Raw genomic sequence first — 57271 nt, 5'->3', positions numbered from 1 at the left:
GTCGAGATCGATCTTGCCGACTGCCTGGGTAGCATCGCAGTGGAACGGCACGCCGCGCTCTTGGCAGATGCGGCCGATCTCGGTCAGTGGATGGAGGACGCCGATCTCGTTGTTGGCCGCCATGACGCTGACCAGCGCGGTGTCATCACAGATCGCGTCGGCGACTTGTTGCGGATTGATCTGGCCGGCGTGGGCTGAACCTTGTTGGTGAGGCGAGAGCAGGGCGACTTCAAAACCGCTTCGCGCCCATTTGGCCAACGGATCCAGGACCGCTTTGTGTTCGGTCGTGACGCTAATGACATGGTCGCCGCGGCGGCGGCGTTGTTGCAGGATGCCGCGGATCGCCAGGTTGTTGCTTTCGGTTGCTCCGCTGGTGAAGACAATCTCGTTCGCCTGGGCGCCGACGGCGGATGCGATAGAGTTGCGTGATTCCTCTACGGCGTCGCGGGCCGCTTCGCCAAACAGGTGACCGATGCTGCCGGCGTTCCCGTATTCTTCTAGAAAATACGGAGTCATCGCCGCCAAAACGCGCGGATCCACGCGCGTTGTTGCGTGATTGTCGAGATAGATCGGTCGAGCGGTCAAAGGGTGACTCGCAAATGTAGCGGATTGGGTATCCGCTTTATGCTAACCGTACAGCGCCTCAAGACAAATGCTCGACCAAGTTTCACAGCGATCGAGCTCGGTCAGTAGTTGCGACACCGGGATGAAACCGGCTTCTATGATTTCGCTTTCGCGCGGACGGACGGCCGGCTGAGCTACGCGGCAGCGATGGACGACGCCCAGGTGAACCTGGCCGACCGGGTTGTGGTCGTCGTTGATCAGGCCGACGCACTCGATCTCGTATTCGCAGCCGATCTCAACTTCTTCATCCAGTTCGCGGCGCATCCCTTCTTCGTAGGGATTGCCGGTGAGATGGTCGGCGGCGTCTTCGCTAGAGATATGCCCGCCGATGCCGACGCTGCGCTTGCTGTGCAGGCGGGTTTCGCCTTGCCCTTTGCCGCGGACGTACTGAAAGACCCACGGCTCGCCGTCGGCGTCGACGTACTCAAAGATTACATAGGGGATCAACTGCTTGAAGCTGGGGTCTTCTTCCATCTCTGGGCGAGGTCGGAAGCTGATTAACGCCGGCTGCAGCAAATGTTCTAGGTAACGGGCAGCATCGGGGGAGAAGCCTTGGAAATAGCCCAAATTGCGGAATTCCTGGGTGGGAACTACCAGAATATGTTCGACTTGGGCGATGCTCATAGCGACTCCTTGCGATGATTGGAACGCGGTCTCAGACTGCTAGCAGAGTATACCGCTTTTCTGGCCTGCTTTCGACCCGGTTACAGGATTAGCATCGCGTCGCCGTAGCTGTAGAAGCGGTACTCTTCGCGAATGGCTTCGGCGTAAGCTTCACGCATCAGTTCTTCCCCACCAAAGGTTCGCACCAAGATCAGCAGCGTTGACTTGGGGAGATGAAAATTGGTCAGCAGCGCGTCGACGGCGTGAAACTCAAAGGGAGGGCGGATAAACAGATCGGTTTGACCGCGCCACGGCTGCAATTGGCCGGACCGCGAAGCCGTTTCTAGGACCCGCGCCACAGTGGTGCCAACGGCGATCGCGCGGCCTCCGGCGGCTTTGGTTGCGAGGATGTTATCGACCGCTGTTTCGCGAATTTCGCCCCATTCTTTGTGCATAATGTGCTCGTCCAGTTGATTGACCGAGACCGGGCGAAACGTCCCGATGCCGACATGCAGCGTGACATAGTCAATCAGCAGGTCTTTGTCAGTCAGCTTTTTCAGCAGTTCTGCCGAAAAATGAAGTCCCGCGGTCGGAGCGGCGACGGCGCCGGGTTGCTCGGCGAAGACGGTTTGATACCGCTTCCAGTCATCCGGCATCATTTCCCCTTCGCGAATGTAGTGCGGCAGGGGAACGCGGCCCACGCGCTCAAGAATTTCAAGCGTCGACTGGCTCGATTCAGGCTCCACCGCCCACATTCCGGCGCCCAGACTGGCGACCAGCCGCAACGAGATATCCTCTTTGGTCTCGCGATCTTCCAGCGTGACCATCTCGCCGGCCGTGATTTTGCCGCGTGTTTTGGCCAAGACGAGCCAATGTCCGTTAATGTCGGACTCTAGATACAACCCTTGCCAGCGACCGCCGGTCAGTGTGCGGCGACCAACCAGCCGGGCCGGCACGACCTTGGTGTTATTCAGAACCAAATGGTCCGAGGGCTGCAAAATTTCGGGTAAATCGCGAATATAGCGGTGCTCGAGCTCGCCCGATTTGCGATCTACGACCAACAGCCGCGCATCCGCTCTTTTCTCCAGAGGCTCCTGCGCGATCAATTCTTTCGGTAGTTTATAGTCGTATTGTTCGATACTGGTCATACGGCGGGGGCTCTAAAGGCATGAGCGTCGAACAGTTCGCATGCGACGCATTTTTAATATAGTAGGGAAGTGCCGTTTTCTTCTACCCGAGGCCGCCAGAAGAGTGCCTGTGACGCCTGAAAAAAAATCGATCCAAGCATCAGATCTGATCCGAGTGGTTCTGGTGATCACCGAGCTGGAGGTCGGCGGCGCCGAGCGCTGTGTCGCTAATTTGGCGACTCGGCTCGATCGCTCTGAATTTCATGTATCGGTAATTTCGCTGGCATCGCGACCTGCCCCAGGACGTGATGTGTTGGTGCGTCAGTTAGAAGAGCAGGGGATCCGCGTTCTGTTTCTGCAATGCGACACCAAATGGCGTTTGCCGATCGCCGTTCGCCGGCTGGCGCGGGCGCTGCATCGTTTGGATCCGCAGGTGGTTCACAGCTTTCTCTTTCATGCCAATATCGCCGCGAGCATGGCGCTGGGCAATCCGCGAAACCGCAAAGCGAAACTGATTCACGGGCTGCGTGTCGTCGAACAAGGTTCTTGGAGACGTTGGCTGCAAAGTTACTATGGCCAAAAAGCCGATCTCACGTTGGCCGTCAGTCGCCGGCTGAAAGAGTTTGCGGCCTCTGTCTTACGGGTTCGTGCAGTGGTGACGCCCAACGGAATTGACTTAGCCGATTTTGACGAACAGACGGTGCAAGCAGTCGGACTAAAGCAGGTAGACGGGCGGAAGCGGATGATCGCCGTAGGGCGCTTGGATTCGCAGAAAGGTTTCGATTGGCTGCTTGAAACGATGCGTGATTTGCTGCTAGCAGCCGATGATTGGGAGCTGCAAATCATTGGCGCCGGCCCGCAAGAAGCAGCTTTGAAAGCGCAGACGCGACAACTGCATCTGGTCGATCGCGTCCAGTTTTTGGGACGTCGCGCGGATGTCCCACAGCTTTTGACGGACGCCGATCTCTTTTTGCTGTCGTCGCGCTGGGAAGGAATGCCAAACGCATTGATCGAAGCGATGGCGGCTCGCTTGCCGGTGGTGGCGACCGACGTCGAAGGAGTCGCCCAGCTATTGGGATCGCACCAAGAGGCCCAATTGTCGCCGGCTGGGGACGCCGCCGAGTTTGTTCGGCGCGTCAGCATGCTAGCAGCGGATGCGACATTGCGAGTTGAGCTGGGTGAAGCGAATCGAGCCAGGGTGGAAGCCCATTTTACGCTCGCCAAAATGGTTCGCCGGCATGCAAAGATCTATCGCTGCGCGGCGCGAACTCTGGATCGCGTGCTAGCGTGACCCCCGCGGCGTTGTTGAAATTTTCTCCAAGATTTCTCTCGTGACGTAGCGCCCAGCGGCGTCATTCTTTAAGCGTGCTATCGCGCCGTGCTAGCTGGCATGCTTACGGGAAACGCAGGTTGACCGGGTCGCAGCGATTATTACCTTTAGGCAAGTCGTGATTGAACGACCTCAATTGAACGTCCGTCCGTTCGTTTTGTTGGGAGGAAGGATCCTCCTGATCTGGCGAACTGTGGGCGAAGCGGCAAGTGCAGCGGCCGTCTTCGCCAACCTCGCCGATGCCGGGCGCATGGATGCGCCTGCGGCGAGGTTTTTCTTTTTTACGGCCCCGGTCCTCCGCTCCGCAGGAAGCAGTTAGGGTCATGTGTTCGACGCGTTGATGCGTTAAGCTGGCAGTTGGGCAATTGCCTGTTCATTTTGCCTTTTTCGCCCTGTTTGGCGCTGCACGCATGACTTTGACTGTTCACGTTTCTGTTCTTCCCGCCGAGACGATCGCGTATCTCGATCCGCAGCCGGGGCAAATCTTTGCAGACGGAACGCTGGGAGGCGGTGGTCATACGCGTCAGATTGCTGAACGTGTGGGAGATCAAGGACTGGTGATTGCCTGTGATCGCGACCTGGCGGCATTGGAGAGAGCCGAACAGTCTTTGCGTGGTCTGCCTATCAAAGTGACCCAGCGGAACTTCTGTGAGCTTCCTGGCGTGCTTAAGGAGCTCGAGATCAACTTGATCGATGGGCTGTTGTTGGATCTGGGGCTGTCCAGCGATCAGTTGGCCGATGGCAACCGGGGGTTTAGTTTTGACTCGGACGGGCCGCTCGACTTGCGGTTTGACGAGACCGAAGGAGACACCGCCGCCGATCTGGTGAATCTTCTCTCTGAAAAAGACCTGGCCGACGTGATTTATCAAAATGGCGAAGAGCGGCTGAGTCGGCGGATCGCGAAAAAAGTATGTCTGCGACGAAAAGAAAAACCGTTCCTGCTAGCAAGCGATTTGGCCGAGATTGTCACCAGTTGTTATCCCGGCCGCGGCGCTAGAGAGCGGATTCATCCGGCGACACGCACCTTTCAAGCCCTACGAATTGCGGTCAATCGAGAGCTCAGCTCGCTGGAGAGCATTCTGAAGTCAGCGCCTGATTTCATCCGTCCAGGCGGCAAAATCGCTGTGATCAGTTTCCACTCTTTAGAAGATCGTCGGGTAAAAGAAGCATTTCGCGAAGATGAACGACTCGAACCGATGACCAAAAAGCCGATAATTCCTACTGACGAGGAAATCATGCGGAATCCTCGCAGTCGCAGCGCCAAGCTGCGTGTTGCTCGACGCGTATAAGCTGATGAGGAATTTGGGCTTGAGCCAGATCGCGGCTCCAGCTAGCGTCGACTGCCAACCGTAAAGGAGGCGGTCGCAAGGAGTGAATAAGGTGCGCAGGGAAGCTCGGATTGGATTTGCGATCGTCGGCTGTCTAGCCGCGATACTCACCTACGCCGCTGTAAAGCGGATGTGGTTGCTTGCGCAAGTCGCTCAATCTCCGAGTTCGGCGCCGACGATTCCGGCTGCGGCGATTTCTTCGCCCTCTGCTTTGGTCACCCAAGCAGAGGCAACCGCCCCAGTGATCTCTTTGCCCAGCGAACCAACCAGTACGGCCGTTTATCAAGAGCCGATTGCCGCAGCGCGCGGCGTGCCGTTTCCGTCACGCTTCGCGATTCCGCCGATGAGCGATGAAGCGGCCTCGGCAGCAGCGCAGGACTCCTCTCCCGTCGCGGCGAACGTTGCCCCAGCACCAACCTTGCCGGTAGCCGACAGCACGCCGGTCGAAGCTGCGCCGCCGTTGGGGCGTTTTTCGAGTCGCTTCTCGCCGGTTGCACCGACAGCAGAAGCGAAACCAGCGCCAGTCGAAGAGTCAACGCCATCCGAAGCTACGAGCCAATCGGCTTCCTCTGCCAAGTCGACCGAATTGACGACGCCGGCCATCTCCGCCGCAATTGGCGCGATGACTTCTCGATTTTCGTCTGCCGCAGCCCAGGTAGAACCGCCGAAGTCAGAAGCGGTTCTTTCCTCGAAAATACCTGCCGCGGCGCAAGTCGCCGAAACGCCAAAATCCGCGGACGATCCGGTCCCATCTCTCCGCTTTGTCGGTGAAAAGTCGCTAGAAAAACTGGTCGAAACGCCTGCTCAGGCCAGAGTCATTAAGCCAGCGCCGATGATCGAAGCGAAGCCGCAGCCGGGGACTGTGATAGCTTCCACGCCAACAGAGACAAAGCAAGTGACGCGACCATCGTGGAAAGTGAGCGATGTCGCAATTGAGCCACAGAAATCAAGCGCGGCCGCACCAAAACCCCAGGCACGTTTGAACCGCGCGTTTGCATCAACCGCCAGCGCGTCGTCGCCTACGACTTACGTACCTGCCCAGAATGCGAGCACAACAAAACGTGTAATCGCCGATGACCAAACTCCACAACGGTTGCCGCCGCCGATAGAAGTCGCTAACGATACTGAAAAGGGCATCACTCAAGAAGCTGATCCCAACTGGGTTCAGCAGATGATCTCTAGCGGCAGCTTTGTGCCGGGGCAACGAATCGTACCCACGCAGTCGCCGCAGCCGTTGCCGATCTCTAGTCGAACCGAGGCTCAGCCTCTTGCCAATCTGCCGAGGGTCATCCCTCCGACCGCGGTTGCCCCTAGCACCTATGTGGTGCGGCCCGGCGATGACTTGGCGAAAATCGCCAAAGAGACTTTGGGAGACGCCGCACGATGGGGCGAACTGTTTCGTCTGAACCGTGATGTGATTGGCGACTTTCCCGATCAGATGCAGCCGGGGATGCAGCTGCGTTTACCACAGGATTAAAAGTGTTCGTCCTGAGTTTGCCCGCTAAAAGCAGACCTTTCCCTCCTTTGTTAGTCCCATCCTGCAACTTATGAGTCGGTCCTCTGCGCACAAAAAAAGGCGACCTCAACGGAGGTCGCCTAAGTCTGTTTCTTAGCTCAGCTGTCCCTACTAGAACGCGTACGCTTTGTTATTCGTATCGAAGTCGGCGTCGGTGTAGCCGTTGTTCAGCTTCATGTTCATGTAGGTGTATTCTTCAAACAACATCGGCTCGGCGCCTGGTTGCTTGGGCCAGTCCCACGCGGCGTAGCGGATCGGCACTTGCAGTTGATCGTCGATAAAGATGTGGGCTTTGTGGAAGCGGAAGTTGGACCGCGGCGTTGGGTGGATCACTTCGATCGCGGTGCAGACCCGGCCGTTGATCTCGGCGCCTTTGTAGAACTTCACTTCGCATTCGCCGTACTTCATGTCTTCTTCAGCGACTTCGATCAGGCGAACGATCAAGTTGCGGATGCCGATTTCGGTGATGGGGTAGCGGTTGTTCCGCATCGCCATCATGCCGTTGGGATCAAGCGGCACGGTGACAAACTTCAGCAGTTGGCCCCCTTCGTGCGCGATCAGGTTGCCGTTGTTCCGGCCCTTGACGTACATCACTTCGCGGCCTTTGATATTGGCCGGCGCAACAAACTTCATGTAAACGCTGAACGGCGTGACGATGTTGCCGTTGGCGTCCTGTTGTTCGTTGCGGATCTTCGCGTACATGTACTCGGGTTCAAGTACTTTGCCGTTGATCTGTTCGCGTTTGACCAGCGTGCATTCGTAATCGCGGATGTTCTGGTCAATATTGGCCAGACCCCGCTTGGCGATTTCTAGCGCCGGCGCTAGCGGATGTTGGGACGCGACCGGCTGGCTATTGTTCGGATTATTAGAAACGCGGTAAACCGGTTCCTTCAGATTGTTTCGACCTTCTTCGCCGCGAAGCAAAGAGGCGACGCCCAGCGTCAGCGCCGGAGCGGCCAATAATAGTCGGCGTCGCGATAGAGTAGGCTCGGCCATCTTCTTTTCTCCCTAAATTTTCTGCGTCACGCGGCTTCCGTGCGTCGCGATTGGACTCGAATACGTATGATTCGTAACGACCGGGGCATTGGTTCGCCGAGATCAGCCGCAATTCGCTGGCTTCTCGGTCTTATCGCCCTACCCGAGCGGAAAAATTACAATATCAGTGCGAACCGGTAGGGATTACCTAATCCATAATTACCCGATCCAGTCGCGAAATTCTACCTGAACTGCCTAACTTTGTGGAGAGTGAAACCCGGTGCTTGATATCAAAGCTGTTATTAGCATGCCGTTTGACGAAAATACTTACATTGTTCGCCGCAGCGGGGCCTCTGAATGTTTGGTCGTTGATCCAGGGTTGGAGCCTGGCAAAATTCTCGACTATTTGTCGGACCACGAACTGACGCCGATTGCGATCCTGAACACGCATGGGCACAGTGACCATATCGCCGGAAATGCCACTCTGAAAAAGAGTTACCCCGCCGCGCCGCTAATTATTGGACGCGGCGACGCTGATAAATTGACCGATCCGCAGAAGAATCTTTCGGCCGCTTTTGGAGTCGCATTGATCAGCCCCCCCGCCGATCAATTGGTGGACGAAGGAGACATTCTCGATTTGGCCGGCATCCAGCTGGAAGTTCGTGATACGCCGGGACATTCAGTCGGACACGTTGTCTTTGTGATCCACGAGGCCAAAGTGGTGCTCGGTGGCGATGTGCTGTTTGCTGGCAGCATCGGCCGCACCGACTTTTTTGATGGCGACTTTGGCGATCTACGCGACGCGATTCATCACAAACTGTTTACGCTGCCAGGCGATTTTGTCGTCTATCCAGGGCATGGCCCCGAAACGACCATCGGCGCAGAAATCGAGGAGAATCCGTTTGTGGGCAAACCGGCTGGCTACAAGGAATAATCGTCAAGGAATAATCGTCCAATTACTGCTGCGTCGGCCGATCCAGCATGGTCGCTGCGGCGATATGCACCGGAAAATAGAGGGTAAAGCAACTGCCGCCGCCGACTTGGCTGTCGACTAGGATATCGCCGCCATGTTCACGCAAGATTTTTTGGCTGACCGGCAAGCCGAGCCCGGTGCCGCGGTTTCCTTTGGATGACTCGAACGCGGTGAAGATGGATTCGATTTTTTCGGCCGGGATTCCGCAGCCGTTGTCGGTAACATCGATGTTCAACCGCTGCGTCTGCTCGTCCAGCGTGATCGAGACCTCCACTTTGGGCTCGTCGGCTGACTGACAGGCGTCGATTGCGTTCGATACCACATTTAACGTGGCGCGATGCAGTCCCTCGGCGTCAAACATTAGCTGCACTTCAGTCGGTAGCGGAAAATAATGGAGGATGACCCCTTGTTCGGCCGCACGCGACTGCATTAATTCAACCACGTCGCCGACAATCTCGTTGACATCATTGGGGGATACGTCAGGCTCTCGTTCTTTGCTGTACGAGAGCATATCCATGACCAGCGTTGAAATCCGCTCTTGATTCCGTTCGACGATTCCCCAGCCTTTTTCGATCAACGGGACGTCGGATCCTTTGATTCCTTCTTCGACGAGATAACTGCCTCCGCGGATCCCTTGCAGGATATTTTTCACATGGTGCGAAATCGCCGCAACGGCGTGCCCGACTGCGGCGAGTCGCTCGGACTGAACCACCGCCGAATAATAGTTGGTGTCTTCTACGGCCAGCGCCGCTTGATGGGCGACGGCGACCATCAGTTTCAGATGATCGTCATTAAATCGCCGCTTGCGCTGTAACGAACCAAGCTCGCCGGGGGCGGTGAAGGTATCGAGATAAATCGCGCCGACGATGCCGTAGCGACCTTGCATCGGGACGCAGATCGCTTCGCGGACTCCTTGATTAATAATACTACCGGCGGGATCCCAGCGCTCGTCATCGCTGGCGTTGGTCGTCAGCACGCCTTCGCGCTTTTCGAGGACAAAATCGAGAATCGTGCGACTGATGACAATCGCTTCGTCCGAACCGGCGCGGCCAGGACGAAAGCGGCGCGCCTTGGGAGTAAAATGGAGCGATTCTTCGTCCAGCAGCATCACGCAGCCGCGATCGGCGTCGATCCAGTCGAAGACCAGACCCATGATGTAGTCCAGCAGTTGATCGATATCAAGCGTTCGGCTGACCGCCAAAGCAGTGTGATACATCAGCTGTAAATTGGCCCGCGCGGCCTGCAGCCAGTCGTCGGACTGGGCGCCGACGCCGGGAAGCATAAAAATTTGGCTCCCCTCGCTGTGATGGACGGTACGGATAATCCGTGAGCCATCAGTGACCGCATTTTCTTGCCGGACCAGCGGACCGGCATGTGTCGCTCTGGCGTCCGCTGCGTTCTCGGCGTGGGTAAAGATCATCAGAGTCCGGCCCAGTTGAACACGATCGCCGCTGGTTAACATCGTGCGCCTTGTCGCCTCGTTGTTGACAAAGCAGCCGTTAGAACTTTCTAGATCCACTAATTCGTAACGCTGACCATCGAGACGAATTTCTGCATGACGACGCGAAATCTCGGTATCATGCACTTGGATCGTATTGGTCCGGTCACGACCGATCGTCACGACCGCGTCGTTCAGCTCGAAACGTCTTCCTTGATCGTTGCCTTGAATGACGAAAAGGGACGGCACGTTTAGCTCCCATGCTGGCGAATCGAAGTAGTCACTATTTTATCGGGTCAGAGCAGGGGGGAGCAATCATGCTTGACAGTTCAGGCCTGACAGCCCATAGAGGGTCTGGTTGGCGAGATCTGGCCCAAAGTGGTCTGGTCAAAGGTGGTTTGCTCGGTGATTGACGTCAGAGCAATGGTTGACCGGCGCTCTCCGCTAGAAAAGAATCGACTCTATCGCCAAAAAGTTACATGAACTATCTCGGGATTATTCGAATGCCGCTCTCCCTACGAATCCTCAGCACCTTGTTGCTCGCAGTGGTTCTTGGCTCACTTGGGGCCGCCCCTCTGATGGCGGAGACCGAGTCGGCCGAAAAACAGGCTGACACGAGAATCCGGGAGAATGTGGGATATCTCGCATCGGACGAGTTGGAAGGACGCGGAGTCGGCACTGCCGGCCTGAGCAAAGCGGCCCAGTTTATGGCCGAGCAGATGAAAGCGATCGGACTGGACGTGACGGCAGTCGGCGGCGAGCCGTTCCAATCATTTACCGTGGTCACCGACGCAAAATTGGGACCTGCCGATCAAAATATCCTAAAACTGGTCGGTCCCAAGCAAACCGAAGCGGCGCCGCTAGAACTGGGCAAGCAATACAATCCATTGGCGGCCGGCGGCAGCGGCAAGTTTGATTTGCCCCTTGTGTTTGTTGGCTACGGCATCACGGCGCCTGACCTGCTGTATGACGATTACGCCGATATCGACGTTCAAGGGAAAGCGGTGCTGATGCTGCGAAAAGAGCCGCAGGGCGATCCCCACAATCCCCACAGCGCGTTCAATGGACCACATCCTACGCGGCACGCGACGTTTAGCCGCAAGATCTCGAACGCCTATCAGCATGGCGCCGCCGCGGTGATCATGGTGAACAATCTGGATGAACTGCTGACGCGTCGAGAAGACCAGCAAAACATCTGGAAGACAGCCGTCGCCGATCTCGCCAAAGTTCAGGCCGAATATGACGCACTAGGCGCTGATGCGCCGGAAGAGCAGCAAATCGAGATCCGAGATAAGTTGACCGACTTGGCGAAGACCATCGCCGAAAGCGGCGGCAAACTGAAAGAGGGGACTGACGAAGTTTTGCCTTTTCTGGGCGCAGGCAGTGACGAAAGTCATCCTGAATTGCCGGTTTACTTTGTGCTTCGCAGTGCGATCGAGCCAGTCGTAAAGCAGGCGTTGGGCAAGTCGCTTGCAGAATTGGAAGCGAGCATCAACCAGTCGCAAAAGCCGCACAGCGTTGCATTAAACGATTGGAAAGCGATCGGTGAGACCGACGTGATTCGCGAAAAGGCCGAAGTTAGCAATGTGATCGGCGTGCTGCCTGGTGAAGGCCCGCTGGCCAAGGAGATCATCTTAATTGGCGCGCATTATGACCACATCGGCTATGGGGGCGAAGGTAGTTTGGCGCCGTGGACGAACGAGATCCATAACGGCGCGGACGACAACGCCTCGGGGGCGGTGGCGCTGTTAGAAGTAGCGCGGCGGATAGTCAATCGCGATAAAAAGCCGCAGCGGACGATTGTCTTTATCGGGTTTACCGGCGAGGAGCGGGGGTTGCTCGGCAGCGCGTACTATGTCAAGCATCCGGTCTTTGACCTAGAGAAGACGGTGGCGATGCTCAACATGGATATGGTCGGACGCTTGACGGATGAGAAACTGATCATCAGCGGAAGCGGCACAGCCCAAGAATTTGAAATGCTGATCGACAAGTTGAACGAGAGCTATAAGTTTGTGGTCACCAAAGATCCCGGCGGTTTTGGCCCTAGCGATCACGCGTCGTTTTACGCCAAAAAAATCCCGGTGATGCATTTCTTTACTGGAACGCACGACGACTATCACCGCCCTAGTGACGATGTCGAAAAATTGGATATCACGGGTATCCGCCGGATTGCCAGCATGCTGGCGGATGCGGCGATAGCAATTGATGCAATGCCGGCGCCGCCTCAATATGTTGCGATCGCGCCGGATGCGATCGAGCAGCGAACGGGATCACGCCCTTATTTTGGCAGCATTCCGGACTTTAGCGTGGTGGGCAAAGGTTATGCGCTGCAAGGAGTTTCGCCTGAAAGTCCCGCCGCCAAGGCCGGGCTCAAAGCGGGAGACATCATCATCAAATTAGGGGAAAGCAAGATTGCGGGGCTCGAAGATTTTGATGGGGCGCTGCGCGGCTACAAAGCAGGCGACAAAGCTCAGGTAACGATTATGCGGGATGGAATGGAAATTCTGCTTACGGTAACCTTAGCTGCGCCCCGATAAGAACAAGCAGCCTGTTGGTTTTTTCAACAAGCGACGAAATTGACGACGAAAATCTTCTTCGACAGGTGAACCTTCGAGGGGGTAATGTCGTAACGGCTGGGGAGTTTCCACCACGATACGGAAGTGTGGAAAATTGGACTTTACCCGTTTGCAGTTTCCAGGCAGAATGCCGCTCGTTTGACAGCATCCGCATACGTCGCGCTACCCGTAAAGCCGACGATTTACGGCGAAAATCGCCCGCGGGGTCAGGACGACCAATTCAAACACAGCAAGGAGTGCTGAAAGTGAAGCGACTGTTTTCTTTGACCGCGATTTTGGTCACCGCGATCTTCGTCAACTTCGCCGCTGACGCGGCGCAGGCCCAATCAGGCACCAATGTCGCCGTGATCGACATCCCCATGGTTTTCAAGGGGCATGCTCTATTCAAGCGACAGATGGAAGACTTCAAAGTCGAAGTCGAAGCAGCCGAAAAATCGATCGGCGCCGAGCGCGACCGGATCACCAAGTTGATTCAAGAGCTCAGCTCACAATTGAAGCCTGGCTCGCCGGATTACAAAACTCAAGAAGAATCGGTTGCTCGCCAGCAGTCCGAGCTGCAGGTCAAAATGACTTTGCAGAAGAAGGACTTCATGGAAAAAGAAGCCCGCATTTACTACAACGTTTACGATCAGGTCAAGCGAACCGTCGCGGCGTTCGCCGAGCGTAACAACATCGCATTGGTCTTGCGTTACAACAGCACCGAAATCGAAGCGGACAATCGCCAGTCGGTGTTGGAAGGAATCAATCGCCCGGTCATCTATCAAAACCGGATCGATATTACCAACGACGTGCTTGCCTTGCTGAACGCCGGCGTTCCGGCTCAGGCTCGCGGCCCGGCCAACAATCTGATTCCTCGCTAGTCAATTGCTTGAAGTCATCGCGGCGGAGAGACGTTCGTCTTCCGCCGCTTGTTCTTTTTGCAGCACACCTATTTGCGCATCCGGCATCCATGAAGAAACAGTTGCTGCGTTACGATGGCGAGTATCGATTCCAACGTACTCTCGCTTCGAGCGTCTCGGTCGAAGGGGTTGGCTACTGGTCGGGCAAATCAAACTGCGTCCAGTTTCGACCTGCTCCGATTGACGCCGGGATCACTTTTGTTCGCGAGGATCTGCCTAGCCGTCCCCGCGTTCCGGCGCTGGTTTGTAATCGAATCGAAGTTCCGCGTCGCACCAATCTGACGGTGGGTGGAGCGACGGTGGAAATGGTCGAACATGTTTTGGCCGCCCTCTCCGGCATGCAGGTCGACAACTGCGAAGTCGCGGTCGTTTCACCCGAAATGCCGGGTCTTGATGGTTCGGCCGCCGCCTATGTCGAAGCGATTCGCCAAGCCGGCATCGTACAACAAGATGCGGTGCGTCGGCTGTTGGTAATTTCTGACATCGTGCGTGTCGGGGATGACGAAGCGTGGGTTGAAGCTCGGCCGAGCAGTAAATTGCAACTCGATTTCAAGTATCGACTGGATTATGGTTTCAATAGCCCGATCGGTCGCGAAACGCTTAGCGGGACGTTGACGCCGAAATTTTTTGAAGAAGATTTGGCGCCGGCTCGCACCTTTGTCCTGGAAAGCGAAGCCGAGTGGCTCCGCTCGCAAGGGCTTTGCAAGCAAGTTGGATTTCAAGACCTGATCGTCTTTGGGGACGAGGGTCCGATTGAAAACGAACTTCGTTTTGAAGACGAGTGCGTGCGACACAAATCGCTAGATCTGGTCGGTGACTTTGCACTGGCTGGATGCGATATCGCCGGTTCGGTCATCGCCTATCGTAGTGGACATCGTTTGAACGCCGAGTTGGTCAAACAGTTGCTGCTCGAAAACCAAGTTCATCTGGGCCTGCGTCGTTCGGCCTAGTTATTTAAAGTACGATCGCCGCAGTCAAAAAGTTCGGCGGCGAGCAATCAGGCAGGAAAGGATTCCGCCATGCACAATCGTCGTCTAGCTGTGATCGGCGCTGGTCACCTCGGAAAAATTCATGCTCGTCTCGCCAAGCAAACGGCCGGGCTAGAGCTGGTTGCGATTGTCGATCCGATTGCTGCGGCGCGAGAAGCCTCGGCCTCCGAAAATGGTGTCGCCGCTTATGCTTCGCATCACGAGATCGCTGGTCAATTTGACGCTGCGATCATCGCGACTCCAACCCAGTATCACTATGAAGTAGCCGCCGATCTGTTGGCCAGCGGCGTCGATCTGCTGATCGAAAAGCCAATCACCTTGTCGATTGAAGACGCCGATCGCTTGTTGGCGCTCGCCAAGACTTATGGTCGCGTCTTGCAAGTTGGACATGTCGAACGGTTCAATCCGGCGTTTGTGGCCGCCAGCCAACTGATTGATCGTCCCCGTTATATCGAAGCGGCGCGCACCAGCGGTTACTCGTTCCGCTCTGTCGATATCGGCGTGACGCTGGATCTAATGATCCATGACATTGACCTGGTGCTTTCGCTCGTCGGTAGCCATGTGGTCGAAGTTGATGCGATTGGCGCGTCAGTATTTGGACCGCACGAAGATCTGGTTCAGGCTCGACTGAAGTTTGAAAACGGCTGCGTCGCGAATCTAACCGCGTCGCGTAGCAGTTTTGCACCGCGTCGCGAGATGAAAGTTTTTCATGCCGGCGGCTTTGTGCAGATTGACATGGGAAGTCGCAAGCTGCAGTCGATCAAGCCTGACGCGCGGTTGGCTGCGGGTGAATTAGACGTCCATACTTTGCCTCAGGCAGAGAAAGACCACATTCGCCAACACTTGTTTGAGTCGCTCTTGCCGCTCGAAGAAGTCGAGCTGCCGCCGACCAATGCGATTGCTGATGAGCAGGCCGATTTTGTGCATGCGATGCAGACCGGTGCAAAACCGCGCGTGGATGGTTTTGCGGGGCGTGACGCGGTGATTGTCGCTGAAATGGTCGCCAAGAGCGTGGAACGCCACATATGGCACGAGGCCGGGCAATCCGTCCGCGGGCCGCACTTTACGCCGATCAGCAAATTGGCGCCAAAGCAGCGTGAAGCAGCGTAAGTACGCCGTTTGGAACACGCACGAGCAATTTTCCCTTTGCTTGTGCAGCGGTCTAAGTGGACAAGACAAACAAACGCGGCGCTGCTAAACAGCGCCGCGTTTGTTTTGGTGTTACTCTTGGCCTATTCGGCTTAGGCGAGGTCGCGATCTTCAAACAAGATCAGCGCCAGGAACATCGCCATCAAGCTGTAGAGCATCGCGAACAACGCTGAGAGCGCAATGTACTCTAGCGGTACTTCGCGGCCTGCGGAGATCGCGCCGTAAATCTCAAAGTTCTCTAGGACCGGCAAGACAGTCGCCAACAAACTAGCGACAAACTTTACCGGTTCAAATCCTTGGGCCGAGACTTGCATAATTGCCGGCGTCAGATGCCCCATCGCGTAGACGCCAAATGTGATCATAAAGTTGGCGATCATCGGCAAGCGAGTCGAAATCGCAACGCTGACGGACGCTAGCACGACGGTTTCGAGGAAGACCAAAACGATGCCCGGCACAACATCGACCGTCTCTTGGTGCAGCAGTTGCCAGCTGATCCCTTTTTCGCCAAAGCGTTCGTACTCAAAGGTGGTCCCTTCGCGTGAGTCGAACATCGGCTTGCTGGCGACAGCCGGCAGAAAGAAGAGGGTGACCATCACAAAGAGCACCGCGACCACGCCGACAATGCCCAGGAACTTGCCGATGATAAACTGGCGACGGCTGACAGGTTTCGAGAGGAGCGTCAGAGCGGTTTTCCCTTCGATCTCGTCCGAAATCGACGTGCTTGAGGCCCAGATCGCGACGATCATCCCCAGGATCAGCATTACCTGCAGCCCGGTGTGCTTAAGAACTTTGATATCTTCACCAAAGGTCTGATACGGCAAGTAGATCGCAATGATCATGAACAAGCAGCCCATGACCGCGCACAGCATAAAGAGCAGTTGGGAGATTTCAGAGGTTGCGGTCGCTTCAGAAATCGCGGCCGTCTTGGGAAAGAACATCGAGTAACCAAAATAGAGAAAATAGAGCGTCGCGACAATCAGCGCCGTCGAAAAGATCGAAACCGCTTCAACATGTTCCGGTTCGATCGTTACGGTCATGATCCCTTCGATCGGATTTTCGGTGTCATTGCGCGCGAAGAACTCGACTATTTGCCCCGGCGGAAGTTTGCGCGAAAGGAATGCTTTGTCACCTCGCGTCCATTGCCAGACGGCGCCTTCGCGGATGGTGTAGCTGGCGACATCTTCGGGTTCGCCGACAATCCGAGCAATCAAGTCAAAGCGTTGATCCGAGTCGATTTCTAGTTTTGAGAGCTCGTCAGAATCGACTGTAATTCCTAGTTCCGTGGTCGGTAGCGAGCCATCGGCGTTGAGTTGGGTTGTGGCCGGGATTTCAAATTTATGGTCGGTGGCTCCGGCATAGGGCAGTCGACTCAGCGAGTTTAAAATGCCGATCGGTTCTTGGACCGCAAAAGTCCCAAAAACGCCGATTGCCGCCCAGATCAGCATCACCATGGTGATCGGAAACAGGATCGAGCCGCGGAGCGCTTCGACGCAGCGGTCGGCGTACTTCGGCGCGAGTGCTTTGATAACTAACCAGGCGAGTAAGACGATCAAGCCGCCCAGAATAACTCCAATCCCAAATAGCCACAGCGATGTGACCCAGTGACCGAAGTTTTTTGACGACATGTGAAAGAATGCGAGAAGTGGCGTCATAACGCGTCGTATCGTCCTGAGCGGGAGATGAGAAAAATGGGATTAGCGACGATTAGTAGCGGATGTCAAAGGCAGCGAATTCGCCGGTGGCTTCACCGGTTTGCGTTTTGCGTTCAGCAATAAAATCTTCGAGCTGGTCGGCGATGTGGTAGATCACCTGACGGCAGGTCTCGGGATCGCCTTCGATCACCAAATGAACCGATCCATCCGGCAGATTCTGTACGAATCCGACGATGGGATAACGACGAGCAATGCTTTGTGCCGTCGCACGGAAACCGACTCCCTGTACGCGACCTACGAAAATCGTTTCGTGTCGCACCCAGTTGTCATTCATATCGCCGCACTCATACCAGCCTGAAGCAAGGAAAGCTTCAATATAGTTGCGGCGGCGTGGATTTGCTAGTAGCCGAATAAAGCCGGAAGTTGTTGACATGTAACGGGTTGTGCGGATTTTAGTGAAATTCTCTTCACAAATTTCGATTCTTGGCTCAACGAATTGCAGTTGACGCGTTTCGAGCAGATCGATAGCTTTCGACCCCCATGAAACGCATCCTCCTCATTTTGTTGTTGTCGCTGGCGACCGTTTCCCCTGTTCTTGGCCAAGCAGGGTGGATTGGCCCCTCGCATGGCGTATTGCTGCTGAAAAACGGCAATACGCTCTCAGGCGCAATTACGGTCTCTGGTGACGCCTATGTTGTTGCTATTAATCAGGATGCGGTGATTCGAGTCTCAGCCAAGCAGGTGCAGCATCGTTGTAACACCTTGGCCGAAGCGCACGAGTACCGCTGTGGACAAGTATCGTTGGATACGCTCGCCGGTCGCTTAGAGATCGCCGAATGGTGCATGCGGGCCGAACTTTTTTCGGAAGCCGACCAGCATTTGAAGTGGGTCGAACGTTCGTCCCCGGAAAATGCGATGGGACAAATGTCGCGGCGGAGACTAGATTCACTGATGAATCGTCCCGAAATCGCGATGACTACGGCGACAGAAGAAGTCTCGCGTGAGCCTGGGCTCTCGGTCATTTCTGACAAAGAGCTGGAAGAGTTCACCAAAAAGTTCCACCCCCAAGCGGTAGGGCAATTTGCCACGATTATCCAGCCAATTCTGTTGAACTCTTGTTCGGTATCGGCCTGTCATGGCCCCACTTCGACCTCCGATTTTCAGCTGATTCAAACCGGACAAGGTCTGATGCCGCGTCGTTTAACGCTGCGAAACATGAAAGCGACTTACGAAGTCGCCCAGATCAAAAACGGGACGATCCCCCTGCTGGAGGTGTTGTACGACAGCCACAGCAACCGCATCAATACAAAAACGAACGCTTGGCCGCGGCAAGTCGCCGCTTTGCGTGCGTGGGCGATCACCGTTCAGCCGCGCGGCGAAGCCCGCCCGCTGACCAATGAGGTGAAACAAGTCGATTTCCAAGATGCGCTAACGCCGATTCCGTCTGCGAGCATGGCCCCGGCTTCCAGTCAGGCTCCTAACCGTCTACCGATCAAGCTTCAGCCGTTACCAAGCGGCCAACCGTCTGCTGCGACTGGACAAGAGAGCGGCAATCGCCCTGCGGGGGATCCGTTTGACCCCGAGATTTTTAATCGCCGGCATGCGAACCAAACGGAGCGATAAAGCCGGGAATTGAAAATTTCGCCGATTTCCAGGCAGAGAGAAATTCTCGGTTACTTGGCAACAAGTCAATGTGGGCCTGCAGTTCGGTGGGGCGCATCCAAAAAGCTTCTGCGACTTCGGCGGCGTCAATCAGCAGAGGTGCGTCGGCATGAATTGAAGTCTCCCACCAGGCCACTTCCGTTCCCCAAGATGTCTGACTGTGCCAGATTTTTTGTCGCGGAACGCAGGCGACGCCAATTTCTTCTTTGATTTCACGAATTACCGCATCTTGCTCCGACTCTTCCGGTAAGATGCCGCCTCCGGGAAAGCAAAGTTTGCCAGGGGCGACCACTTTCTCGGATCGACGAATCACTAAGAGTCGCTGATCGCGCATGATCACTGCTACGGCCGCTTTGCGTCGAACATGCGTAGTTTGCGGGTTATGCGGCTGCGAAGTCACGTTGTCCAAGTCTTCGGGGGTGGGCAACTGGATGCTCAAAAGGTAAGAATACTGATGGTTTTGCGGCGATTTGCGCCGTATCCTGCACGTCGATCTTACCGCGTTTTATTTCAAAATTGGTCCCTGTTAGGGAATACGGATGGCGGAACAGCCAAACGAGCCGAATCAAGAGAATTCAAAGCCCGAGCCCACCCAAGGCGGCTTCCGGCCACAGTTCAGCATCTTTTTGGTGATGCTGCTTCTGGCGGTGCTGGTCGTCATGCTATTGGCGTCCCCCGGAGGCTCGAACCGCGGACTAATCTCCTACTCGCAATTTGAAGAGCAAGTCAAAGAGCATAACGTCAAAGACGTGCTGATTGACGAGTCGCAAATCACCGGCGAGTTTCTGAAAACCGTGCACGCGCGCGAACAGTTGCCAAACGGCACGTTCGTCGAGAAAAAAGACAAAGACAACAAGGGAATCGAGCTCCCCTCGAAGTTCCGTGTCAACATTCGCGCGGGCGACGCCGCCGTCGCCGATGCGACTGCGCTGTTGAGCAAAAACGAAGTCGAGTTCGCTTACAAAGAACAAAACCACAGCATGGTGATCCTGGGCGTGATCTTCGCCCTGTTGCCGCTGGTGGTTTTGCTGCTGATTTGGAACAGCTTCCGTCGCAGCCGTGATCAAATCATGGGCGGAGGATTTCTATCAGGCTTTAGCAAGAGTCCGGCCAAAAAGTATGAAGCGAACCGCCGCGCGGTCACTTTTAATGATGTCGCCGGTCTGGATGGGGTCAAAAGCGATCTGCAAGAGATCGTCGATTTTTTGCGGAAACCAGAGAAGTTCCAACGTCTCGGCGGTCAGGTTCCCAAAGGGGTGCTGCTGGTCGGACCTCCCGGAACCGGAAAAACCCTCTTGGCTCGCGCGATCGCCGGCGAAGCGGGAGTGCCGTTCTACTCAGTCAGCGGCTCTGAGTTTATTCAGATGTTTGTCGGTGTGGGCGCTAGCCGGGTCCGCGATCTGTTCAAAACAGCCAAAGACAACTCCCCCTCGATCGTCTTCATTGACGAAATTGACGCCGTCGGCCGCCAACGTGGCGCCGGAATGGGCGGCGGTCATGACGAGCGCGAGCAAACTCTTAATCAGATTTTGAGCGAGATGGATGGATTCTCGCAGGGCGAGACCGTGATCGTCGTCGCGGCGACCAATCGTCCTGACGTGCTTGATCCGGCTTTGCTGCGACCAGGCCGCTTTGATCGACATATCACGGTCGATCGTCCCACTCTCAAGGGACGCTTGGAAATCTTCAAAGTTCACGTGCGAAATGTCCCCTTGTCTGATGACGTTTCGATGGAGCGTCTCGCGGCAGGTTCGGTCGGTCTGACAGGCGCCGATATCCGGAATTTGATCAACGAAGCCGCGTTATGGGCGACCCGTCAGGATAAGACGGAAGTCCACATGGTCGACTTTGAATATGCCCGCGACAAAATCTTGATGGGCGCTCGTCGTGAAGAAACGCTGGTCGCGCGCGAGAAAGAAAAGACCGCCTATCACGAAGCAGGGCATGCGTTGTTGGCTTGGCTCCTTCCCGGAGTGGATCGTCTGCACAAGGTGACGGTGATTCCGCGCGGTCGAGCGCTTGGCGTGACGCAAACGGTGCCTGAAGAAGAGCGGATGAACGTTAGCGAAAGCGAACTACAAGACAAGTTGGCGTTTATCCTGGGTGGTCGCGCCGCCGAGAAAATCGCCTACGACGAATTGAGCGCCGGCGCCGAGAATGACCTGGAGCGTGCAACCAAGATGGTCCGCCGCATGGTGACTCAGTGGGGCATGAGCGAGCGGATTGGACCGGTCAGCTACAAGATGTCTGGCGAAGATCCGTTTCTGGGCCGCGAACTGCATGAGTCGCGACTCTTTAGCGAACACACGATGCAGGTGATCGACGAAGAAATTGCCCGCATCTTGCATGATGCGGCGAAACGGGCTTTCGACGTCTTGTCTAAGAATCGTGAGAAACTGGAGAGCCTGACGAGAGAATTATGCGAAAAAGAAGAGCTCTCGGATGTGGAGATCACCGCACTGATCGGTCCTTCGGTCCACGCGCTCCGCAAACCGGTGGAGCCACGTGAGGAACTTCGGTACGAGTCAAGTAATGGATTGCCAGGCGTCGAAGCTCCTCCGCGCACGCAATCGGACGAGGCGTAGTCCGTAAGTACCTATGGCGAAGCGCAATTCCAAGAAGTTTCGCACCGAATTCCGTAAGAACCGGTCGTCGCGCGTTCGTGACGCCGATCTGACGCGACAGTTCGCCAAAGATGAGATCAACCACGACAAGCTTGCTTCGGCCGAGCGACTAACGGGTAAGGGAGACCTGACCCGCAAGCGCACCATCCATGGCGCCGCCGAAGGAGAAGATGGTGAGCTGCAGATCGACGTGGATCAAGCCGAATGCTTGCAGGGGCGCGTGTTGCGTGTTCGTGGTTTGGTTAGCGAAGTCGAAATGGCGAGCGGCGAGGTTTATCAATGCGCGACGCGGCGGCTCTTGAAAACTCTTTCGACCGATCAGCGGCATGTGGTCGCGGCGGGAGATCGCGTCTGGTTTCGCTCGGCCGATAATCAAGAAGGCATTATCGAGAGCATCGAGCCCCGTTACGGAATCCTTTGTCGGGCCAGCAAGCGGCGGCAGCATGTGATTGTCTCGAATGTCGATCAGTTGCTGATTGTCGCCAGCGCCGCCGAGCCTTATCTAAAGCCGAATTTGATCGACCGCTATCTCATCACTGCCGAAAAAGCAGGGATCACGCCGGTCATCTGCATCAACAAAGTCGACTTGATTGACCCCGCCGATTTGCAGCCGCTGGTCGGCGTTTATGGGCAGATGGGCTATCAGGTAATTTTGCTTTCGGCGACCAAGGGGATCGGTGTCGAGCGGTTGCGTGCCGCCGTCCGCGATCGAGCGAGCGTCCTCTCAGGACAAAGCGGCGTTGGGAAGTCGACGATCTTGAACGCGATTGAGCCCGGCTTAAATCTGCGGGTGGGTCATGTCAGCGAGACGACCGACAAAGGGCGCCATACGACGACCACTTCTAGCTTGGTTCCGCTCGCCGCCGGGGGACATGTGGTCGATACTCCGGGGATTCGGCAGTTTCAGCTGTGGGACGTGATTCCGGAAGAAGTCGCCGGATATTTTCGCGACCTGCGCCCCTTCATCACCGGATGCAGGTTTCCTGATTGTTCGCACACCCATGAGGAGGGGTGTGGCGTCAAAGGGGCAGTCGCTGACGGATTTCTCGACGTTCGCCGTTACGAAAGCTATTGCCAGATCCATGCCGGCGACATGGCGTAACGAAGCCTGGGGCCCCTGCGAAGCAAGTAAACGGCACGATCGGCGTAATTGTTACGGTCGTTCTTTGGGCGCAACAAAACATCGTAAGTCATTAGCAGGCGAGACATTCGGTTGACGATTGCGCCGCCGTGTCTAGAATCAGCTAAAGGCCGCATGTCGATTAGTCTTCTCGTTGATGACATGTTTCCACTTTTGCTCATCCAATCAATCGCCTCTGACTGCTTCGAGGGAATCGCGGTCGTGGATTCTCAATTGCCCGACGCCGATGCGACGCAAGAATCGTCCTCGTCTAGCGCCGCAACCAAACGCGAAGCGCCGGCTGGAGCTGCGCGCGAGTTGCCATCGACCGCGGCGCCAGAGATGTTGATGATGACCGAAGAGCAGGCCACCGTCATTTCGGCACGTGACAAAGCTGAACGTAACGGCGGTTCCACCAATCGCCCGATGAACAGCGCCTGGCTGCGGACCGATCTGGTTGGTCAAACGCTCGGCCATTTTGAACTGCGTGAGTTCATCGGGGCCGGCGGCATGGGGGCCGTCTTCCGCGGCTTTGACAAACAGCTGGCGCGTGAAGTCGCGGTCAAGGTTTTATCGCGCGAGAATAACGGCAACGAAGAAACGGTCCGCCGTTTCAGAAACGAGGCGCAAAGCGCCGCGCGCCTGGATCATCCGAACATTGCCCGCGTCTACTTTGTCGGTACGGATAACGATTGGAATTACATCGTTTTCGAGTACATCGAAGGGTACAACATTCGTGATCTGGTCGATCGCGATGGTCCGATGTCGGTCGAAGAGGCGCTCGACTACACGCTGCAGATCGCCGAAGCGTTGCATCACGCGTCGGAGCGAGATATTGTGCATCGCGACATCAAGCCGTCGAACATCCTGGTCAGTCCCGGTGGAGTGGCGAAGCTGGTCGATATGGGCTTGGCGCGGTTGCATCAGGTCGATGCCGGTGATGGCGATTTGACCGCCAGCGGAATGACGCTCGGCACGTTTGACTATATTTCGCCCGAGCAAGCCCGCGATCCGCGATTGGCCGATGTGCGTAGCGATCTCTATTCGCTCGGCTGTACGCTTTATTATATGCTGACCGGCAGGCCCCCCTTTCCTGAAGGTACCGTGCTGCAAAAACTGCTCAGTCACAGCAGCGACGAACCGCTTGACCCGCGCGAACTGCGCGACGACTTGCCTGACGAGATTATGGTGCTGCTGGGCGGGCTGACCGCCAAGAGCCCGCAAGATCGGTACCAAACGCCGGCTGAGTTTATCGCCGAGATGTTGCTGTTTTGCGAAGATCTCGGAATCCATCTTCGGCATGGCGGCGGAATGACGATTGCCGCAGACGTCCACCCGCCAACCATTGTCGAACGCCATTTTCCTTGGGTTGCGCCGATCTTGGCGTTTATCGCGATCTTTTTTGTGATGGACGCCGTTTGGTCGGCGCGCAGTAGCGATGAATTACGTCTGCCGGAGCTCATTTTTGCAGATCAAAGCGGGCGACGCACGCTCAACAGCTCCACCAGCAGTGAACCAGTCGTAGGCGATCGCGGCCTCATCATAATTCCCGAGAATCGGGAACCGCTGGGAGTGATGCCGAGTCCGACGCCGACGCGCGAATCCAATCCGCAGCAGTCGCTAGGCTCGCCGACTCCGATGATGATTCCGCCGACCACAGTCGATATGCCAAACGTCAAAGTGGTCAGCACCGCCAGCGCTAGTCAAATCTACGAAGCAGTCACGACCGCCAGGCTCGACAGTAGCGTTGATACCATTGAGCTTCGATTCAACGGCCCCGTCAAAATGGACGCGCCGCTGCTGTTGGAAGGAGACGCCGAAACCGAAAAGATCACATTACGTGCAGCGATTGGTTTTTCGCCGGAATTAACGATTGCGATTAATTCGATGTCGATGTATCGCAACATGATTCGCGTGGGGCGCATCCAGGTCCTGTTTGACGGGATTTCATTTCGACTAGAGTCGAGCGATGCAGCGGCCGATCCAGGCAGCTTGTTTTTGCTCGAGTCAGGCAGCGCCATCCGCACCAACCGCTGCACGTTTACCGTGGTGGCTCCGACCAACATGACGGTGTTGCCGGCTGTATTTCGTCGACCTGTTACGGTTGCAACGACGCCGACGACCACGACTGACGTCATGATGTTCCGGTCTCCTTCGATTTCGTTGGTCGATACGGTAATTCGGGGCGAAACCGACGTGGTGCATCTCGACCAAGCGTCGCAATTCAAATTTGACTGGCAAAATGGTCTGCTGGCGATCTCTGGCGTGCTCCTTGACGCCCAGGGATCGACCAAGCCTTCGACGGACCTGATCGACGTTCGCTTGAATCGCGTGACCGCAGCTGCCGCCAAAGGGCTGTTCCGCTTAGAAAGCTCGGCTGAATTTCCGGAGCAACGCGATCTAGAGGCGACCCTGACCGATTGCATCGTTCGCTGGTCCCCCAGCGAAGCGATGCTACTGCAATATGATCGCGCCCCGAGCGCCAAGCTGACGGATTTGAATTCGGTTCGCTTCAAAGGGGATAATAACTTCTACGATTTGACGAGCGGCTTGCGGCAGATTTTCTGGGAAAAGAAAACCCGGCTAGAGATCGAGGCGCTGCACTCCGAAAAGTGGGGCGCCGCAGTCGAGGGGGACAAGTTTGGCAAGCGTGAGCCGGTCGCTTGGGCGCAGCCGCTGGATAAGTTACCCCCCTATTCACAGCGTCAAGTCAGTGACTATCGCTTGAATGCGGAAGCGGAAGGGAATTACGCCTACGACAAAAAGACAGGCGCCGAAATCGCAGGTGCAGACTTTGCGAAACTACCGAAATTTTCTGCTGATCCGCCAGCCACGACAAACGTTGACGTTTCTCCCGGCGAACTCCCTTAATTCTTCGCTGCGCGGGTTGTGATCCTAGCGCGTTTGGCGCTAGAATACGATCCCAGCCCCGAACGCAGTTAATCGAAAGAACCTATGCGCTCGCTTATCTTCTGTCTGATCCTCTCTACGTTTCTCGGATGCGGCGGTCCCGCTGTGCCGAGCAATATCTTGATCTACGGACGTGGAGACGACGCCGACCGGTTGGATCCTATCCATACCGACATCGGCGAATCAGTCACCGTGATGTGCAATATCTATGACACGCTGGTCACGTACGACGACGAGACGCTCGATCTCGTGCCGAGTCTGGCTACTTCGTGGTCGACCAGCGACGATGGTCAGGAGTGGACCTTTCACCTGCGCGAAGGGGTGAAGTTCCATGACGGCACGCCGCTGGACGCCGAGGCGGTTGTTTTTTCGCTCCAGCGCTTGACCCTGCCTGATCATCCGTTTGTGTTTGATCAGGTGATTCCCTACTCTCAAAGCTACGAAACCATTGAGTCAATTTCGGCCGTCGATCCGCTCACGGTCAAGATTCGCTTGAAACGCCCCTCGGCCTCGTTTTTGACCACGCTTGCGATGTTTCCCGCCAGCATTGTCAGCCCGACAGCAGTCAAAAAATACGAAGGACAATTCTGGAAGCACCCTGTCGGCACGGGGCCGTTTCAGTTTGACTCTTGGAACGTGGACCAGCAGTTGACGCTGCTCTCGTATGCAGATCATTGGCGCGGCCGGCCAGCAATTGACGGCGTTATCTTTTTGCCGGTGGGCGAAAGTGCCGTGCGCGTCAAGCAGCTGCTGCGCGGCGAGATCGACATCGCCGACAATCTGCCGCCAGCCGAAATTGATTCGCTAGCCGAAATGCCCAATGTCATCGTGCAGGAAAAGGAAGGAATGAATACCGCCTACCTGACGATGAACAACGACAAAGCGCCTCTCGACGATTCCCGCATTCGCGAAGCGATTTGGTACGCGATCGATCGCGACCAATTGATCAAGTCGGCCTATTCAGGCCATGCAGAAAAAGCGGTCAGTCTGGTGCCGCCCACGATGTGGGGAAGTCATCCAGATCTCGTTGATCGTGAGTACAACCCTGAGAAAGCCAAGCAGCTGTTGGCCGCCGCAGCGGCTGACGGCGTGCCGATGCCGATTCGCCTGCAACTGTTTGTGATGACCGATCCTCGGCCTTACATGCAGCAGCCGCGCCAAACGGCGATCTTTATCAAAGACTCGCTTGCTCAGGTCGGGATCGAAACCGAGATTGTCACCAACGAAAACTCGCAGCATTTCCGGCGTATGACTCGTGGCGAACATCAGTTGGGTTTGGCGGGTTGGACCGCCGATATGCCGGATCCTGATAATTTTTTGTACACGCTGCTCGATTCCGACAATATCAACGATTTTGGCGGCAACAACCTGAGCCGCTACCGAAGCCAGGCAGTGCACGAGTTGCTGGCCGCCGCAAAAGTCGAACTAGATCAAGAGCAGCGGGCCGAGCTTTATCGCACGGCGCAAGAAAAAATCTTTGCTGACGCACCGCTGCTGCCGCTGGTTCATACCTCCGTTCGTAACGTGCAAAGTAAAGCGGTATCGGGCTATCTGCTGCATCCCTCGTCGCTGAATCGTTTGCGACTTACGAAGTTATCCAGGTAGACGAAGGGCGGAAGTTACCGTGTGGAGTTTCCTGCTCGTTCGAGTTTTGCAGTCGCTCGCGACCGTTGCGGTCGCCGTGGTGCTTATCTTCATCTCAATCCGACTATTGCCGGGCAACCCAGCGCTGGCCCGCTTTGGTCAGCATAGCGTGCCGGCGCGCGTGACCGCTGAAATGTCGAAACAAGGTTGGGATCGCCCGATCCTGGTGCAGCTAATCGACTTGCCAGGCGAATTGCTTCGTGGTGACTTAGGGGTCTCGTTCTTTCACGGCGATCTAGTTGCTGAGCGATTGACTGAAACGATCCCGGCGACGCTAGAGCTCTCGTTGGTCTCAATTCTATTGGCGATTCCGTTGGGGATTTGTGCTGGCGTCGCCTCGTCGCTGTGGCGCGGCCGTTGGCCTGACTACGCGGCGATGACTTTTGCCCTGGTCGGCGTCAGCGTGCCGGTCTTCTTTTTGGGGATCTGCTTGATGACCATCTTTACCAGCATGCCAACCAGTGGTCGCGTGGCGCCGACGATGATTTCGCAGTTTCATACAGACTTTTTCTTGTGCGAAGCGATTCTCACCGGGCGATTTTCCTTGGCGGGAGACGCGTTACGGCATTTGGTGTTGCCGGCTGTCGCGCTGGCGACCATACCGGCAGCCGTGATCTCGCGGATTACGCGTAGCAGCATGCTAGAAGTCTTATCGTCCGACTATCTTCGCACGGCAAAAGCCAAGGGTGCATCGCTTTGGCGGATCGTCTGGCGGCACGCACTGCCCAATGCATCGGTGCCGATCGTCAATATCGCCGGATTTCAGGTTGGCATGCTTCTCTCTGGCGCTGTGTTGACCGAGACCGTTTTTAATTGGCCCGGCATGGGACGTTACTTGGTCACGGCGGTGCGTGAGCAAGACTACGCAGTAGTGCAGGGGGGCGCACTGGTGATTGCGGCGATGTTTGTTACGGCGAACTTGCTGTTGGATGTCGCGTACTTATGGCTTGATCCTCGCATCCGAACCGAGTCGTAACGATGAACCGTTCCTGGAAACGTTTTCTCTCGAATCGCGGCGCACTGATCGGCGGCGTGGTGGTGGTGTTTGTCTGTCTGGTCGCAATGACGGCTAACCTGATCGCCCCCTATCCGATTGACCAGCGCGATCAAAAGCTCGCGCCTCCCAGCGCAGCGCATTGGTTAGGTACCGACACCAACGAGAAAGATGTGCTGACCTGGGTGATCTACGGCTCACGGTTGTCGCTGACGGCCGGCAGTTTGTCGATTGTGTTGGCGATCTTTCTCGGCGTTCCGTTAGGCGCGGCGGCGGGATATTTTCCGGGGGCAGTTGATCAAGTGATCATGCGCTCGATTGATGTGGTGTTGGCGTTCCCCGCGATTTTGATTGCACTGCTGGTGATGGCTGCGCTGGCGCCGGGCTGGCCGGCGGTAATTATTGCGGTCGGTTTGATCAACATTCCGATCTTTGCTCGGCAGATCCGCGCCACAACGCTGACGTTGCGTTCGCAAGACTATGTGACGGCCGCCGTCGCCGCCGGCGCCACAACGCGACATATCTTCTTCTGGTCGCTTCTGCCAGGTTTGGTGGGCCCATTGGTCGTACTAGCGACATTGGGACTAGGAAGCGCCATCCTAGAAGTAGCCGGACTTTCTTTTTTAGGGATTAGTGGAGATCCCACAATTCCAGAATGGGGGGGAATGTTGGCCGAAGCGAAAAATGACCTGTCGACCAGCATCTGGCCGGCGATTGCGCCGGGACTGGCCATTTCTGTCACAATCCTGGGCTTTAATTTGCTTGGGGACGGACTGCGGGACGCATTGGACCCTCGTTTGGACCACGGCAAGTAAACTTCTGGCAAATATTTAGACCTTTAAGACATTCGCAGCGTAAGCTTAGGGGATAAACTTCGGGAAATCGGCCCAGGGAGTAGCTTGACACGGTATTTCCGTGCAGTTTAACTAGAATGGCATCGGCATGTTCCCTACGCGCCTCCCTGCCAATATCCCACCGAAACAAAGACCGTTTGCCGTACAACCTGATGCTGCTAGGCAGGTCTCGCGTAAACCCTTGGAGGAAGAAGGATGAAGAAAGTTCTGTTTTGTCTGATGTTGGGCGCTGTCGCCGCCGTCGTCACCGCTGACGAAGCCTACGCGATCAAGCCGTTTATGGACGTGTTTGTTGAACAATACAACGTCAAAGAACCGAAGACCGACGCTGACAAAGCGCTGGCCGCTGCGGTTGCTGAAGTGAAGTGCAATCTGTGCCATGAAGGCAAATCAAAGAAAGATCGCAATGCCTACGGCGTCGCGGTCGACAAACTGCTCGACAAGGCTGAAATCGTCGCTCTGCTGAAAGAAGACAAAGACAAGGGAAGCGAAACCATCGCCGCCGCTCTGGTCAAGGTCGAAGCCGAAAAGTCGCCTTCCGGCGAAACCTACGGCGAATTGCTCAAAGCGGGTAAGCTGCCGGTTGCGGCCGAGTAAGCTTTACTCTCGTAGACAATCAGAACTCAGTGCGTGAATACGAAAGACCGTGGTTAATCCCACGGTCTTTTTTTATTCGTACTTGTCGCAAACCGCGTTACTTGGTCATCGCGACTGCGATATCCGCTTTGGCGCTGAAAGACTCGCCAGGCGCCAAGACGCGTAGTCCGGCATCTTTACCTTGGGCCGCCAACTGAAAAGCATCCGGGATCAGCGTATAAGGCTCGATGCAAAACGCTCGGCGATGTCCCGGGTTGTAAAGGACCACGCCGATAAACTCTTCGGAGAAACTCTGCGTGATTTTCACGCCGCTCTCAGGATCCTCGATCGAAGTCAAGCAAGTCCCGCCGGCCCACTGTAGGTCGCCGAACGCATTGTCAAACGATGTCGCCGAGAAGGGAGCGTTGAGCGGTTCGGTGGGCAGTTTGGCGCCGGTCGCCATCTTGTCAGCGAATTCCCACTGGCTGCTATAAGGCACATGAATCTGGCACGCATCAGCCGAGCTTCCGCCCAACGGCACGCAAAAGTAAGGATGCGTTCCTAGTCCGCAAGGCAAGGGAGCGTCTCCGCAATTGGTCGCTTGGTACGTTGCGCGTAACGTTGTGCCGTGTAGTGCGTAGGTCGCAGTAAGTTTGAAATCGGCGGGCCACATTTCGAGAATGCTAGGATCGTCAATCGACGCGGTAAACTCGCCGGTCACGCTGTTTTCGGTCTGCGCGACTGTGCGCCAGGGACGCGTATGGACAAATCCATGGATTGCATTGCCGGCGCCATCTCCTTCCGGCAGTCGATATTCCTTTCCTTCCCAAGCGAGCACGCCTCCTTTTAAGCGACCCGGAAACGGGAAGAGCAGGGGAATGCCGCTGCTTGAGGCGCGGCGCGTACCGGTATCAAAACCTTCCTCGGCCCACAGGATCTCCAGTGACTGCTCGCCGTGAGGGACCGAAAACCGAAAGCAGTTAAATCCGTATCCCACGGCGATCTCGGCGACAGCGCCCGACTCGGCGTCGCGGATGGTGGCTATTTCAATGGACATGATATTCCTCGTAGAGGGGTGGTGATCTCGTTAATTACATTGTTTCTCATTCAAATGCTAGAAGCGACTCGCCAGCATCGCGGCAGTCATCAATACGATCACGCCGAACATCGTCGCGATCGCCTGGTTCACCTGACGTGACGTCCGCTGAAAAAATGCGGCGCCGGCCAACACATGCATCAACCAAAGCGCCGAGCAAAGCGCCACCGCAAACAATCCGGTTGTGAACAGATTGCCCCCCATCAAGCTCCGCTGCTCTGCCGAGGGCAACGCCAGCAAAAATGCGGTCCCGATCGGCAACTGTAGCAGCGTCGCAATCAGCGCCGCCAGAGAACTGCGAGCAACGATCGGATCGGCGGCGGCTGCTTCCAACTGCTGGATCGCCAATCGCGCAGTCAGCATCCCGGTCACCGAGATCGACGCCAGCAAAAAATGGACGCTCAGCCAGATCACTTGAGGAGTCGCCATCAAGCTGCGGAATTCGCTGGAACCGATCGTGGGACCTTCGCCATGATTTTCGCGGGCCAGCATCTGAATCACGCTAAACAGCGGCGGAAAGTGATACAGCAAATTCGTACCGGCCAGCAGCAGCAACAACTGCGATACGATCCGTTCCCACCGCTTCGCAGCCGGGCGAAGCGATCGCCAAATTAAAAATCCCCCCACACAGCCAAGGTAAAAAGCGATCTCCCACCACCCGAAGAAGATTTTTGTCTCCCAAAATCGCCTAAGAGCCAAGAAAAATTGCCGCTCGCCGCTGGCCCAAATTAACAGCCCATTCGCGGCGCCCAGCAGCATCGCCAGCCCAAACGCGGCCAGCGACCACCAGGTAACCATTCGGCCCAACCTGAAAATGGCCGAATCGCCCAGCTTGCCGCCACGCAAGTCGATCCAAATGGCCGCCAAAGGCCCCGCCGCGGCAAAATTCATGCCTGTCAAATGGGCAGCCAACAAGAGAACGCGTAGGAGTATCAAGGTGTTGGTAAGTGTTGAAGCCGATGGGAGTTGCGGATTATTTCCAGATTATAGCGAGCCTAGGCCGACAAAGGTTCCTCTCTCTTATATCGAATGTCGCCCGATTGACGATCTTTCTTGCGGTACGCTATCATTATCGGGCTTTGAGGGCGATTAGCTCAGTTGGTTAGAGCGCTTCGTTTACACCGAAGATGTCGGGGGTTCGAGTCCCTCATCGCCCACTTTGAAGGGCCCTGCGTTTGCGTGGGGCCTTTTTTTTTGGACTGGCGCGAAAATTGTTTGGTTGTCACCGGCGTGTTGCGTTCTAGGATCTGACTGGGTCGGTTCCAGTAAGATGCCCCTTCGGAACGGAATATCTTTATCGGTGGGAGCTTGTTGTTCGGATGGCGCGTATTTTTTTGGCGATTGTGGGGGGCGTTTACCTTTTGTTGGCGGCATGGTGCTCGCTCAGCCCCGCGCATACATCCCAAGTGGTTGGTTTTGAACTACAGCCAGGCGCTGGGCAGTCCGAGTTTTTGACGGTCTACGGAGGCTTAGAGTTTGCGCTGGGGCTCGCGTTCTTATGGCCTCTTTATCGCCCTGCCGATGTTGCCTATCCGTTGTTTCTGTGCTTGCTCGTCCATGGCTCTCTGGTCCTGTTTCGGACTGTCAGCTTCGTGGTCTATAGCGGGATCCCTGCAGATACTTTTATGTTGGCGGCGTGCGAGTGGATTATTTTTATCGCTGCCGCGATTTTGGTTTGGCGGCAGAAGTAATGTCTGTTATCGATCGGCAATCATCGAGTGACTCGATTTCATCCGTTGTTCTTATCATTGATCACCGTTTTTGCCCCGCATTGGGGACAGGCTCGGGTCATGCCTAAGAACGACATGGAAGCGTCAAATGGGTGTCCGGCAGGACATGTGATCGACAATACCGCGCGCTGAGGTGTAAATGGCGGCTCAGCTTCGAGCATATACGAGGCGGCGGAAATCGGATCGCAGACCCGGGTGCAGTATCCGTTTTGCGTCCATGGTTTGTCACGGTGCGGCACGAACTTCACGCTGCAAGTGAGACAATTTATCGCACCTAAGTCGGCCAGTTTTCTTTGCTCCAGTTCACTTGCCATAGCGGCGATGCGCACAATTCGGCGGGTTGGTTCCTTTTCGAGCAAGGCGACTAATGTCGCAGGAATGCCTGGGTATTCTACAACGGTGGTGCTAATCGTCGTCTGAGAATGAACGCCTCCCAGGATCAGTCCCATTAAAATTCCTGACAGGCTCGTATCGATGTCGGATGACTTCTCTGAGTAATGCAAAGAGAACGTCCATGACTCTCCATTGCAAGACTTGCACGAGCCATTGGGATTGATCGCAAGTCGTCTGCGGAAGGGGAAGAAACTATTGGCCTTCCCGTGGTCAGATCGCAATTGCTTGCTGCACTTTTCACAAGTGTAGACGACCTCGTTTGGAATTCTTAGCATCGATCGCGACATGATTTTCTCTGGATAGATTGGCTGATCGAGCTTTGCCAGCGCATTACAAAGGAAAATCTTCACTCCAGTTAGGGAAATCGAGTCAGATTTTCTTGCCTCCATGCCGTTTCATCCTTCCACAGAGTCGCAGCCACTTTCAAGATAGGCGGCAAATGAAGAGAGGAGTACTGTTCGGTGAGACCTGAGATTAATAGTCGCCAGTTACCTGTACTAATCCAAGCTAGAGAGGAAATCGATAATCCGCCAGCCGGTCGAGCAAGAATCAAGAACGCTCGCGTCATACATTTGGACGAGTCCGCAAAAGGAACAACTGACGACGAGGAATTCGTTGAGTTGAATATCAAACACACGCGATGCGCCGGCGCCTGTGGTTGCGATTCGCTTGACGGAGCCGCCGTGCGATCGGCAGTTTGTGCAGCGAAATGTACGGCCCAATGCTTCGTCCCGCGTTTCCAATCCCTCGTCTCCCAGGTATCGCGGCTTACGATGAGCAGCATGCGGACGAGCGGCGAGCCCATAGTTGCAGCCTGTGCAACGGTACGAATTCTCAATGTTTTCGGTTTTGCAGTTCGGACAGTTCATTGAGCAGATTTTCTCGAAACAGAACTTCTTTCTTTAGTCGGTCGTGGTGTCACCGAGTTGGAGTCGATCGGCAATAGCCAGGACCCAGTCCATTTGAGTATTGGTGTCGGGGACATTCAAGCCGCGATCGGCAGAAATCGCGGCGAATGCCTCGGCGACGCTAGCGCCTGTTTTGACAAGCAAGCAGGCGGCCGTAAGGGACGATCGTCCTATGCCCATGCGGCAGTGGATGGCAATAGTTTGTTGTTTGGATAAAAGTTCATGCAGTCCATCAATGAACACCAGGAAGTCATCCACCGATCCCGGAACGGAGCGATCAATGATCGGATAGGAATGGAACTGTAGATTAGACGATTCGACGAGCGTCTGTTCTTGTTCGAGTCCAAGTTCTATGATCTCTTCCCTGGTCAAAAGAGAGACGACTATGTCGACCCCCGTGGCATTCCAGGCGGCCACTTCATCGGCAAGCCAGTCGCCGGCGCGAGGCCGCGGCATGATCGCTAATCGTCCTTGCGGTGCAGTGGTGATCCAATAGAGTTCTGGGCGCATTATTTAGATGACAGAGTAGGTGATATCTTATTTAAAATTGAGCAATGCCCAACGAACTTATTGCGTTTTCTCGTGTCGAGAGGCTGAGGGAACTCCTTCCGAAGCACAGAAATTTTAGTGGAATAAAAAAGATCGCTCCATGATTTTAGGCAATATCCGAAAGTACGAAGATCGCGACTTGAATCAACTACTTCACGTTTGGGAGGCTGCGTCTGAGATTGCCCATCCCTTTTTAACGGCGGAATTCCAAGCGATGGTGCGCGAGAGTATCGCGAACGTCTATCTCGTCAAAGCTGAAACTTGGATCTTGGAAGGAGATTCGCAAGTTGTCGGTTTCATTGCGTTGATAGGAAATGAAGTCGGAGCGATTTTCGTTGAGCCGAGTCTTCAGAAATCGGGGATTGGACGAAAACTGATGGATAAAGCGGTTGAGCTTCGCGGTGATTTGGAAGTTGAGGTCTTTGTCAACAACACCATTGGACGAGCATTCTACGATCGATACGGATTTATGCCGCTAGACGTGACGTTTCATGAACCGACTGGGCAAGACGTGCTGCGAATGAGGTTTGAGACAAATCGCGGCGAATGAAAAGTTTTCTGTCCTGGAGTACCAGTCGAATTGCTCGTTCTTGACGACCGAGCATATGCTAGGGGACTATTTTTTGTTCTTAGGTGCTTCTGGTTGTTGAACCAGGAGAGCGCGTGCGCTCTTTAGATGACAACGGCCGAGATGTTGTCGCTGAGTAGGTCGAGCAGCGCGGCGGCGCTGGGTTGGCGGGGGTTGTTTGACATTCGCTCGGCGTTCACTTGGTTGACAATCGGTTCGATTTGACCGCGCGTGCCGATGCCGGCGGCTTGGAGCGAAGCGGGACAGCCGAGTTGGGTGATAAAAGCGTCGATTTTTTGACATGCCTCTTCCAGCGTGCGGCTGCCGAGCAACTCGACGATTCTGGCGATTTGTTGTTGGACAAAGTCGACTCCGCGCGGGTCAGCGCAGTCGGCTGGCTCGACCGATGCATTGAATTTCAACAAGCGGCTCAGGGTCATCGCGACTGCAGCGCCATGGGGATAGCCATGTTGTGAGGTGATTGCATAGGAGATCGCATGCGGAGCCGTGGTGCGGCTGATATTGATCGCTTTGCCGGCTAGGTGCGATGCTTGGGACATTGCGCGGCGAGACTCAGCGGTGGGTGCGAGGACTGCTGTCGGCAGATGCTGGAGGATTAACGGAACCGCTTCGGCCGCGTACTCTCTTGATTCGGCGGTGCTGCCGACCGCCCACAGCGATTCGATCGCCTGACAAAAAGCGTCCAGCCCCGTGGCGGCAGTAATCGAACGGGGCAAGCTTTGCGTCAGTTCACTGTCGAGGATGACATACTCGGGAAGCAAGCTTGGATGTGCGAGCGAGAATTTTTCGTGGTCGATATAGACGACGGCAAAATGGGTCGCTTCGCTGCCGGTGCCGGCGGTTGTGGGGATTGCGATCAGGGGAACTTGGACTGCGGCGATTGGCGCTTCGCCCCGTATCACGCATTCGGCAGCGTGCGAGGGATCAGCGAGGGACCCGATCAGCTTGGCGATATCGATCGCCGTGCCGCCGCCGATCGCAATGATCGCGTCGGCTTGCGACTTGCGGAAGATCTCAATCCCGCGCTGTACGTCAGGCAGTTTGGGATTAAGTTCAAATTCGCTAAACCAGGTGGGCGTTCGGCTGCTAAAAGTTGTCGCCAGCGCCGCTTGAGCGCCGGAATCAACAAATGCAGTCGCGTCATACACGACAAAGGGGCGTTGTGAATTTCGGCTGGATAGAATTTGTTCGACCTGTTGAATCGAACCGTCGTACAAATACGTCGTGGGTTGTCGCATCGATAGGAGGTCTTATCGGGAATGGGATGGATCGGAAGGGAATCAGCGACTAGGCGGGACGAAGCTGCGTTTCGTCCAGTTTTATGTCCCACATCGGGCGTCCATCCTTTTGAACCCACTCGGCATGCAAAGTGGCCGGACTCTGCGTTGTATCCGCTTCGAGACGGAGCCAAACGTGCGGCACTGCGGCGCCTTTGATTAGGTCAGGATGCGGGACGTTGAGCGACGGAATCGTCCTGTCATGGATCGGAGAGACGATAAATTGATGAATCGGGTAGCCTGCTTGCCGTGTCGATTTATAACGCAGCAGTCGTGAGCAGTGAATATCGCCGCCAATCAGCACTACTCCGGTGATTTGTTGTTTGCCAATAAAATCAAACAGCGCGTTACGCTCGTGAACGTAGGTTCCCCAGTCATCCGATTCGGTGTTTTCTTTGTCGTCCCAGATCATTCCGCAAGCGATCACTTTGAAGGTTGCTGTTGAGTTGGCGAGGCTCGCCAATAGCCACTCCCACTGTCGCTTGCCTAGCAAGGTTGGTTGCTTGGGATCAACCGGCGATGGTTCGGTGCGGGAGAACCAACGCGTATCGAGCAGAAAGACTTCGATCGCACCGTAACGGAACTTGGTATAGATCCCTTCGCCACGATTGCCAAATTGTTCATTCGCGCGGTATTCAACAAACGCTTGACGGTTGTTTTCTTTACCTTTGACAAGTCCGTCGGTGTCGTTGCCGGCGAAGTCGTGATCGTCCCAGGTCGCCCAGACTGGCGTGTGTCGAATCAGCGCCGCTAGCTCTGGGACTTCCAGAAATTTGCGTTGCTTGGTTCGCGCGACATCCAGTTTGGTCGAATCGATATACGGCGTATCGCCCAATAAGACTAACCCTTGGGCGCCGCGATCTTCCATTTGCTTCCAAAGGCTAGAGGGCTTCATGTCAGCGCATGAACCAAAAGCCAGGCACGATTTGCTACGGATCGAAGGATCAGGCGCTGTTTCAAAGTAGCACGTGTCAGGTTCGTTCAACGAATCGGCGCCTGCTTCGATCGAGTACTGGTACCGGACGCCTGGCTTCAGGTTACTCAAGTTCCAAGTTAGGCACAGATCATTGGTGACCAGCGACTCGGCTTCGACGGTTTCCGTTTTAGCGGCGTCTTTCGCTTCGTGTAGGTGTAACTTGTAGCGGCCTGGTGAAGTAGGTCGAAACCAGATATTGGCGGAAGTATCCGAAACATGTCCAACCAGCGGGCCGACTGCTTTGTCAGGCGTCTGACCTGCCGCCCAGGTTGTTGCGGCCAGAGTGCTGGTCGCCAAAGAAGCAGTGAATGTACGACGGTTGAGCAGATGTTCGGACATATCGGCGGGAGACTTTCGGCGTTGCGATGTAAGTATTGTGGCGCACCTGCTGCAAGTGCAGGTGCGCGGGCATTAGCTTGGTTTACGTTTACGGCAGGGTGATTACTTCTCGGCCGTTGCGAGAGCCCATGCCTTGCCAAATCGCCAGGTCAAGGGTCTCGGTAATGAATTGGACGCTACCATCGCCGAAGCAAATATTGGCGCCACCCGCATGGTAGCTGCTGAACGAGCGTTCGAGGATATCGCCATCGGTCGTATCGGGATTGATCGAATCATGCGTAGAGCCAAGGACTTCTGAAAAATCGCTGCCATCGCCGCTATCAAAGTTGGGGTGAAAAAAGAGGAAGTGATCGCATACGCTGCATTCATCGGGTTCGAGAGAGTAGATCGATTCGCCGATCAAAACGGTAGAAGTGAGCCCATCCCGCGCATCGGCAAAGCGAAAAACTTTGCCGGTGGGTGATGTGGTGTTCATGCGAACCGCATGAAATAGTCCATTCGAAACATCCATCCCATTAGCGCCCAGTCCATCTTGGGTTGCGTTGCCGCCAGCGTTGGCGAGGTAGCTTGAGATGGCTCTGCCAGCAAGGCCGTTCACATCGGCCGGCTCGGTGGTTCCGCTAGGTTGCGTAGGACAAAAGAAGGCGGCGACCGGAGTTCGAGAGATCGAAATGATTCCCAAGCTACGCGCATCGGTAGCGCCGACGCTGCCGCTGTCGTTGGGAGGACTGGGCATCACATCGTACAAAGCTTGCTGTTCCATGTAGGGGAGAAGCGGCCATGACCACGATTGTCCCCAGGCGGCGTACGCACCAATCGGGAAGCTTTTGTTGACATCGTGATACAGGTGCATCGCTAGCCCAAGCTGCTTTAGATTGTTGGTGCATTGCATGCGGCGGGCCGCTTCACGCGCCTGCTGAACGGCAGGTAATAACAAGGCGATCAAGACGCCGATAATTGCGATAACAACTAATAGTTCGACCAGGGTAAACCCCATCGGATTACGTTTGGCTTGCATACGATTGTGCTCTAAAGGAAGGATGTAGGGGAGGAAATCAAAAGGAACAAAGCACCGCCTTGGCGGCAGTCTGTTGACAGACGCCGGTGATGGTTAGGGGCCGGGATCGACCAGCTCAGGTTCGCTTCCATCGGTGGGCGTCGTCCAAACGGGACCTGTAGATGCTTCATTCGCTGACGGTGATTTCGAACACCCCGCCGCGAGCACGAATAAACAAAGGACCAATAACCGCATCGTGTTTCTCGTCGTGTGAAGTTTTTGTGAAAGGGTTGACGGGGGTTGCGTCCGCCGGTGATAAAGGGTTCACAAAAGTTGACCTACACTCAACAAAGATTAGATTAACCGATTGTGAAGATTTGCACCAGTTTTTTCCTGGAAAAAACCTATTGCAGCGTCAAATCCATCCATTGCCGTGCGGCGGAAGTAGAGAGTCGAGTGAAGGCATTTCCAACCGACGAAGCTTCACCCAGGTCGATTTCTGCCGCGGGGACCGGCGAACTAGAGCGATTGGAGCTTGGCGCTGCTACGGATGAGCCAGCCGAAAGTCTTGAGCAGGGGAAACGCTTTCGCGCCTTCCAATGGCGCGTGCTGCTGGCGACGATGTTTTGCTATCTCTTCTTTTATACCGGCCGCCAGACATTTGGCTTTGCGATACCGGGGATGGAAGAAGAGTTGGGGATCTCAAAGTCGGCGTTGGGCTGGGCAAGCGCTGCTCTGTTGTGGACCTACGCCGTGGGGCAATTTATCAACGGCGGGCTGGGGGATCGATTTGGCGGTCGTCGGCTGATGAGTCTCGGAGCGATCGCTTCGTGTGGGCTTAACTGGCTTGTTAGTTACGGAACCAATCCGACCAGCCTGATCGTGCCGTGGGCCGCCAACGGTTATGCGCAGTCGATGGGTTGGGCGCCGGGAAGTCGCGTGTTGTCAAACTGGTGGGGACATGCGGAACGCGGTAAAGTGTACGGCGCCTATGTCTTTGCCGCCGGCATGTCGTCGGTGTTGGCGTTTGCGACTTCGATGCTGATCTTAGAGTGCGATTTGAACTGGCGTTGGATCTTTCGGCTGCCGGTGTTGCTGCTATTGGTCGGCGGCGTGAGCTATTACCTGCTGGTCCGCGATACGCCGGAAGAGGTAGGCTTTACCCCTGAAAAAGATGAGGTCGACAGCTCGCCGGCAAAGTCTTCTGAGCCGGCAGCGGAAAGACAAAAATCACTCAAGCAACAATATCTAGACGTCTTCACCTGCTTGCCGTTTTTGGTTGCGGCGGTGGCGATTGGTTTTCAAAGCATGGCCCGCTATGGGCTGTTGATCTGGGTGCCGGTCCATTTTCTCGGCGAAGATTGGAAAAACTCTGACACAAAATGGATTAGTATCGCATTGCCAATCGGGATGGCGCTAGGAGCGATGGTCAGCGGCTGGATCTCGGATACTTGGCTGAAGGGGAACCGCTCGCGGGTGATTTTTCTCTTTATGACGGCGGCGGCGGTTTGTGCCGGCGCGATGTATTTATTGCCGACGAATCATCCGTTGGGGATACCGGTTTTGTTTCTGACCGGATTTTTTGCATATGGTCCGCAGTCCGCGTTTTGGGCGCTTTGCCCTGACTTGTTGGGGCGTAAGAATGCCGGAACAGGAACCGGCGTGATGAATAGCTTTGCCTATGGATTTGCGGGCATCGGCGAACCGCTGATCGGCAAGTTGATCGACGCTAGCCATAATACGTCGATCATCTTCGCTGTGGTCGCGGTCGCTTGTCTGCTGAGCGCCCTGCTGGCGTTGGGGATTCGCAAATAATCAGGCCGGCAGTTATTCGTTCGGCGATTGGAAGACGCACAAGACGACCGCCGGTCGTTTGCTGGAATTGATTAAGCGGTGGGGGACGCGAGCGTCAAAATAGAGACAATCGCCGGCTTGCAGTCGATGAGCTTCGCCGTCGTATTCGAATTCAACGGCCCCGTTTTGGACCATTAGAAATTCTTCGCCGCTGTGACCAAGGGCTTCTTCGCGCGCCACGCCTGGCGGAATGGTGATCAGAAAGGGATCCATCGAACGCGATTTGCGGAGATGCGCCAGTGACTCATAGACCGAGGTGTTGGTCGCCGATTTGTCGCGCTCGACGATTTTCCGTTTGTCTTTGCGGATGATCGCCAGCGCTGGTTTGTCATCCAGTCCCTCGACGAGTTTCGAGAGCGGGATGTTCAGCGCTTGGGCGATCTGGGCCAAGGCCGGCAAAGAAGGGGTTACCCGGAAGTTCTCGACCTTCGAGAGCCAACTGCGCGTGAGCCCCGTGCGGGAAGCAACTTCTTCCAGCGTGAGACGTTGGGCAATGCGATGAGAGCGAATGCGTTCGGCGAGTTCGACTAGATTCATGGGGAGATTATATCTGCGAGCCCACGACGCACAACCGAGAAGCGGCCGGGGTGATCGCAATCGGCGGCCGCTCAGCTGGCTGGTCGCGATCCGCTAATCGCAGCATGACTGACGAAAGACGCCGCGCAGTTGCAGTTCGATTTGCAAATCGCTGACCTCTTTTTCTATCGCCGTTTGCCCCGCTTGGCTGGCCTGTAATTCTTCAAACAGTAACCGCAGCATTTCGGTCGCAGGCCCCGCGGGAAGCTGCTGCTGTAATTGAGCAAGTTGTTCAACGCGGGCAGCGGAGAGGACCGCTGCGGTGGGAGTTGGAGAGTCAGACAAGAGCAATATTTCACGGCCAAGAGTCAAAAGCAGCCCTGTCGTCAAGATACGATGCGGCGCAGCGAGCGGCAAGGAGCAGGGGAAATGGATCCCTCAGCGATCGAGCACCGTATGCAGGAACTGCTGCGTTCGTTCCTCTTGCGGGGACGAAAAAATCTCATCCGGGGGCCCTGATTCGAGAATTTTTCCTTCGTCAAAAAAGAGGACGCGATCCGCGATTTCGCGGGCAAACGCCATCTCATGCGTCACCAGCAACATGGTCATGTCGGTCTCTTTGGCCAGTTTGCGCAGGACGGTTAGCACTTCGTGCACCAGCTCTGGATCAAGCGCCGAAGTTACCTCATCAAATAGCATTACCTGTGGCGACATCGCCATCGCTCGCGCGATCGCAACGCGTTGCTTTTGGCCGCCTGAGAGTTTGGCCGGATAGGCGTCGGCTTTGTCGGCCAGCCCTACCATGTCGAGCAAACGGTTTGCGGTTTGCGTCGCCGCATCGTTTGCTTCTCCATGCACGAGTTGCGGCGCGAGGGTCACATTTTGTTGGACGGTCATGTGGGGGAAGAGATTGAAATGCTGAAAGACCATGCCCAATTTTTCACGGATTTGACGCAGATGGGCTTCATCCGCCGGGACCGAATTTCCGTTCTGCTCAACTTGCCACATTGGTTTGCCTGCGACGAAGATCTCGCCGTCATCCGGCTTTTCTAGCGTCATCAACATACGCAGCAGCGTTGACTTGCCTGACCCGCTGGGACCGATGATCGCGACTTTTTCGCCGGCTTGGATATCCACATCCAAGCCGCGAAGTACGGTTAGCGCACCATACTTTTTGACAAGGTTGCGGACGCGCACGATGGGTTGATCAGAAGTCATAGCAAGGAGTTCCTTTACGATTGCGCCGCATCGACGCGTCTCTTCAGCCAAGCGACGCCCAGCCCCGAAAGGATGCTTAACGTCAGGAAGATGATGCCGACGATTGTCAGCGGTTCCTGGTAGCGAAAGCTTTGGTTGCCGACAATCTTGGCGCGCTGCAAGACATCCAGCACCGTAATCGCTGATAACAGCGGCGCGTCTTTGAACATCGCGATTAAATAGTTGCCCAGCGCCGGCAAGATTGGGGGGATGGCTTGCGGCAAGACGACGTGTCGATAGGTTTGCCAGCTTGTTAAATTTAGCGCTTTGGCGGCGATCCATTGTCCGTGGGGGACGGCGTTCAAGCCGGCGCGGTAGACTTCGGCCGTGTAGCAGCTGTAGTGAACCCCGAGCACGAAAATGCCTGACCAAAGCGGCGACAGCCAGCCGTTGGTCAGTTCGGCGGCCGTGTAGTAAACCAGGTAGAGTTGCACGAGCAGCGGCGTGCTTCGAATGAATTCGACGATGCCATAGGTGGGCCAGCTGACCAGTTGAATGGTCGAACGCCGCATAACCGCCCAGCCTAGTCCCAGCACGATCGCCAGCGTCATGCCGCCTGCGACGGCCAGCAGAGTAACGCCGAGACCGGCTAAGATCTCGGGCAAGATGCGGGCCGCGAATTCCCAATTCCACATTATCGCGTCCCCCCATAGTCTTGCCCGCGGGCAAGACGAGATTCAATCTGTCGCACCCCGGCGGCAATCCCTTGCGACAGCACAAAATAGATCAGCAACAGCATGCTGAAAATCGCAAGTGAGCGATGGGTTTCGGTCCGGAGAAACATCCCCATCTGGGTCAAATCAACGACTGTGATCATCGAGACGAGCGCCGTACTCTTGAGCAGTTCAATCATCAGATTGCCCAGCGGCGGCGTGGCGGCGAGGGCGGCTTGCGGCAACACGACATGTCGCATGGTTTGCCAAGGGGTGAGATTCAACGCTTTGGCGGCGATGCGTTGTCCGCTGGGGACCGACTGGATCGCAGCGCGAACAACTTCGGCGCCGTACGCGCCGATGTTTAGCCCCAAGATCACAATCCCGGCGACGATCGCCGGCATGCTCAGCCCGATCAAACCCGGCATGGCGAAGTAGAACCAATACAGCAGCACAATCGCCGATGCGCCGCGAAAGGTTTCGACATATATCGTCGCTGTCCAACGGACGATCGGATCACGTGAGTCGCGGCCGAGTCCTGCAAGCAGCGAGCTGACCAAGGCGACGGCGATGCCGCCGAGCGTTACCAACACGGTGGTCCACAGGCCTTGCAGCAAGATTGGCAGTAAATCAAACGGAGGAGGCATCCTGTTTCGCAAACGTTATGGTTCGTCAGAACCGATGAGTTGGGCGGTTGTCACGTCGCCGGGGAGCGTCAGCTTGCCGAATCCGAACGGCTGCACCAATTGCAAATGTTCTGGCGTGCCGATAAAAGCAGCGATCTCTTGATTGAACGCATGCCGCAACTGGTCGTCATGTTTCTGAAAACCAAACGCGCCGTAGCCCAAGATCGATTGGCCATCGATCACCGGGTCATCAAAGGGGAGGGCGGCTTCAATGCGCTTGTCATCCGCTTTGCTCAGCAAGTCATTGACGGTCAGATTGGTCGCTGCGGCGGCGTCGATGCGGTTGGCGATGATCCCGTCGATCGCGCTGCGGTAGTCGGGGAAGACCACAATGCGATCTGCTGGGACGCCTAACGCTTGGGCGTAGCCATGTTCGACGCTGCCGCCCATCACGCCGATCCGCGCCTGGGGGTTTGCGGCGACATCCTGGTAACTATGCAAGTCGAGCGGATTGCCAACGCGAACGATAAAGCCCTCACCGATCGCGTAGGTAGGGTTGGAGAAGTCGATCTCTTGCGCCCGTTGGGGAGTGACGTACATGCCGGCGGCGATCAGGTCAAAGCGGCCAGCTTTTAAGCCGGGGATCAGCGCACCGAACTCGGTCATGACCGGCTCAATTTCGGTTGCGCCCAAACGACCTAAGATCACCTTGGCGATCTCAGGCGCTTCGCCGGTGATCTCTCCGGTACTGGTGACATAGTAGCCGTAGGGAGGCTCATTGGCGAAGCCGATACGGACTTTGCCTGTGCGGCGGATCCGTTCCAATGCCGAAGTCGGCTGCGGAGGATGCGCAACACGCCACACAATCCAACCGGCGACAGTGATCCAAAGAATCGCCAATCCGACGCCCAGCGGCGTTATCTGATTTTTTGCTGGCGGCATCGCTTCCTTCCAGGTTTGGAAAGGAGAGGGCGACCGCACTGACCATGCAGCACGCGACGACGCTAATTATCAATTAGCGGTAGGAGAGCACGTCGCTCAATTGCGACGTGCAGCAAGGGGGTCAGTGTAGACCAGATCGCGTCTGCGCTTCAACCGTACCTGCAAAGAGCGGCCGATCAATTGAGCGAGAGTTTCGCATTGCGACTGCTGGCGACATCGCTGGCCGAGCTTTGGGGAGCGGCGTCTGACAGCACAAAGTCAAACTTGTTTACGCCGGGCTCAATCACGGCGATCAGGCCAGAAGTCAGGCCTTCACCGTAGTGCTCGGGAAGCAAATCGACAACTTCGTGCGATCTTCTGCGGCGACGATGACAGCCCCGTTGCCCGCATTCGCGATCTTCGTGCGTTGAGCGTTTGACGATCGTGACGGCGTACTTGCCAATCGGCAACGCATCTTCCATGCGCGAGTAAAGCTTGTAGCGACCAGCTTCGTCGGTTTGACCATACAACGACTCAGCCATCCCGCGGCATTTGAAGGTAATAAACGCGTTCGCAACGGGTTCGCCTTGGTAGGTAACGGTTCCATCGGCAGTTGCGGGGGCAGGCCCGGCCGCGGCCGAGTGATAGCGGAGCAGAACCAGCAACCCACCTAAAAGGAGTGCGCCAGCGTAAGTGGAGATCTGTCGGAGCATATCGTCTCTTTCCTGTTCCATGAGGGGGTGAACGACACTACATTATTTAAACAACTTTGGTGGGAAATGTTTCGTATATTGTTAGCGTTACACGCAAAAAGAGCGCAAAAGAGCTAACTACTGCGGCAAATACGCTCTTGAGGAGGTTTCTTCCCGCTTCGCGTTGAAACCAAATTGCAATCGTGGTAGGGTGTTTAGCTCGTCTTTGATTGACGACTGCATCTAGGCAATGGCAAGCGTCGGATTAACCATCCACGGCAAACAGAGAAAACTAACTCCACTTCATGCGATGACCGAGACTTCCCCCCCGGCGGAAAACGACAGGGAGTCCGTTCGTCTGCGTCGTCCTGAGAAACAGGATGCTCAGTCGTTGTGGAGATTGGTGTGCGCCGACGAAACGCTGGATACCAATTCCTGCTATCTCTATCTGCTGCAGGCGACCGAGTTCGCCGATTCGTGCGTCGTTGCTGAACTAGCCGGTGAAATTGTCGGATTCGCTTCCGGATTTCGCCCGCCGACGCGCCCTCAATCGCTGTTCGTCTGGCAAGTGCTGGTTGCGCCGCCCGCGCGCGGCATGGGACTGGCCAAGCGGCTGCTGTTGTATTTGGTCGAGCAGGGAACAGCGGTGCAGTTTGTTGAAGCGACGATTACCCCATCTAACGCCCCGTCGCGCGGTTTGTTTGCGTCGCTAGCGTCCCGGTTGGGAGCAGCGATCGAATACTCGCGACACTTTGAATCCGCGGACTTTGGCGCTTCTGGACATGAGGCCGAAGAACTGGTCCGCGTTGGCCCTCTCTTGGAGAAAGAATGAATATTTTTCAGCGAATGGAATCGAACGTGCGCAGTTACTGCCGCTCGTTCCCTACGATTTTCACGCGTGCAAAAGATCACTTGCTGTTTGACGAACAAGGACGCTCGTTTATTGACTTTTTTGCAGGCGCTGGCTCGCTCAACTACGGTCACAACAACGAGGTGATCAAAACGGCCCTGCTAGAGTATCTTTCGGCAGACGGAGTGACGCATGCGCTGGATATGTCGACGGTCGCCAAGCGTGACTTGTTGCAAACGATGCAAGATGTTTTACTTGCGCCGCGGGGACTTGATTACAAGGTGATGTTCCCTGGACCGACCGGCACCAATGCAGTCGAATCAGCGCTAAAGCTGGCCCGTAAAGTGACCGGTCGCGCCAATGTAATCGCGTTCACCAATGGCTTTCACGGCATGACTCTCGGTTCGCTGGCGTTGACCGGTAACTCCGGCAAGCGCGCCGGCGCCGGCGTGGCCTTGTCGGACGCCTCGCACATGCCGTTTTGCAGCTACTTTGACGCGGATACGGATACGATCTCGCTGATGGAAAGCTACCTGAGCGACAACAGCAGCGGCATCGAGCCACCGGCGGCGTTTATCGTCGAAACGGTACAGGCCGAAGGGGGCGTGAACGTTGCGTCCAAAGAATGGCTGCAACGATTAGCGGCGCTCGCGAAAAAAGTGGGCGCTTTGCTGATTATGGATGACATCCAAGTCGGCTGTGGCCGCACAGGTCCGTTCTTTAGCTTTGAATTCGCAGGGATTCAGCCCGATATCGTTTGCTTGTCCAAATCGTTCTCGGGTTATGGATTGCCGTTAGCCGTCGTGTTGTTAAAGCCTGAAATTGATGCCTTTAAGCCAGGCGAGCACAATGGAACCTTCCGTGGACATAATCCGGCGTTCGTGACTGCGGCGGCTGCGCTGCGCACTTACTGGCAAGATGATCAACTTTCGCAAGCGGTCAATCGCAAAGCACGGAAGGTCAAAGCGACGTTGCTCGATCTGGCCGAAGCGTATGGCGCCGATGTTCGCGGGCGTGGTTTGATTCAAGGAATCCAGTTCCACGAAGGAGATGTCGCTGGCAAGATCTCGCACGCCGCATTTCAGCGAGGTTTGATTATCGAGACAGCCGGACCCAACGACGAGGTGGTCAAGACCTTGCCGCCGTTGACAATTGCCGATGACGCGCTCGACAATGGGCTGCAGATACTGGTCGATTCGGTCCGCGAGGTGATGGGGAATCCCAAATCCAAGTCGACGCCAAGCATGGCGACCGCCGACTAGGTCGTGTGCCGCTGCTGGCTCGTTTCAGCATTGTCTGCGGCTTCTCGATAAGATGCCTATTTACTATGCGCGTCGCATTCAGCGACGCGCTGCACGGAGATGCTATCAAGTGATCGTCAAAAAATTAAGTGAAGTTGTCGGAACCGCCGGCGAGGTCGTTTCCGAAAATTGGACCAGTCGTCGTTTGCTGCTCAAAAAGGATGGCATGGGCTTCTCGCTGCATGACACGATTATTCGGGCCGGAACCACGACTCCGATTCACTACCAAAATCATCTAGAAGCCGTTTATTGCATCGAAGGCAAGGGACGCGTCCAATTGGTCGACTCAGGCGAAGTCTTTGAGATCGAAGCCGGCACGGTCTATGCGCTCGACAAGCACGACAATCATCTGTTGTCAGCCGATGTCGACATGCGAATGGTTTGCGTCTTCAACCCGCCGATCGTAGGGACAGAAGTCCACGACGAAAATGGGGTCTATCCGGCGATCGTAGATTAGCAATCGGGGGCTTCTGGGCGATGAATTGTAATCCGAAAGTAGCCTAGCAAGGAACCAATAACCGACAATCGGTTGATCCAACTGGAGAGGAAATACCCCGTGTCGAACGTCGTTGAAATTCATCGTGATCCGTACACCTCCCGTCGGGGAGAAGTGTGGGAAGCTGCGCCGCGCGTCGATCCGATTGTTTGGCCGGGGCGCAGCGGCACTTTGCCCAGCGCCGAGATCGATAATTTTGCGGCAAATGGGTATCTCTCCTTTCCGCAACTACTAAGCCCCGCCGAAGCGGCCCAGGCTCTGGCGGCAGCCGAAGCGATGCGACAAAACGCGGATCAAAATCGGCCTGAAGTCATTGCTGAACCGCAGCATAACGAAGTACGCACCATCTTTCGCGTGCATCGCGATAACGACTATTTTCGGAGCATCTGTCTCGACCGTCGAATCGTCTCGAAGGTCGAGCAGATTCTCGGCAGCGACGTTTACATCCACCAATCGCGAATCAATTACAAGCCGGCCTTTCACGGCAAAGAGTTCTTTTGGCACTCTGACTTTGAAACCTGGCACGTTGAAGATGGCATGCCGCGCACGCGCGCCATCAGCGTTTCGATCAGCTTGACGGATAATCACGAATTCAACGGCCCGCTGATGCTGGTCCAGGGTTCGCATCGGTATTACATTCGGTGCGTCGGTGAAACGCCGGAGAACCATTACGAGACGTCGCTTAAAAAGCAAGAGTTTGGCGTCCCTTGTCGCCAGGCGATCGAGTTTCTCACCAACCAAGGCAAGATCGAAGCGCCCAAAGGGGGCCCCGGTTCGGCCCTGCTGTTTGATTGCAATACGATGCACGGTTCGTCGAGTAATCTGAGCCCGACGCCGCGGACCAACTTGTTTGTGGTTTATAACAGCGTCGAAAATCAGCTCGAAGAACCATTTGGCGGCTTTGCTCCCCGGCCTGAGTACCTGGCCGAGCGTGAGATCTGCTCGTTGGCTGAAGTCTAGAGCGACTCCCTTGTTGTCGCTGGCGAATCAGCCCAACCGACACCGCTGTCGGCAGAATCGACACAAAAAAACGACCAGGCATCGCTGATGTCGGTCGTTTTTTGTTTTTTGCAGCGACTTCTTAGGCATTTCTGGCGGCAGAGAAACTTCTCGCTTAATGGCACAACTTGTGCTGTTAATGTTTTCCCCTACTGGCCTGCGCCAGCTCGTACCGGATCGCGTCGGCACGCGATCCGGTCGAGTTGGCCATGTTTCTTCGGACCTTGCTTGTTAATCGGCCAGACTGACCGTGACGGTCTTGTTCTCCAAGTAGCCATCCAAGCCAGCAGCGCCCAGTTCGCGTCCCAGGCCAGACATCTTGAAACCGCCAAACGGAGCGGCCGTATCAAAGACGTCGTAGCAATTGACCCAAACCGTCCCGGCACGAACATCCGCGGCAAAGCGGTGCGCCTTTTTAACGTCCTTGGTCCAGACGGCGGCGGCTAGTCCATAGAAGGTATTGTTCGCGCGCTGGATGATGTCGTCCTGTCCTTTGAAACGCAGGACCGACATGACCGGGCCAAAGATTTCGTCGGTCGCGATCTTCATGTCATCGGTCACGTCGGCAAACAACGTTGGCTCTACGTAAAAACCTTTGTCACCATGTCGATTGCCGCCGCTCAAAAGGCGAGCGCCTTGCTTTTTGCCATGCTCGACATAGCTCAAGATTTTGTCCATCTGGCGCTGATCCACTTGCGGGCCTTGCTCGGTATCGGGATCAAGCGGATTGCCGAGCTTGCGATCCCGATTCATCGAGACCATGCGATCACAGAATTCATCGTAGATCGAATCTTCGACAAAGACGCGACTGCCGGCGGTGCAGCATTGGCCTTGGTTAAAGTACAAGCCGAAGTGAGCTCCTTCGATCGCCGCTTCGAGATCGGCGTCTGCGAAGACGACATTGGGGCTTTTGCCACCGAGCTCAAAGGTAATCCGCTTCATTGTGTCGGCGGCGTTTTTCATGATCGTTTGGGCGGTGATATGCTCACCGGTGAACGCGATCTTGTCGACGCCTGGGTGTTTGACCAACGATCCGCCGGCAGTCGGGCCGAAGCCGGGGACCACATTGATCACGCCGTCGGGGATGCCGGCCTCCTGAGCCAACTGCGCCATTCGCAAGCAGGTAAGCGGCGTTTGCTCGGCCGGTTTCATGACGATCGTGCAGCCTGCTGCGAGTGCTGGTCCCCACTTCCAGGCGGTCATGAGCATCGGGAAGTTCCACGGGATGATCTGGCCGACCACTCCGACCGGTTCACGCCGCGTATAGCAGAAGTAGTCGCCGCGAATCGGAATGGTGGAGCCTTGGATTTTGTCGGCCCAACCGGCGTAGTATTTCAAACAGTCGATCACCAGCGGCAGGTCGGCGGCTCGGGCGTCACGAATCGGCTTGCCGTTATCTAGCGATTCGAGAGCGGCCAGCTCTTCTTGTTCTTGTTCGATCAATTCGGCCAAGCGATAGATCAATGCGCCGCGATCACGAGCATCCATTTTGCGCCAGGGGCCGCTGTCAAAGGCATTGCGAGCCGCACGAACCGCAACGTCAATATCGGCGGCGTCCCCTTCGGCAACTTCGGCGATCACTTCTTCGGTCGCCGGGTTTAAGGTCGCGAACGTTTTTCCGCTCATCGCGGGGACCCATTGGCCGTCGATAAAGCACTGCGTATGGCGAACTTCGGGAGAAGTCGTTGTTTCAGATCGAGAAATCGTAGCCATGACGGGTATTCCTTATTCAACAAGTAGAGACGGGATCTGTATTGTAGGGGGTTACGCCTGTCGCAAGCAATCAGTTTTGAGGCAGGACTCGTCCTGGCTGCGTTGGAAAGAGTTCTTACACGCGATAGAATAACCGCCATACACCATGCCGCGATCAAAAGAATCAAGCAAGTGATCGCTTGGGCGACGACTGTCAGGAGAGATTTTTTGCAAGATTTCGACTATGCTGCGCCGATTTCCACCAACGAAGCGGTCCAGTTGCTGGCAGATCCTACGCATCACGCGGTCGTGTTGGCGGGCGGCACCGACATTTTAGTTTTGTTGCGAGAACGGCGTCGCCGCGCGACACTCGTTGTCGATGTCAAAAAAATCGCCGAATTCAATGAGTTGGCGATGACCGCCGAGGGGGGACTGTTTCTCGGCGCCGCAGTACCCTGTAGCCGCATCTATCGCGAAGCGGCAATTGCTCAGAAGTACGCTGCGCTGGTTGATGCCGTAAAGATCATCGGCGGTTGGCAGATACAATCGCGGGCCACGGTCGGAGGAAATCTGTGTAACGCGTCTCCCGCGGCAGATACGATTCCGCCGCTGGCCATCTATGACGCCGTCGCCGAGATCGCCGGGGCTTCAGGCCGCAGACAAATGCCGGTCGCCGAATTTTGCACCGGCAGTGGGAAAAATGTCTTGTCGCGAGGGGAACTGCTGGTCGCGATTATCTTTCCGCCGGTTGCAGCACGTAGCGGCGCCGCCTACCAGCGATTTATTCCTCGAAATGAGATGGATATCGCGGTAGCCAGCGCCGCTTCCTTTGTCGAGCTTGATGACAAAGGAAGCATCCGAAAGGCCCGCATCGTGTTGGGCGCCGTGGCGCCAACTATGGTTCGCGCCTGGAAGGCGGAAGAACTGTTGATTGGTGAAGCTCCGAGTGAAGAATTGTTCACCCAAGCAGGGGCTCTGGCCGAGTTGTCCGCCCAGCCGATTGACGACATGCGGGGAACGCAAGAGTATCGCACGCATTTGTGCGGCGTGCTGACGAGAAGAACGCTGGCGATCGCCGTCGAACGGGCCCAGGCCGTCGAACGCACCCAGTCAAAGCAGAAATAACAGGTCTCACCCGGTAGGTTTTAGCGTGGCCAAGAAAAAGCTGATTACTGCGAAAGTCAACGGCGAACAGCGCGAGTTTGCTTGCGAGCCGCGGCAAAGTTTGCTGGAGGTGTTGCGGGATGCGTTGCAGCTTACCGGCGCTAAGGAAGGTTGCAATAACGGTAACTGCGGCGCTTGTACGGTGCTGCTCAACGGCGAACCGGTCGTCAGTTGCTTGGTGCTGGCGCTGGAGTCCGAAGGAGCCGAGATCGAGACGGTCGAAGGGATGGCCGTTGGCGGCAAGTTGCAACCACTGCAGCAATGCTTTCTAGAGGGCGCCGCGTTGCAATGCGGCGTTTGTACTCCCGGCTTTTTGATGACGGCCAAGGCGCTGTTGGCGCGAACGCCGCATCCCAGCGAAGAGGAAATTCGTTTTCAACTTGCTGGAAACCTCTGCCGCTGCACCGGGTACGACAAGATCGTGCGTGCCGTGCAAGCCGCTGCCGAAGGAGCGAAATGATGAGCGACGTCTCCCCGATTTCTTATAGTGATAAAACCTATAAAGTAATAGGTACGCGGCCGGTTCGGCATGATGGCGCCGACAAAGTGACCGGTCGCGCCCAGTATGGCGCCGATGTACAGATTCCGGGGGCTGCCGATGGCAAGGTTCTCCGTAGCCCGCACGCGCACGCGCGAATAAAGTCGATTGATACGTCCATTGCTGAAAAAATCGACGGCGTGTATGCGATTGCGACCGGCCAAGATTGGCCCAATTTGATCGACAAAATCGCCGATCTGGGCGAAGGCTCTGTCCACTTGAAGGATTTGAGCGAGAACTGCTTGGCGGTCGACAAAGTCTATTACAAAGGGCACGCGATTGCTGCGGTTGCCGCTCGTAATATTCACATTGCGGAAGCAGCGATCGCTGCGATTCGGGTTGACTACGAGCTGTTGCCGGCGGTGACTTCGGTGCTTGCTGCGATGCAACCGGACGCGCCGATCTTGCACCCCGGCTTGAAAACCGAGACCCTGGGCGAGTCGAACACCCAACCGACCAACATCGATCGTCATGTCCATTTTGAAACCGGCGATCTGGCGGCAGGCTTCGCCGCCGCTGATGTGATTGTCGAGAAAGAGTTCCAGACTGCGACCGTCCATCAAGGTTATATCGAGCCGCAAGTCGCGACAGCGCTGTGGAATGAAGATGGGCAACTCAAGATCTGGACATCAACGCAGGGGGCGTTCACCGCGCGCCACCAAACGGCTGAACTGCTGCAACTGCCGATCTCAAAAGTCACCGTCACGCCGTGCGAAATCGGCGGCGGCTTTGGCGGCAAGATCGCCGTCTATTTAGAGCCGGTGGCCGCCATCCTGAGTCGCAAATGTGGTCGCGCCGTCAAGATGACGATGCAGCGCGACGAGGTGTTTGAAGGGACTGGCCCGACTCCGGCCTCTTACGTTCGCGTCAAACTGGGCGCGACAAAGGAGGGAAAGCTGACGGCCGGTCAGGCCTATCTCGCCTACGAATCGGGCGCTTTCCCCGGCGGCGTGATTGGGCCGGGCGCGATGTGCATCTTTAGCTGCGTCGAACTGCCAAACGCGGTCGTCGATGGTTATGACGTTTGCGTTAACAAGCCCAAGACCCAGGCCTATCGCGCGCCTGGCGCAACACAAGCGGCGTTTGCATTTGAGTCAACATTCAATGAGTTGGCCGAGCAGTTGCAGATCGATCCGCTGGCGATTCGGCGGCTTAACGCTGTGAAGGCGGGTTCGCGACGTGTCGATGGTCCGGTTTATCCTCGGATAGGTTATCTCGAATGCTTAGACGCTGCGCAAAATTCGTCGCATTGGAATACCCCGCTCCTCGGTCCCAATCGAGGACGCGGGATCGCCGCCGGCTATTGGTTTAATATCGGTTTAAAGTCGAGCGTCTCGGCGTCGGTCAATGCAGATGGGACGGTCCATCTGCTGGAAGGCTCGACTGATATCGGCGGCACACGGACTTCGATCGCGATGCAGTTGGCCGAGACCCTCGGCATCCCGGCGGCTGATGTGCTGCCGAAAGTGGTTGACACCGACAGCATCGGCTATACCGACGTCACCGGCGGCAGTCGTACAACATTCGCCACCGGCATGGCGGCGCACAAAGTGGGGCTCGATCTGCTCGATCAACTGACAGCTCGTGCCGCATATTTGTGGGAATGTGATCCCGCCGATGTGCAGGTCGACGGTGATCTGTATCGTTGGGGCGATCAGCAGATGACTTTTAAGCAACTCGCCGAAAAGTTGCCCAAGACCGGTGATCCAGTGGTGGGCCGCGCAGCGGTTTCGCCGTCAGGGCCGACCAACGGGTTTGGAGTCCATCTTGTCGATGTCGAAGTCGATCCCGATACGGCGAAGGTCAAAATCTTACGCTATACGGCAATCCAAGACGCAGGCAAAGCGATTCATCCCAGCTATGTCGAAGGTCAAATGCAAGGCGGAGCAGTCCAAGGAATCGGTTGGGCGCTGAACGAAGAGTACTTCTACGGCGACGATCACAAAATGCGTAACGCTTCGTTGCTCGACTATCGCATTCCTACTTGTCTGGATGTGCCGATGATCGACACGATCATTGTTGAAGTTCCCAACCCGGATCATCCGTTTGGCGTGCGGGGAGTTGGCGAAACTCCGATTGTTCCTCCGCCTGCCGCGATTGCCGATGCGATCTATCACGCGACCGGCGTACGCATGACGCAACTGCCGATCTCACCGCCGCGTCTGTGGAAAGCGATGAGTCAGCAAGCAAAGCAGCAGAACCAAATCTAAGCCGCCGCCGAAGCGTCATGTTCGGCCTCTTCCGCCAGGAAGCCGATCAATTGATCGCGCAATTGCGGCACGTCGACACGGATGTTGGCGTCGACTCCTTGCTGCTTGACCGGCTGACCGAAATAGACGCCGTAACGCAGGCCGTTGATTTCAGCCAAGTAGTGAAAGAACAGTGGAGCACGACAGGCCGGCGTAATCTCGAAGACCGCCGTGCCCGGTCTTGAATACACCAGATTCGAGAACCCGGCGCCATGCGGGCCCACCACAACGCTCGCTTGTTGAAATAACTGAATCTGTCGCTGCAACGGCAAGTCTTCTAAGAATACCTTTTGAAATCCTAGCGGCGCCAATGCGGCAAATAGTTCCGCTTCGTTTACGATATGCCGCGACGAAAGGCGACGCCGCGCGATGTACAGTTTCAATCGCTCGGCATGTTCGTAGTGCGACCATGACTGGGCTTGCATGTTCTCGCGCAGATAGGCGACGCCTGCTGGCTGGGGATAGTAACAAGCGACGCTCGGCACAATTAAGCAATTCGCTTGGATGTGGGTGAAGTGTCCCATCGGCAAAATCTGCGAAGACTCAATGCCGAGCAATTTCAGCGACTCGAAGGCGAACGCATGCCGCTTGGGCGCGGCGACATAGTCAAACGAGACGCCAGCTTGTTCGATCAGCCGCAGTTGCGACAGCATCTCGAAGGTCCAGTGATAATAGTTGCGCTGCGCCAAGCCGCGCGTCATTACTAGCACGTTCCCGTTGATGCGCCGCGGTTTTGGCAGATGCGTGACGATACGCCCAGCCGTGAAGACCGAAGCGAGCGATCCACCTCCCAGATTTTCTAGCACGCCGCGCTCAGGCGTGATCAAGACTCCTTGCCGGCTAAAGATGCTTGAATGTCGGAGCAGCGCTACGCCGCCTGGCGGATATTCGATCGTCATCTCGCCGTTCCAACAGCGATCGTGCTCGTTCATCAAACCGGCGGCGATCAGCGATTGGTACGCTGGTTCGACCTGATCGATGGCGCCGAACATGGTTCTCGGTGGGAACGAGCGATGCAGTGGATCTTCTAACGGAAAGCTGAGTTGCGAGTCACGGCAATGTTCCGTCGGAGCGGCCACGCCAAATTGTCGCCACCAAGCGTTCAATAGGCGGGTACGCAGGTTTTTGACGGTCTCAGATTTCAGACGCATGCCAATTCGACTTAAACGGGAATGTCTTGTTTCGCTCGGAGTCTATCGAGAAACGCCGCCTGTTCGCAAGAGTGAACGAACAGTCGCCCCCCCTGGGGGCTGTTTATCCGCCGCCAATTGCCGGCAAAAAATAGACTTCGCTTTCCGCTGCTAGCCGTGCTGAGAGCCCTTTGTCGCTGAGTGCGCCGTCAATGGCAACTTGAAGACTTGGCCGAATCCGGTCGCCATCACAAAGCCGCTCGCCAACCCCAGGAAACTGGGTTTCTAGCGTCTCGATCAGTTGGCGGACGTTGGCTGCGTCCACGATAAGACGTTCGGCGCCGGCAGTGAAGCGGCGAAGTTGAGCCGGAATATGGACGATCGCCATGGCTGCTAACTCCAAGCAAAACGCCGCGTCTAGGCGGAGACGCGGCGCTGGAATTTTCAAACTAGCAGAGAGTGAAGTGGAAGTTACTTCAGTCCTGAAACGGCGATTACTTGGCCTTCGTTCTTGTCGAACTCTTTGCCCAGTTGGCCGATGTACAGTTTGCCGTCTGGCCCAAACGTGCAGGCCACCGGCCCTAGCAGTTTGTCGGTCAGCACCTCGATTTCGGCGGCGCCTGATTCTTCGGGCAGCGTAACGATCGCCAGTTTGCCAGGGTTCACCTGGGTCAGCGCCCAGTTGTTGTCGACCACGGCCAGCTTTTTGGTGCCTGGAATCACGGCAAAACCCATCGGGTCTAGCAGGCCCGGCACAGTCCACTGCTTGGTCGGTTTGCCGCTTTCTAGGTTCCACTCGACAATCAGACCGTCGTCTTTGCCGCCGGCGCCAGAGTACAACGCCAGGATTGCGTCGTCGCCCCACAAGGCCGTCGCCATCGGCGAGTTGATCGCAATGTCGTTGTCATCCGCCGAGAAGAGCGGGCTCAGCTTTTTGTCCGCCACGTCGACCTTCAAGATCCACGTCTTGGCGTCGGCGCCTTGACCGGCGACATAGATTGTTTTGCCATCGGCGCTGGCGGTCATGCCGGTCAGGTTGCCTTCTCCTTTGTCGGTCGGATCATCGGAGGTTGGCGGAACCGAGTTGGTCGCTTCTCCGGCTTCGACTTTACCAGGGCCTTTGAAGAAGACGACGGTCTCTTCGCCGTCAAGCAGTCCGGCGTTGGTAACGGCCAAGGTCTCTGCATCCAGCCAGATGGCCGACAACGGACCTAGTTTAAAACGTTTATCGCCTGACTCGGCGTCGACCTTCCAGTATTCGGTCGGAAACCCGGTGAGATATTCTTTGAGTTCGCCTGCTTCTAGGGTCAACACGCGTCCATCGGCAGAGTCGCAGATCGTCAGCATGCCGCTGGGGCTGAAGCTAACGCCGGAAGGATTTGACAAACCTTTGGCGGCGACTTCGGCCGAGTACCCCTCGGGCAAACCGAGATCAACAACTTCGGCGTGCGCAGCAGTCCCGCACCACGCGGTGGCTGCAACAATCAAACTGCTAAGCATCGTTTTACGCATTAGGCGCCTTTCTTCTGGTGAGTCATCAAAGTGAACCGATACCGCGGCTATTCAAGGATAGTGTAACACTCTCACTTGTCGTGCGCCGACCTCCCTGGACCGGTTGCTAACTGCCTGACTGATTGGCCGCTTTAAAGTTTGGATTGGCGGTCGGTAAGATGGCTCCCACGTCTTTGCGCCACTGACGCAGCTTTTGGTGAAGTTCCTTACGTTTCGTAGGTTGCTCATCCGCCAGGTTGTGCTGTTCACCGATATCGTCTGTCAGATGGAACAACTCGAGCTTGCCGTCGTCGTACCACTCGATCAGCTTCCAGTCTCCTTCACGCACTGCCGCGGTGGGCGAACCTCCTTGGTTGCCATAGTGCGGGTAATGCCAAAAGATCGGGCCGCGATCCAGCGGCTTC

Annotated in this window: 54 protein-coding genes and 1 tRNA gene (2 of these 55 only partly in view); 27 read left to right on the top strand and 28 right to left on the bottom strand. The window is 56.0% G+C overall.

Annotated elements, in window-relative coordinates; translation table 11 throughout:
• The 3 genes from SH421x_RS18000 to queA all read right to left on the bottom strand — a co-directional run.
• On the bottom strand, positions 1 to 585 hold the beginning of the coding sequence (locus SH421x_RS18000) for a cysteine desulfurase family protein (RefSeq protein ID WP_488851066.1). 606 nt of this gene lie to the left of the window's left edge; the window shows 585 of its 1191 coding nt (coding positions 1–585); it begins with the start codon at positions 583 to 585; its stop codon lies off the left edge, out of view.
• Positions 586 to 627: 42 nt separating this feature from the next.
• A complete protein-coding gene (locus SH421x_RS17995; RefSeq protein ID WP_488851064.1) occupies positions 628 to 1248 on the bottom strand; it encodes a phosphoesterase in 621 nt (206 codons plus the stop codon).
• An 80-nt stretch (positions 1249 to 1328) separates the two neighbouring features.
• The gene (gene queA, locus SH421x_RS17990) at positions 1329 to 2375 is read right to left on the bottom strand and encodes a tRNA preQ1(34) S-adenosylmethionine ribosyltransferase-isomerase QueA (RefSeq protein ID WP_488851062.1); all 1047 of its coding nucleotides are present in this window, start codon (positions 2373 to 2375) and stop codon (positions 1329 to 1331) included.
• A 109-nt stretch (positions 2376 to 2484) separates the two neighbouring features.
• On the opposite strand from queA, the gene SH421x_RS17985 reads away from it, so the two are divergent.
• The 3 genes from SH421x_RS17985 to SH421x_RS17975 all read left to right on the top strand — a co-directional run bounded on the left by SH421x_RS17985 (position 2485) and on the right by SH421x_RS17975 (position 6489).
• The gene (locus SH421x_RS17985; protein ID WP_488851060.1) at positions 2485 to 3645 is read left to right on the top strand and encodes a glycosyltransferase; all 1161 of its coding nucleotides are present in this window, start codon (positions 2485 to 2487) and stop codon (positions 3643 to 3645) included.
• Positions 3646 to 4094: 449 nt separating this feature from the next.
• Positions 4095 to 4973, top strand: a complete 879-nt coding sequence (rsmH, locus tag SH421x_RS17980) for a 16S rRNA (cytosine(1402)-N(4))-methyltransferase RsmH (protein WP_488851058.1) — start codon at positions 4095 to 4097, stop codon at positions 4971 to 4973.
• Positions 4974 to 5064: 91 nt separating this feature from the next.
• Positions 5065 to 6489, top strand: coding sequence for a LysM peptidoglycan-binding domain-containing protein (locus tag SH421x_RS17975; RefSeq protein ID WP_488851056.1), 1425 nt, complete (start codon positions 5065 to 5067; stop codon positions 6487 to 6489).
• 150 nt (positions 6490 to 6639) lie between these two features.
• On the opposite strand, the gene SH421x_RS17970 is transcribed toward SH421x_RS17975, so the two are convergent.
• Positions 6640 to 7524: a DUF1571 domain-containing protein gene (locus tag SH421x_RS17970; RefSeq protein ID WP_488851053.1), complete on the bottom strand. Its 885-nt coding sequence runs from the start codon at positions 7522 to 7524 to the stop codon at positions 6640 to 6642.
• A 259-nt stretch (positions 7525 to 7783) separates the two neighbouring features.
• Here SH421x_RS17970 and SH421x_RS17965 point away from each other — a divergent pair, with 259 nt between their 5' ends.
• The gene (locus SH421x_RS17965) at positions 7784 to 8437 is read left to right on the top strand and encodes an MBL fold metallo-hydrolase (RefSeq protein WP_488851051.1); all 654 of its coding nucleotides are present in this window, start codon (positions 7784 to 7786) and stop codon (positions 8435 to 8437) included.
• Between the two features lie 22 nt (positions 8438 to 8459).
• On the opposite strand, the gene SH421x_RS17960 is transcribed toward SH421x_RS17965, so the two are convergent.
• Entirely contained in the window at positions 8460 to 10163 is a 1704-nt protein-coding gene (locus SH421x_RS17960; RefSeq protein WP_488851049.1) for an ATP-binding protein, read from the bottom strand.
• Between the two features lie 254 nt (positions 10164 to 10417).
• On the opposite strand from SH421x_RS17960, the gene SH421x_RS17955 reads away from it, so the two are divergent.
• The 4 genes from SH421x_RS17955 to SH421x_RS17940 all read left to right on the top strand — a co-directional run bounded on the left by SH421x_RS17955 (position 10418) and on the right by SH421x_RS17940 (position 15488).
• The gene (locus tag SH421x_RS17955) at positions 10418 to 12451 is read left to right on the top strand and encodes a M20/M25/M40 family metallo-hydrolase (RefSeq protein ID WP_488851047.1); all 2034 of its coding nucleotides are present in this window, start codon (positions 10418 to 10420) and stop codon (positions 12449 to 12451) included.
• Positions 12452 to 12735: 284 nt separating this feature from the next.
• Positions 12736 to 13350: an OmpH/Skp family outer membrane protein gene (locus SH421x_RS17950; RefSeq protein ID WP_488851045.1), complete on the top strand. Its 615-nt coding sequence runs from the start codon at positions 12736 to 12738 to the stop codon at positions 13348 to 13350.
• An 89-nt stretch (positions 13351 to 13439) separates the two neighbouring features.
• Complete coding sequence (lpxC, locus tag SH421x_RS17945; protein ID WP_488851043.1) at positions 13440 to 14339, top strand: UDP-3-O-acyl-N-acetylglucosamine deacetylase; 900 nt, start codon at positions 13440 to 13442, stop codon at positions 14337 to 14339.
• A gap of 69 nt (positions 14340 to 14408) precedes the next feature.
• The gene (locus SH421x_RS17940; RefSeq protein WP_488851041.1) at positions 14409 to 15488 is read left to right on the top strand and encodes a Gfo/Idh/MocA family oxidoreductase; all 1080 of its coding nucleotides are present in this window, start codon (positions 14409 to 14411) and stop codon (positions 15486 to 15488) included.
• A 131-nt stretch (positions 15489 to 15619) separates the two neighbouring features.
• Here the strand turns inward: SH421x_RS17940 and SH421x_RS17935 are convergent, their stop codons facing one another.
• A complete protein-coding gene (locus SH421x_RS17935; RefSeq protein WP_488851038.1) occupies positions 15620 to 17152 on the bottom strand; it encodes an ABC transporter permease in 1533 nt (510 codons plus the stop codon).
• A 79-nt stretch (positions 17153 to 17231) separates the two neighbouring features.
• Positions 17232 to 17612, bottom strand: a complete 381-nt coding sequence (locus tag SH421x_RS17930; RefSeq protein ID WP_488851036.1) for an acylphosphatase — start codon at positions 17610 to 17612, stop codon at positions 17232 to 17234.
• A 107-nt stretch (positions 17613 to 17719) separates the two neighbouring features.
• Between SH421x_RS17930 and SH421x_RS17925 the strand changes: the two genes are divergently transcribed.
• A complete protein-coding gene (locus SH421x_RS17925; RefSeq protein ID WP_488851034.1) occupies positions 17720 to 18802 on the top strand; it encodes a hypothetical protein in 1083 nt (360 codons plus the stop codon).
• On the opposite strand, the gene SH421x_RS17920 is transcribed toward SH421x_RS17925, so the two are convergent.
• On the bottom strand, positions 18768 to 19268 hold the full coding sequence (locus tag SH421x_RS17920) for an NUDIX hydrolase (RefSeq protein WP_488851032.1): 501 nt from the start codon (positions 19266 to 19268) through the stop codon (positions 18768 to 18770). The genes SH421x_RS17925 and SH421x_RS17920 overlap by 35 nt on opposite strands.
• A gap of 205 nt (positions 19269 to 19473) precedes the next feature.
• Between SH421x_RS17920 and ftsH the strand changes: the two genes are divergently transcribed.
• The 7 genes from ftsH (at position 19474) to SH421x_RS17885 (ending at position 29584) form a co-directional block, all read left to right on the top strand.
• Positions 19474 to 21426 (top strand): ATP-dependent zinc metalloprotease FtsH, encoded by a 1953-nt coding sequence (gene ftsH, locus SH421x_RS17915; protein ID WP_488856451.1) that lies wholly within the window; start codon positions 19474 to 19476, stop codon positions 21424 to 21426.
• 13 nt (positions 21427 to 21439) lie between these two features.
• On the top strand, positions 21440 to 22567 hold the full coding sequence (gene rsgA, locus SH421x_RS17910) for a ribosome small subunit-dependent GTPase A (protein WP_488851030.1): 1128 nt from the start codon (positions 21440 to 21442) through the stop codon (positions 22565 to 22567).
• A gap of 240 nt (positions 22568 to 22807) precedes the next feature.
• Entirely contained in the window at positions 22808 to 25456 is a 2649-nt protein-coding gene (locus tag SH421x_RS17905; RefSeq protein WP_488851028.1) for a serine/threonine-protein kinase, read from the top strand.
• Positions 25457 to 25540: 84 nt separating this feature from the next.
• Positions 25541 to 27100: an ABC transporter substrate-binding protein gene (locus SH421x_RS17900; protein ID WP_488851026.1), complete on the top strand. Its 1560-nt coding sequence runs from the start codon at positions 25541 to 25543 to the stop codon at positions 27098 to 27100.
• 19 nt (positions 27101 to 27119) lie between these two features.
• Complete coding sequence (locus tag SH421x_RS17895; RefSeq protein ID WP_488851024.1) at positions 27120 to 28115, top strand: ABC transporter permease; 996 nt, start codon at positions 27120 to 27122, stop codon at positions 28113 to 28115.
• Positions 28116 to 28117: 2 nt separating this feature from the next.
• Positions 28118 to 28948 carry an ABC transporter permease gene (locus SH421x_RS17890; RefSeq protein ID WP_488851022.1) on the top strand — a complete coding sequence of 277 codons (831 nt, stop codon included), beginning with the start codon at positions 28118 to 28120 and terminating at the stop codon, positions 28946 to 28948.
• Between the two features lie 234 nt (positions 28949 to 29182).
• Positions 29183 to 29584 carry a hypothetical protein gene (locus tag SH421x_RS17885; protein WP_488851020.1) on the top strand — a complete coding sequence of 134 codons (402 nt, stop codon included), beginning with the start codon at positions 29183 to 29185 and terminating at the stop codon, positions 29582 to 29584.
• Between the two features lie 97 nt (positions 29585 to 29681).
• On the opposite strand, the gene SH421x_RS17880 is transcribed toward SH421x_RS17885, so the two are convergent.
• Positions 29682 to 30620: an aldose 1-epimerase gene (locus SH421x_RS17880; protein WP_488851018.1), complete on the bottom strand. Its 939-nt coding sequence runs from the start codon at positions 30618 to 30620 to the stop codon at positions 29682 to 29684.
• A 57-nt stretch (positions 30621 to 30677) separates the two neighbouring features.
• Positions 30678 to 31550 (bottom strand): hypothetical protein, encoded by an 873-nt coding sequence (locus tag SH421x_RS17875; RefSeq protein ID WP_488851016.1) that lies wholly within the window; start codon positions 31548 to 31550, stop codon positions 30678 to 30680.
• A 192-nt stretch (positions 31551 to 31742) separates the two neighbouring features.
• Here SH421x_RS17875 and SH421x_RS17870 point away from each other — a divergent pair.
• Together SH421x_RS17870 and SH421x_RS17865 are read left to right on the top strand one after the other, a co-directional pair.
• Positions 31743 to 31816: transfer RNA gene (locus tag SH421x_RS17870), tRNA-Val, on the top strand.
• Between the two features lie 162 nt (positions 31817 to 31978).
• The gene (locus SH421x_RS17865) at positions 31979 to 32350 is read left to right on the top strand and encodes a hypothetical protein (protein ID WP_488851014.1); all 372 of its coding nucleotides are present in this window, start codon (positions 31979 to 31981) and stop codon (positions 32348 to 32350) included.
• Between the two features lie 38 nt (positions 32351 to 32388).
• On the opposite strand, the gene SH421x_RS17860 is transcribed toward SH421x_RS17865, so the two are convergent.
• The 3 genes from SH421x_RS17860 to SH421x_RS17850 form a co-directional block, all read right to left on the bottom strand.
• Positions 32389 to 33171 (bottom strand): hypothetical protein, encoded by a 783-nt coding sequence (locus SH421x_RS17860; RefSeq protein WP_488851012.1) that lies wholly within the window; start codon positions 33169 to 33171, stop codon positions 32389 to 32391.
• Positions 33172 to 33279: 108 nt separating this feature from the next.
• Positions 33280 to 33651 (bottom strand): zinc ribbon domain-containing protein, encoded by a 372-nt coding sequence (locus tag SH421x_RS17855; protein ID WP_488851011.1) that lies wholly within the window; start codon positions 33649 to 33651, stop codon positions 33280 to 33282.
• 33 nt (positions 33652 to 33684) lie between these two features.
• Positions 33685 to 34200: a phosphatase domain-containing putative toxin gene (locus SH421x_RS17850; protein ID WP_488851010.1), complete on the bottom strand. Its 516-nt coding sequence runs from the start codon at positions 34198 to 34200 to the stop codon at positions 33685 to 33687.
• Positions 34201 to 34339: 139 nt separating this feature from the next.
• Between SH421x_RS17850 and SH421x_RS17845 the strand changes: the two genes are divergently transcribed.
• The gene (locus SH421x_RS17845; protein WP_488851009.1) at positions 34340 to 34789 is read left to right on the top strand and encodes a GNAT family N-acetyltransferase; all 450 of its coding nucleotides are present in this window, start codon (positions 34340 to 34342) and stop codon (positions 34787 to 34789) included.
• A gap of 122 nt (positions 34790 to 34911) precedes the next feature.
• On the opposite strand, the gene SH421x_RS17840 is transcribed toward SH421x_RS17845, so the two are convergent.
• The 3 genes from SH421x_RS17840 to SH421x_RS17830 form a co-directional block, all read right to left on the bottom strand.
• Complete coding sequence (locus tag SH421x_RS17840; RefSeq protein ID WP_488851007.1) at positions 34912 to 36066, bottom strand: phosphonoacetaldehyde reductase; 1155 nt, start codon at positions 36064 to 36066, stop codon at positions 34912 to 34914.
• Between the two features lie 49 nt (positions 36067 to 36115).
• Positions 36116 to 37420, bottom strand: coding sequence for an alkaline phosphatase D family protein (locus tag SH421x_RS17835; protein WP_488851006.1), 1305 nt, complete (start codon positions 37418 to 37420; stop codon positions 36116 to 36118).
• Between the two features lie 88 nt (positions 37421 to 37508).
• Positions 37509 to 38438 carry a DUF1559 family PulG-like putative transporter gene (locus SH421x_RS17830; RefSeq protein ID WP_488851005.1) on the bottom strand — a complete coding sequence of 310 codons (930 nt, stop codon included), beginning with the start codon at positions 38436 to 38438 and terminating at the stop codon, positions 37509 to 37511.
• A 435-nt stretch (positions 38439 to 38873) separates the two neighbouring features.
• On the opposite strand from SH421x_RS17830, the gene SH421x_RS17825 reads away from it, so the two are divergent.
• Entirely contained in the window at positions 38874 to 40232 is a 1359-nt protein-coding gene (locus tag SH421x_RS17825; protein ID WP_488851004.1) for an MFS transporter, read from the top strand.
• A 12-nt stretch (positions 40233 to 40244) separates the two neighbouring features.
• Here the strand turns inward: SH421x_RS17825 and SH421x_RS17820 are convergent, their stop codons facing one another.
• The 7 genes from SH421x_RS17820 to SH421x_RS17790 all read right to left on the bottom strand — a co-directional run bounded on the left by SH421x_RS17820 (position 40245) and on the right by SH421x_RS17790 (position 44957).
• Complete coding sequence (locus SH421x_RS17820; protein ID WP_488851002.1) at positions 40245 to 40808, bottom strand: helix-turn-helix domain-containing protein; 564 nt, start codon at positions 40806 to 40808, stop codon at positions 40245 to 40247.
• A 93-nt stretch (positions 40809 to 40901) separates the two neighbouring features.
• Positions 40902 to 41132 carry a hypothetical protein gene (locus SH421x_RS17815; RefSeq protein WP_488850999.1) on the bottom strand — a complete coding sequence of 77 codons (231 nt, stop codon included), beginning with the start codon at positions 41130 to 41132 and terminating at the stop codon, positions 40902 to 40904.
• Between the two features lie 93 nt (positions 41133 to 41225).
• Positions 41226 to 42005 (bottom strand): ectoine/hydroxyectoine ABC transporter ATP-binding protein EhuA, encoded by a 780-nt coding sequence (gene ehuA, locus SH421x_RS17810; RefSeq protein WP_488850997.1) that lies wholly within the window; start codon positions 42003 to 42005, stop codon positions 41226 to 41228.
• A 14-nt stretch (positions 42006 to 42019) separates the two neighbouring features.
• Positions 42020 to 42679, bottom strand: coding sequence for an ectoine/hydroxyectoine ABC transporter permease subunit EhuD (gene ehuD, locus SH421x_RS17805; RefSeq protein WP_488850995.1), 660 nt, complete (start codon positions 42677 to 42679; stop codon positions 42020 to 42022).
• The gene (gene ehuC, locus SH421x_RS17800) at positions 42679 to 43344 is read right to left on the bottom strand and encodes an ectoine/hydroxyectoine ABC transporter permease subunit EhuC (protein WP_488850993.1); all 666 of its coding nucleotides are present in this window, start codon (positions 43342 to 43344) and stop codon (positions 42679 to 42681) included. Before ehuC ends, ehuD begins: the two co-directional genes overlap by 1 nt.
• Positions 43345 to 43359: 15 nt before the next feature.
• Positions 43360 to 44265 (bottom strand): ectoine/hydroxyectoine ABC transporter substrate-binding protein EhuB, encoded by a 906-nt coding sequence (ehuB, locus tag SH421x_RS17795; RefSeq protein ID WP_488850991.1) that lies wholly within the window; start codon positions 44263 to 44265, stop codon positions 43360 to 43362.
• Positions 44266 to 44441: 176 nt separating this feature from the next.
• Positions 44442 to 44957 (bottom strand): carboxypeptidase-like regulatory domain-containing protein, encoded by a 516-nt coding sequence (locus SH421x_RS17790; RefSeq protein WP_488850989.1) that lies wholly within the window; start codon positions 44955 to 44957, stop codon positions 44442 to 44444.
• A gap of 229 nt (positions 44958 to 45186) precedes the next feature.
• Between SH421x_RS17790 and ectA the strand changes: the two genes are divergently transcribed.
• The 4 genes from ectA (at position 45187) to SH421x_RS17770 (ending at position 48543) form a co-directional block, all read left to right on the top strand.
• Positions 45187 to 45768 (top strand): diaminobutyrate acetyltransferase, encoded by a 582-nt coding sequence (gene ectA / locus SH421x_RS17785; protein WP_488850987.1) that lies wholly within the window; start codon positions 45187 to 45189, stop codon positions 45766 to 45768.
• Complete coding sequence (gene ectB, locus SH421x_RS17780; protein WP_488850985.1) at positions 45765 to 47048, top strand: diaminobutyrate--2-oxoglutarate transaminase; 1284 nt, start codon at positions 45765 to 45767, stop codon at positions 47046 to 47048. The genes ectA and ectB overlap by 4 nt, the downstream gene beginning before the upstream one ends.
• Before the next feature lie 109 nt (positions 47049 to 47157).
• Positions 47158 to 47544 (top strand): ectoine synthase, encoded by a 387-nt coding sequence (locus tag SH421x_RS17775; protein WP_488850983.1) that lies wholly within the window; start codon positions 47158 to 47160, stop codon positions 47542 to 47544.
• Between the two features lie 99 nt (positions 47545 to 47643).
• Positions 47644 to 48543: a phytanoyl-CoA dioxygenase family protein gene (locus SH421x_RS17770; RefSeq protein ID WP_488850981.1), complete on the top strand. Its 900-nt coding sequence runs from the start codon at positions 47644 to 47646 to the stop codon at positions 48541 to 48543.
• Between the two features lie 270 nt (positions 48544 to 48813).
• Here the strand turns inward: SH421x_RS17770 and SH421x_RS17765 are convergent, their stop codons facing one another.
• Positions 48814 to 50295, bottom strand: coding sequence for an aldehyde dehydrogenase family protein (locus SH421x_RS17765; RefSeq protein ID WP_488850979.1), 1482 nt, complete (start codon positions 50293 to 50295; stop codon positions 48814 to 48816).
• A 207-nt stretch (positions 50296 to 50502) separates the two neighbouring features.
• Here SH421x_RS17765 and SH421x_RS17760 point away from each other — a divergent pair, with 207 nt between their 5' ends.
• Genes SH421x_RS17760 through SH421x_RS17750 form a run of 3 tightly spaced genes read left to right on the top strand, consistent with a single transcriptional unit; the run spans position 50503 to position 54186 of the window.
• Positions 50503 to 51399 carry an FAD binding domain-containing protein gene (locus SH421x_RS17760; RefSeq protein WP_488850977.1) on the top strand — a complete coding sequence of 299 codons (897 nt, stop codon included), beginning with the start codon at positions 50503 to 50505 and terminating at the stop codon, positions 51397 to 51399.
• Between the two features lie 25 nt (positions 51400 to 51424).
• The gene (locus SH421x_RS17755) at positions 51425 to 51898 is read left to right on the top strand and encodes a (2Fe-2S)-binding protein (RefSeq protein WP_488850975.1); all 474 of its coding nucleotides are present in this window, start codon (positions 51425 to 51427) and stop codon (positions 51896 to 51898) included.
• Complete coding sequence (locus SH421x_RS17750; protein ID WP_488850973.1) at positions 51898 to 54186, top strand: xanthine dehydrogenase family protein molybdopterin-binding subunit; 2289 nt, start codon at positions 51898 to 51900, stop codon at positions 54184 to 54186. The genes SH421x_RS17755 and SH421x_RS17750 overlap by 1 nt, the downstream gene beginning before the upstream one ends.
• On the opposite strand, the gene SH421x_RS17745 is transcribed toward SH421x_RS17750, so the two are convergent.
• The 4 genes from SH421x_RS17745 to SH421x_RS17730 form a co-directional block, all read right to left on the bottom strand.
• On the bottom strand, positions 54183 to 55376 hold the full coding sequence (locus SH421x_RS17745) for a glycosyltransferase family 61 protein (RefSeq protein ID WP_488850971.1): 1194 nt from the start codon (positions 55374 to 55376) through the stop codon (positions 54183 to 54185). The genes SH421x_RS17750 and SH421x_RS17745 overlap by 4 nt on opposite strands.
• 103 nt (positions 55377 to 55479) lie before the next feature.
• Entirely contained in the window at positions 55480 to 55743 is a 264-nt protein-coding gene (locus SH421x_RS17740; RefSeq protein ID WP_488850969.1) for a MoaD/ThiS family protein, read from the bottom strand.
• 83 nt (positions 55744 to 55826) lie between these two features.
• Positions 55827 to 56867, bottom strand: a complete 1041-nt coding sequence (locus SH421x_RS17735; RefSeq protein WP_488850967.1) for a YncE family protein — start codon at positions 56865 to 56867, stop codon at positions 55827 to 55829.
• A 106-nt stretch (positions 56868 to 56973) separates the two neighbouring features.
• Positions 56974 to 57271 carry the 3' end of a sulfatase gene (locus tag SH421x_RS17730; RefSeq protein ID WP_488850965.1) on the bottom strand. The gene runs 1217 nt beyond the window's last position, so 298 of the gene's 1515 nt are visible here — the last part of the coding sequence; its start codon lies beyond the right edge, outside the window; its stop codon occupies positions 56974 to 56976.

The organism is Blastopirellula sp. SH421, from assembly GCF_057808535.1.
Note: the sequence above shows the minus strand (reverse complement) of the source record. Positions and strands in the feature narration are given on the sequence as shown.

Coding starts and splice junctions, on each gene's coding strand:
- SH421x_RS17995 (WP_488851064.1), bottom strand. CDS start 1,248: ATGAGCATCGCCCAAGTCGAACATATTCTGGTAGTTCCCACCCAGGAA.
- queA (WP_488851062.1), bottom strand. CDS start 2,375: ATGACCAGTATCGAACAATACGACTATAAACTACCGAAAGAATTGATC.
- rsmH (WP_488851058.1), top strand. CDS start 4,095: ATGACTTTGACTGTTCACGTTTCTGTTCTTCCCGCCGAGACGATCGCG.
- SH421x_RS17970 (WP_488851053.1), bottom strand. CDS start 7,524: ATGGCCGAGCCTACTCTATCGCGACGCCGACTATTATTGGCCGCTCCG.
- SH421x_RS17955 (WP_488851047.1), top strand. CDS start 10,418: ATGCCGCTCTCCCTACGAATCCTCAGCACCTTGTTGCTCGCAGTGGTT.
- lpxC (WP_488851043.1), top strand. CDS start 13,440: ATGAAGAAACAGTTGCTGCGTTACGATGGCGAGTATCGATTCCAACGT.
- SH421x_RS17940 (WP_488851041.1), top strand. CDS start 14,409: ATGCACAATCGTCGTCTAGCTGTGATCGGCGCTGGTCACCTCGGAAAA.
- SH421x_RS17935 (WP_488851038.1), bottom strand. CDS start 17,152: ATGTCGTCAAAAAACTTCGGTCACTGGGTCACATCGCTGTGGCTATTT.
- SH421x_RS17930 (WP_488851036.1), bottom strand. CDS start 17,612: ATGTCAACAACTTCCGGCTTTATTCGGCTACTAGCAAATCCACGCCGC.
- SH421x_RS17925 (WP_488851034.1), top strand. CDS start 17,720: ATGAAACGCATCCTCCTCATTTTGTTGTTGTCGCTGGCGACCGTTTCC.
- ftsH (WP_488856451.1), top strand. CDS start 19,474: ATGCTGCTTCTGGCGGTGCTGGTCGTCATGCTATTGGCGTCCCCCGGA.
- rsgA (WP_488851030.1), top strand. CDS start 21,440: ATGGCGAAGCGCAATTCCAAGAAGTTTCGCACCGAATTCCGTAAGAAC.
- SH421x_RS17900 (WP_488851026.1), top strand. CDS start 25,541: ATGCGCTCGCTTATCTTCTGTCTGATCCTCTCTACGTTTCTCGGATGC.
- SH421x_RS17890 (WP_488851022.1), top strand. CDS start 28,118: ATGAACCGTTCCTGGAAACGTTTTCTCTCGAATCGCGGCGCACTGATC.
- SH421x_RS17885 (WP_488851020.1), top strand. CDS start 29,183: ATGAAGAAAGTTCTGTTTTGTCTGATGTTGGGCGCTGTCGCCGCCGTC.
- SH421x_RS17880 (WP_488851018.1), bottom strand. CDS start 30,620: ATGTCCATTGAAATAGCCACCATCCGCGACGCCGAGTCGGGCGCTGTC.
- SH421x_RS17875 (WP_488851016.1), bottom strand. CDS start 31,550: ATGAATTTTGCCGCGGCGGGGCCTTTGGCGGCCATTTGGATCGACTTG.
- SH421x_RS17865 (WP_488851014.1), top strand. CDS start 31,979: ATGGCGCGTATTTTTTTGGCGATTGTGGGGGGCGTTTACCTTTTGTTG.
- SH421x_RS17860 (WP_488851012.1), bottom strand. CDS start 33,171: ATGGAGGCAAGAAAATCTGACTCGATTTCCCTAACTGGAGTGAAGATT.
- SH421x_RS17855 (WP_488851011.1), bottom strand. CDS start 33,651: ATGAACTGTCCGAACTGCAAAACCGAAAACATTGAGAATTCGTACCGT.
- SH421x_RS17850 (WP_488851010.1), bottom strand. CDS start 34,200: ATGCGCCCAGAACTCTATTGGATCACCACTGCACCGCAAGGACGATTA.
- SH421x_RS17845 (WP_488851009.1), top strand. CDS start 34,340: ATGATTTTAGGCAATATCCGAAAGTACGAAGATCGCGACTTGAATCAA.
- SH421x_RS17840 (WP_488851007.1), bottom strand. CDS start 36,066: ATGCGACAACCCACGACGTATTTGTACGACGGTTCGATTCAACAGGTC.
- SH421x_RS17835 (WP_488851006.1), bottom strand. CDS start 37,420: ATGTCCGAACATCTGCTCAACCGTCGTACATTCACTGCTTCTTTGGCG.
- SH421x_RS17830 (WP_488851005.1), bottom strand. CDS start 38,438: ATGCAAGCCAAACGTAATCCGATGGGGTTTACCCTGGTCGAACTATTA.
- SH421x_RS17820 (WP_488851002.1), bottom strand. CDS start 40,808: ATGAATCTAGTCGAACTCGCCGAACGCATTCGCTCTCATCGCATTGCC.
- ehuA (WP_488850997.1), bottom strand. CDS start 42,005: ATGACTTCTGATCAACCCATCGTGCGCGTCCGCAACCTTGTCAAAAAG.
- ehuD (WP_488850995.1), bottom strand. CDS start 42,679: ATGTGGAATTGGGAATTCGCGGCCCGCATCTTGCCCGAGATCTTAGCC.
- ehuC (WP_488850993.1), bottom strand. CDS start 43,344: ATGCCTCCTCCGTTTGATTTACTGCCAATCTTGCTGCAAGGCCTGTGG.
- ehuB (WP_488850991.1), bottom strand. CDS start 44,265: ATGCCGCCAGCAAAAAATCAGATAACGCCGCTGGGCGTCGGATTGGCG.
- SH421x_RS17790 (WP_488850989.1), bottom strand. CDS start 44,957: ATGCTCCGACAGATCTCCACTTACGCTGGCGCACTCCTTTTAGGTGGG.
- ectA (WP_488850987.1), top strand. CDS start 45,187: ATGGCAAGCGTCGGATTAACCATCCACGGCAAACAGAGAAAACTAACT.
- ectB (WP_488850985.1), top strand. CDS start 45,765: ATGAATATTTTTCAGCGAATGGAATCGAACGTGCGCAGTTACTGCCGC.
- SH421x_RS17765 (WP_488850979.1), bottom strand. CDS start 50,295: ATGGCTACGATTTCTCGATCTGAAACAACGACTTCTCCCGAAGTTCGC.
- SH421x_RS17750 (WP_488850973.1), top strand. CDS start 51,898: ATGAGCGACGTCTCCCCGATTTCTTATAGTGATAAAACCTATAAAGTA.
- SH421x_RS17745 (WP_488850971.1), bottom strand. CDS start 55,376: ATGCGTCTGAAATCTGAGACCGTCAAAAACCTGCGTACCCGCCTATTG.
- SH421x_RS17740 (WP_488850969.1), bottom strand. CDS start 55,743: ATGGCGATCGTCCATATTCCGGCTCAACTTCGCCGCTTCACTGCCGGC.
- SH421x_RS17735 (WP_488850967.1), bottom strand. CDS start 56,867: ATGCGTAAAACGATGCTTAGCAGTTTGATTGTTGCAGCCACCGCGTGG.